The sequence below is a fragment of the Hymenobacter psoromatis genome (assembly GCF_020012125.1).
GTDB lineage: Bacteria > Bacteroidota > Bacteroidia > Cytophagales > Hymenobacteraceae > Hymenobacter > Hymenobacter psoromatis.
The window spans coordinates 2,633,098-2,690,494 of sequence record NZ_JAIFAG010000001.1 but is presented as its reverse complement, the minus strand read 5'-3'; the positions used below and the strand labels follow the sequence as shown (position 1 = coordinate 2,690,494).

General features: G+C 59.9%; 47 protein-coding genes and 1 pseudogene (1 of these 48 cut by a window edge). 18 read left to right on the top strand and 30 right to left on the bottom strand.

Features of this window, described 5'->3' with window-relative positions; genetic code table 11:
* Positions 1 to 13 precede the first annotated feature (13 nt).
* From LC531_RS11715 to LC531_RS11705, 3 genes and pseudogenes are all read right to left on the bottom strand, one after another.
* Positions 14 to 958 carry a Rossmann-fold NAD(P)-binding domain-containing protein gene (locus LC531_RS11715; RefSeq protein ID WP_223650475.1) on the bottom strand — a complete coding sequence of 315 codons (945 nt, stop codon included), beginning with the start codon at positions 956 to 958 and terminating at the stop codon, positions 14 to 16.
* 70 nt (positions 959 to 1,028) lie between these two features.
* Entirely contained in the window at positions 1,029 to 4,256 is a 3,228-nt protein-coding gene (gene carB, locus LC531_RS11710; RefSeq protein ID WP_223650474.1) for a carbamoyl-phosphate synthase (glutamine-hydrolyzing) large subunit, read from the bottom strand.
* A 405-nt stretch (positions 4,257 to 4,661) separates the two neighbouring features.
* Positions 4,662 to 4,871, bottom strand: a pseudogene (locus tag LC531_RS11705) (Imm50 family immunity protein); the annotation flags it as partial.
* A 59-nt stretch (positions 4,872 to 4,930) separates the two neighbouring features.
* Between LC531_RS11705 and LC531_RS11700 the strand changes: the two are divergent.
* Both LC531_RS11700 and LC531_RS11695 read left to right on the top strand, forming a co-directional pair.
* On the top strand, positions 4,931 to 5,350 hold the full coding sequence (locus LC531_RS11700; RefSeq protein ID WP_223648781.1) for a helix-turn-helix domain-containing protein: 420 nt from the start codon (positions 4,931 to 4,933) through the stop codon (positions 5,348 to 5,350).
* The gene (locus LC531_RS11695) at positions 5,311 to 5,952 is read left to right on the top strand and encodes a transposase (protein ID WP_336245534.1); all 642 of its coding nucleotides are present in this window, start codon (positions 5,311 to 5,313) and stop codon (positions 5,950 to 5,952) included. The genes LC531_RS11700 and LC531_RS11695 overlap by 40 nt, the downstream gene beginning before the upstream one ends.
* A 384-nt stretch (positions 5,953 to 6,336) precedes the next feature.
* On the opposite strand, the gene carA is transcribed toward LC531_RS11695, so the two are convergent.
* From carA to LC531_RS11665, 6 genes are all read right to left on the bottom strand, one after another.
* Complete coding sequence (carA, locus tag LC531_RS11690; RefSeq protein WP_223650473.1) at positions 6,337 to 7,425, bottom strand: glutamine-hydrolyzing carbamoyl-phosphate synthase small subunit; 1,089 nt, start codon at positions 7,423 to 7,425, stop codon at positions 6,337 to 6,339.
* A 179-nt stretch (positions 7,426 to 7,604) separates the two neighbouring features.
* Positions 7,605 to 8,768, bottom strand: a complete 1,164-nt coding sequence (locus tag LC531_RS11685) for an aspartate aminotransferase family protein (RefSeq protein ID WP_223650472.1) — start codon at positions 8,766 to 8,768, stop codon at positions 7,605 to 7,607.
* Between the two features lie 18 nt (positions 8,769 to 8,786).
* The gene (locus tag LC531_RS11680) at positions 8,787 to 9,164 is read right to left on the bottom strand and encodes a hypothetical protein (protein ID WP_223650471.1); all 378 of its coding nucleotides are present in this window, start codon (positions 9,162 to 9,164) and stop codon (positions 8,787 to 8,789) included.
* Between the two features lie 35 nt (positions 9,165 to 9,199).
* Positions 9,200 to 10,186: an N-acetyl-gamma-glutamyl-phosphate reductase gene (gene argC / locus LC531_RS11675; RefSeq protein ID WP_223650470.1), complete on the bottom strand. Its 987-nt coding sequence runs from the start codon at positions 10,184 to 10,186 to the stop codon at positions 9,200 to 9,202.
* Positions 10,170 to 11,366 carry an argininosuccinate synthase gene (argG, locus tag LC531_RS11670; protein WP_223650469.1) on the bottom strand — a complete coding sequence of 399 codons (1,197 nt, stop codon included), beginning with the start codon at positions 11,364 to 11,366 and terminating at the stop codon, positions 10,170 to 10,172. The genes argC and argG overlap by 17 nt, the downstream gene beginning before the upstream one ends.
* Positions 11,367 to 11,494: 128 nt before the next feature.
* Entirely contained in the window at positions 11,495 to 12,073 is a 579-nt protein-coding gene (locus LC531_RS11665) for a GNAT family N-acetyltransferase (RefSeq protein ID WP_223650468.1), read from the bottom strand.
* A 424-nt stretch (positions 12,074 to 12,497) separates the two neighbouring features.
* On the opposite strand from LC531_RS11665, the gene argB reads away from it, so the two are divergent.
* From argB to LC531_RS11645, 4 genes are all read left to right on the top strand, one after another.
* On the top strand, positions 12,498 to 13,283 hold the full coding sequence (gene argB / locus LC531_RS11660) for an acetylglutamate kinase (RefSeq protein ID WP_223650467.1): 786 nt from the start codon (positions 12,498 to 12,500) through the stop codon (positions 13,281 to 13,283).
* Entirely contained in the window at positions 13,271 to 14,338 is a 1,068-nt protein-coding gene (locus LC531_RS11655; protein ID WP_223650466.1) for a M20 family metallo-hydrolase, read from the top strand. Before argB ends, LC531_RS11655 begins: the two co-directional genes overlap by 13 nt.
* A gap of 19 nt (positions 14,339 to 14,357) precedes the next feature.
* The gene (gene argH / locus LC531_RS11650; protein WP_223650465.1) at positions 14,358 to 15,674 is read left to right on the top strand and encodes an argininosuccinate lyase; all 1,317 of its coding nucleotides are present in this window, start codon (positions 14,358 to 14,360) and stop codon (positions 15,672 to 15,674) included.
* 73 nt (positions 15,675 to 15,747) lie between these two features.
* Positions 15,748 to 19,191: a pyruvate carboxylase gene (locus LC531_RS11645; protein WP_223650464.1), complete on the top strand. Its 3,444-nt coding sequence runs from the start codon at positions 15,748 to 15,750 to the stop codon at positions 19,189 to 19,191.
* A 126-nt stretch (positions 19,192 to 19,317) separates the two neighbouring features.
* On the opposite strand, the gene LC531_RS11640 is transcribed toward LC531_RS11645, so the two are convergent.
* Entirely contained in the window at positions 19,318 to 19,746 is a 429-nt protein-coding gene (locus LC531_RS11640; protein ID WP_223650463.1) for a response regulator, read from the bottom strand.
* A 30-nt stretch (positions 19,747 to 19,776) separates the two neighbouring features.
* Entirely contained in the window at positions 19,777 to 23,226 is a 3,450-nt protein-coding gene (locus LC531_RS11635) for a PAS domain-containing protein (RefSeq protein WP_223650462.1), read from the bottom strand.
* Between the two features lie 198 nt (positions 23,227 to 23,424).
* Between LC531_RS11635 and LC531_RS11630 the strand changes: the two genes are divergently transcribed.
* A complete protein-coding gene (locus LC531_RS11630; RefSeq protein WP_223650461.1) occupies positions 23,425 to 24,738 on the top strand; it encodes a M20/M25/M40 family metallo-hydrolase in 1,314 nt (437 codons plus the stop codon).
* An 86-nt stretch (positions 24,739 to 24,824) separates the two neighbouring features.
* On the opposite strand, the gene LC531_RS11625 is transcribed toward LC531_RS11630, so the two are convergent.
* The 5 genes from LC531_RS11625 to LC531_RS11605 all read right to left on the bottom strand — a co-directional run bounded on the left by LC531_RS11625 (position 24,825) and on the right by LC531_RS11605 (position 30,097).
* Complete coding sequence (locus LC531_RS11625) at positions 24,825 to 25,298, bottom strand: META domain-containing protein (protein ID WP_223650460.1); 474 nt, start codon at positions 25,296 to 25,298, stop codon at positions 24,825 to 24,827.
* Between the two features lie 153 nt (positions 25,299 to 25,451).
* Entirely contained in the window at positions 25,452 to 26,312 is an 861-nt protein-coding gene (locus LC531_RS11620; protein ID WP_223650459.1) for a transporter, read from the bottom strand.
* A gap of 155 nt (positions 26,313 to 26,467) precedes the next feature.
* On the bottom strand, positions 26,468 to 28,957 hold the full coding sequence (locus tag LC531_RS11615) for a M1 family aminopeptidase (protein WP_223650458.1): 2,490 nt from the start codon (positions 28,955 to 28,957) through the stop codon (positions 26,468 to 26,470).
* 147 nt (positions 28,958 to 29,104) lie between these two features.
* Positions 29,105 to 29,569: a CHRD domain-containing protein gene (locus LC531_RS11610; protein WP_223650457.1), complete on the bottom strand. Its 465-nt coding sequence runs from the start codon at positions 29,567 to 29,569 to the stop codon at positions 29,105 to 29,107.
* A gap of 69 nt (positions 29,570 to 29,638) precedes the next feature.
* Positions 29,639 to 30,097, bottom strand: coding sequence for a CHRD domain-containing protein (locus LC531_RS11605; protein WP_223650456.1), 459 nt, complete (start codon positions 30,095 to 30,097; stop codon positions 29,639 to 29,641).
* 346 nt (positions 30,098 to 30,443) lie between these two features.
* On the opposite strand from LC531_RS11605, the gene dnaK reads away from it, so the two are divergent.
* Together dnaK and LC531_RS11595 are read left to right on the top strand one after the other, a co-directional pair.
* Positions 30,444 to 32,375, top strand: coding sequence for a molecular chaperone DnaK (dnaK, locus tag LC531_RS11600; protein WP_223650455.1), 1,932 nt, complete (start codon positions 30,444 to 30,446; stop codon positions 32,373 to 32,375).
* 352 nt (positions 32,376 to 32,727) lie between these two features.
* Positions 32,728 to 33,408, top strand: a complete 681-nt coding sequence (locus LC531_RS11595) for an LEA type 2 family protein (RefSeq protein WP_223650454.1) — start codon at positions 32,728 to 32,730, stop codon at positions 33,406 to 33,408.
* Between the two features lie 126 nt (positions 33,409 to 33,534).
* Here the strand turns inward: LC531_RS11595 and LC531_RS11590 are convergent, their stop codons facing one another.
* Complete coding sequence (locus LC531_RS11590) at positions 33,535 to 34,629, bottom strand: endonuclease/exonuclease/phosphatase family protein (RefSeq protein WP_223650453.1); 1,095 nt, start codon at positions 34,627 to 34,629, stop codon at positions 33,535 to 33,537.
* Positions 34,630 to 34,750: 121 nt separating this feature from the next.
* Between LC531_RS11590 and LC531_RS11585 the strand changes: the two genes are divergently transcribed.
* Complete coding sequence (locus LC531_RS11585) at positions 34,751 to 35,365, top strand: MarC family protein (protein ID WP_223650452.1); 615 nt, start codon at positions 34,751 to 34,753, stop codon at positions 35,363 to 35,365.
* A gap of 32 nt (positions 35,366 to 35,397) precedes the next feature.
* Here LC531_RS11585 and LC531_RS11580 read toward each other — a convergent pair whose 3' ends face one another.
* From LC531_RS11580 to LC531_RS11570, 3 genes are all read right to left on the bottom strand, one after another.
* A complete protein-coding gene (locus LC531_RS11580) occupies positions 35,398 to 35,631 on the bottom strand; it encodes a hypothetical protein (RefSeq protein ID WP_223650451.1) in 234 nt (77 codons plus the stop codon).
* 53 nt (positions 35,632 to 35,684) lie between these two features.
* Entirely contained in the window at positions 35,685 to 36,830 is a 1,146-nt protein-coding gene (locus LC531_RS11575; protein WP_223650450.1) for a glycoside hydrolase family 43 protein, read from the bottom strand.
* Positions 36,831 to 36,955: 125 nt separating this feature from the next.
* The gene (locus tag LC531_RS11570) at positions 36,956 to 37,672 is read right to left on the bottom strand and encodes a 3-ketoacyl-ACP reductase (protein ID WP_223650449.1); all 717 of its coding nucleotides are present in this window, start codon (positions 37,670 to 37,672) and stop codon (positions 36,956 to 36,958) included.
* Between the two features lie 173 nt (positions 37,673 to 37,845).
* Here LC531_RS11570 and LC531_RS11565 point away from each other — a divergent pair, with 173 nt between their 5' ends.
* Positions 37,846 to 38,817 (top strand): NAD(P)H-quinone oxidoreductase, encoded by a 972-nt coding sequence (locus tag LC531_RS11565; RefSeq protein WP_223650448.1) that lies wholly within the window; start codon positions 37,846 to 37,848, stop codon positions 38,815 to 38,817.
* 56 nt (positions 38,818 to 38,873) lie between these two features.
* Here the strand turns inward: LC531_RS11565 and bcp are convergent, their stop codons facing one another.
* From bcp to LC531_RS11550, 3 genes are all read right to left on the bottom strand, one after another.
* Entirely contained in the window at positions 38,874 to 39,329 is a 456-nt protein-coding gene (bcp, locus tag LC531_RS11560; protein WP_223650447.1) for a thioredoxin-dependent thiol peroxidase, read from the bottom strand.
* An 83-nt stretch (positions 39,330 to 39,412) separates the two neighbouring features.
* Positions 39,413 to 41,470, bottom strand: a complete 2,058-nt coding sequence (locus LC531_RS11555) for a M23 family metallopeptidase (protein WP_223650446.1) — start codon at positions 41,468 to 41,470, stop codon at positions 39,413 to 39,415.
* A 114-nt stretch (positions 41,471 to 41,584) separates the two neighbouring features.
* On the bottom strand, positions 41,585 to 42,199 hold the full coding sequence (locus LC531_RS11550; protein ID WP_223653940.1) for a fumarylacetoacetate hydrolase family protein: 615 nt from the start codon (positions 42,197 to 42,199) through the stop codon (positions 41,585 to 41,587).
* A 217-nt stretch (positions 42,200 to 42,416) separates the two neighbouring features.
* On the opposite strand from LC531_RS11550, the gene LC531_RS11545 reads away from it, so the two are divergent.
* A complete protein-coding gene (locus tag LC531_RS11545) occupies positions 42,417 to 43,181 on the top strand; it encodes a M48 family metallopeptidase (protein ID WP_332874880.1) in 765 nt (254 codons plus the stop codon).
* 133 nt (positions 43,182 to 43,314) lie between these two features.
* Entirely contained in the window at positions 43,315 to 43,929 is a 615-nt protein-coding gene (locus LC531_RS11540; protein WP_223650444.1) for a hypothetical protein, read from the top strand.
* A gap of 232 nt (positions 43,930 to 44,161) precedes the next feature.
* Here the strand turns inward: LC531_RS11540 and uxuA are convergent, their stop codons facing one another.
* Positions 44,162 to 45,370 (bottom strand): mannonate dehydratase, encoded by a 1,209-nt coding sequence (gene uxuA, locus LC531_RS11535; protein WP_223650443.1) that lies wholly within the window; start codon positions 45,368 to 45,370, stop codon positions 44,162 to 44,164.
* A 241-nt stretch (positions 45,371 to 45,611) separates the two neighbouring features.
* Here uxuA and LC531_RS11530 point away from each other — a divergent pair, with 241 nt between their 5' ends.
* Together LC531_RS11530 and LC531_RS11525 are read left to right on the top strand one after the other, a co-directional pair.
* Complete coding sequence (locus tag LC531_RS11530; RefSeq protein ID WP_223650442.1) at positions 45,612 to 45,977, top strand: hypothetical protein; 366 nt, start codon at positions 45,612 to 45,614, stop codon at positions 45,975 to 45,977.
* 184 nt (positions 45,978 to 46,161) lie between these two features.
* Positions 46,162 to 46,584 carry a GreA/GreB family elongation factor gene (locus LC531_RS11525; protein ID WP_223650441.1) on the top strand — a complete coding sequence of 141 codons (423 nt, stop codon included), beginning with the start codon at positions 46,162 to 46,164 and terminating at the stop codon, positions 46,582 to 46,584.
* 8 nt (positions 46,585 to 46,592) lie between these two features.
* On the opposite strand, the gene LC531_RS11520 is transcribed toward LC531_RS11525, so the two are convergent.
* The 5 genes from LC531_RS11520 to LC531_RS11500 all read right to left on the bottom strand — a co-directional run bounded on the left by LC531_RS11520 (position 46,593) and on the right by LC531_RS11500 (position 51,497).
* Positions 46,593 to 46,856, bottom strand: coding sequence for a hypothetical protein (locus LC531_RS11520; RefSeq protein ID WP_223650440.1), 264 nt, complete (start codon positions 46,854 to 46,856; stop codon positions 46,593 to 46,595).
* Between the two features lie 134 nt (positions 46,857 to 46,990).
* On the bottom strand, positions 46,991 to 47,383 hold the full coding sequence (locus tag LC531_RS11515; protein WP_223650439.1) for a T9SS type A sorting domain-containing protein: 393 nt from the start codon (positions 47,381 to 47,383) through the stop codon (positions 46,991 to 46,993).
* A 78-nt stretch (positions 47,384 to 47,461) separates the two neighbouring features.
* Complete coding sequence (locus tag LC531_RS11510) at positions 47,462 to 48,964, bottom strand: hypothetical protein (protein ID WP_223650438.1); 1,503 nt, start codon at positions 48,962 to 48,964, stop codon at positions 47,462 to 47,464.
* A 169-nt stretch (positions 48,965 to 49,133) separates the two neighbouring features.
* Complete coding sequence (locus LC531_RS11505; protein ID WP_223650437.1) at positions 49,134 to 49,742, bottom strand: hypothetical protein; 609 nt, start codon at positions 49,740 to 49,742, stop codon at positions 49,134 to 49,136.
* A gap of 390 nt (positions 49,743 to 50,132) precedes the next feature.
* Positions 50,133 to 51,497 carry a UDP-N-acetylmuramate--L-alanine ligase gene (locus tag LC531_RS11500; protein WP_223650436.1) on the bottom strand — a complete coding sequence of 455 codons (1,365 nt, stop codon included), beginning with the start codon at positions 51,495 to 51,497 and terminating at the stop codon, positions 50,133 to 50,135.
* A 284-nt stretch (positions 51,498 to 51,781) separates the two neighbouring features.
* Here LC531_RS11500 and dnaB point away from each other — a divergent pair, with 284 nt between their 5' ends.
* From dnaB to LC531_RS11485, 3 genes are all read left to right on the top strand, one after another.
* Entirely contained in the window at positions 51,782 to 54,439 is a 2,658-nt protein-coding gene (dnaB, locus tag LC531_RS11495; protein ID WP_416138833.1) for a replicative DNA helicase, read from the top strand.
* 107 nt (positions 54,440 to 54,546) lie between these two features.
* On the top strand, positions 54,547 to 54,954 hold the full coding sequence (locus LC531_RS11490) for a hypothetical protein (RefSeq protein ID WP_223650435.1): 408 nt from the start codon (positions 54,547 to 54,549) through the stop codon (positions 54,952 to 54,954).
* The gene (locus LC531_RS11485) at positions 54,947 to 55,723 is read left to right on the top strand and encodes a sulfite exporter TauE/SafE family protein (RefSeq protein ID WP_223650434.1); all 777 of its coding nucleotides are present in this window, start codon (positions 54,947 to 54,949) and stop codon (positions 55,721 to 55,723) included. The genes LC531_RS11490 and LC531_RS11485 overlap by 8 nt, the downstream gene beginning before the upstream one ends.
* A gap of 13 nt (positions 55,724 to 55,736) precedes the next feature.
* On the opposite strand, the gene LC531_RS11480 is transcribed toward LC531_RS11485, so the two are convergent.
* Positions 55,737 to 57,397, bottom strand: the 3' portion of a protein-coding gene (locus tag LC531_RS11480; RefSeq protein ID WP_223650433.1) for a TonB-dependent receptor. Its footprint extends 814 nt past the window's final position; only the last 1,661 of its 2,475 coding nucleotides appear in the window; its start codon lies beyond the right edge, outside the window; the stop codon is at positions 55,737 to 55,739.

Below are 57,397 nucleotides of genomic sequence, written 5' to 3'. Positions count from 1 at the left end.
CCGTTTTACAAACCTACTTCAGCAACTCGTGCAGCACCGTTTGCATCGAAAACGTGCGGTTGCCCGCTTCCTGAATAATGAGCGAGCCCGGCGCGTCGAGCACCGCGTCCGATACTTCCACGTTGCGGCGCACGGGTAGGCAGTGCAGGAATTTGGCGCTGTCAGTCAGGGTCATGTGCTCGGGCGTGAGCATCCAGCTCGGGTCGTTGCCGAGCACCTGGCCGTAGTCGCGGTAGCTGCTCCAGTTTTTGGCCTGCACGTAGTCGGCCCCTGCTAGAGCTTTGCGCTGGTCGTATTCAATGGTCGTGCCCTTCGTGAATTTGGGGTCCAGCTCGTAGCCCTCGGGGTGAGTAATAACGAAATCAACCCAGTCAATTTCCGAAAACCAGTCGCAGAACGAGTTGGGCACGCACTGCGGCAGTGCGCGCACGTGCGGTGCCCAGGTCAGCACCACTTTCACGCGTTCTTTTTTCTTCGTTTCCGCCACCGTAATCAGGTCGGCAAACGACTGCAAGGGGTGCAATGTGGCGCTTTCCAGGCTTATAACCGGCACTGTAGCGTAGTGCAGAATCTTGCTCATTACCTCCTCGCTATAGTCAGCTTCTTTATCCTTCAACGTAGGAAAGGTTCGTACGCCCAGCACGTCGCAATACTGGCTCATCACTGCGATGGCATCTTTGATGTGCTCCTGCGTCGAGCCGTTCATCACGGCCCCGTCGGCCATTTCTAACGTCCACGAGTCGGCCCCGCCGTTTAGCACCCAGGCCTGTGCGCCCAAGTTGTAGGCCGCTTTCAGGCTGCTGAGGCGGGTGCGCAGGCTAGGGTTGAAAAATATCAGCCCCACGGTTTTATTATTGCCAATCTGCTGGTAACCAAAGGGGTTTTTCTTTATTTCTAGAGCTTGAGCCAGGAGCGCTTTATAATCGCCCGCATCGGCGAAAGAAAGGAAGTTTTTCATGAATTATAAAATGGTAACATAGCTAAAAGAATGGTCTGCATGACGTTCTTTTAGCTGTGTTATCTGCAAGCTATCCCGCTTTATACTCGTTCCAGCTCTTAATCTTCAAGTCACTCATTTCCAGCTCGCAGAACGCATTAATAAACGCGCTTGCCAGCCGGGCATTAGTCAGCAGCGGAATATTAAAATCGACGGCCGTACGGCGGATTTTATAGTCATTATCCAGTTCGCCTTTCGTCAGGTTTTTGGGAATGTTGATGACCATTTCGATTTTCTTGGCCCGTAGGTAGTCCACCACGTTGGGTTGCTGCTGGCTGTCGGGCCAGTGGAGGAGGGTAGCGGCTAGGCCATTGTCGGTGAAAAACTTGTGCGTGCCCTCGGTGGCGTAGAGCGTGAAGCCGCGCTCTGCCAGCAACTGGGCCACGGGTAGCAGCGTCACCTTCGAGGCAATGGGGCCACCCGAAATCAGTACCGATTTTTGCGGAATGCGGTAGCCCACCGACAGCATCGACTTGAGCAGCGCCTCGGCGGCGGTGTCGCCCAGGCAGCCGACTTCGCCGGTTGAAGACATGTCCACGGTCAGCACCGGGTCGGCGCCGGCCAGGCGGGTAAAGGAAAACTGCGAGGCCTTGACACCCACGAACTTAGCATCGTACACTAGCTCGCTGGCGTCGCGCTCCACGGGCACGCCCAGCAGGATTTTGGTGGCCTTGGTAATCAGATTATTGCCCGATACCTTCGACACAAACGGGAAGCTGCGCGAGGCGCGGATGTTGCACTCAATTACCTTCAGGTCGTTGTTTTTACCCAGAAACTGGATATTGAACGGCCCGCTAATTTCGTAGCGCTTGGCGATTTTTTCGGCAATGGCTTTGAGGCGGCGCACCGTCTCCACGTACACCTTTTGGGGGGGGTAGTACATGGTGGCGTCGCCCGAGTGCACGCCCGCAAACTCGACGTGCTCCGAGATGGCGTAGCTCACGATTTCGCCGTGGTCGGCCACCGCGTCCAACTCAATTTCCTTGGCTTCCTCGATGAATTCCGATACCACCACCGGGTACTCAGTGCTCACTTCCTTGGCTACTTTGAGGAAGTTTTCCAGCTCGTACTTATTGGAAACTACGTTCATGGCCGCGCCCGACAGCACGTAGCTTGGCCGGATAAGCACCGGAAAGCCCACCTTGCCTACGAACTCAAACACGCCTTCCAGCGTCGAAAGCTCGCTCCAGCGCGGCTGCGAAATGCCCAACTCGTCCATAATAGACGAGAACTTGTGGCGGTTCTCGGCCTCGTCGATGCGCTCGGGCGAGGTGCCCAGCACCGGCACGTTTTCCTGGTGCAAGCGCATGGCTAAGTTATTGGGAATCTGGCCGCCCGTGGAGAGAATTACCCCGCCCGGCTGCTCAAAATCCAGAATATCCATTACCCGTTCAAACGACAATTCCTCGAAATACAGCCGGTCGCTCACGTCGTAATCGGTGCTGACAGTTTCGGGGTTGTAATTAATTACAATCGTTTTGTAGCCCTCGGCGGCGGCGGTCTGGATGGCATTCACACCGCACCAGTCAAACTCCACGCTGCTACCGATGCGGTACACGCCCGAGCCCAGCACGGCCACCGCTTTCTCGGTTTCCGGCTCCAGGTCGTTTTCGGTGCCGTGGTAGGTGAGGTACAGGTAGTTAGTCTTGGCCGGAAACTCGGCGGCCAGCGTATCTATCTGCTTCACCACCGGCACGATACCCAGCGACTTGCGCAGCGTGCGCACGCGCAATTCGCTGTTGCGCAGGTCGTTTTCGCCGTAGAACCTGGCGGCCAGCTGCATATCCGAGAAGCCCAGCTTCTTGGCTTCAACTAGCAGCGCCTTATCGGGCGTGGTGCCGTCGCCGAGGGGTAGGAGCCGCTGGCCCATTTCGAAAATAGTGCTCAGACGCTGCAAAAACCACAGGTCGATTTTGGTCAACTCGTGGATTTGCTCCACCGTATAGCCCAACTCAAATGCCTGATTGATAGCGAAAATACGCTCCTCGTTTGGGTCGCTCAGCAGCTTGTCTACCTCTGCGTGAGTCACGTCGGCCTCGGGGCGGTTGGCCACGAAACCGCGGCGGCCGGTGTCCAACATGCGCAGGCCCTTCTGAATGGCTTCCTCAAACGAGCGGCCGATGGCCATTACCTCGCCCACGCTCTTCATGCTACTGCCAATCTGCCGGGTCACGCCGTCGAATTTGCCCAAATCCCAGCGCGGCAATTTCACCACCACGTAGTCGAGCGCCGGCTCAAAAAGCGCTGAGGTTGTTTGCGTTACGCTGTTCTTCACCTCAAACAGCCCGTAGCCCAGCGCCAGCTTGGCCGCCACAAAGGCGAGGGGGTAGCCCGTCGCCTTTGAGGCCAGCGCCGACGAGCGCGACAAGCGCGCGTTCACCTCAATCACGCGGTAATCTTCCGAAACCGGGTCGAGCGCGTACTGAATATTACACTCACCCACGATGCCCAGGTGCCGAATGGTTTTGATGCCAATCTGGCGCAGCTTGTGGTACTCGCGGTTGCTGAGCGTCTGCGACGGGGCCACTACAATGCTCTCGCCGGTGTGAATGCCGATGGGGTCGAAGTTCTCCATGTTGCAGACCGTGATGCAGTTATCGTAGCAGTCACGCACCACTTCGTACTCCACTTCCTTCCAGCCCTTCAGCGACTCTTCCACCAAAATCTGGTCGGAAGTCGCAAAGGCCCGCTCGGCCAGCGCCCGCAACTCGGCCTTATTATTGGCAAAGCCGCTGCCTAGCCCGCCCAGCGCAAACGCCGCCCGAATAATCAGCGGAAAGCCGATTTCCAGGCCCGCCGCCAGCGCATCGTCCATCGTCGTCACGGCGCGGCTACGGGCGGTTTTTACGTCGATTTCGTTGAGCTTGTCAATGAAAATATCCCGGTCCTCGGTGTCGATAATCGACTGCACCGGCGTGCCGAGCACGCGCAGATTATACTTCTCGAAAATATTATTCCGGTAGAGTTGCACCGCGCAGTTCAGCGCCGTTTGCCCCCCAAACGCCACCAGAATGCCGTCGGGTTTTTCCTTCTTAATGACCTCCTCGACGAAATACGGCGTGACGGGCAGAAAATACACGTCGTCGGCAATATTATCCGACGTTTGCACGGTCGCAATATTGGGATTAATCAGGATGGTCGTAATGCCTTCCTCCTTCAGCGCCTTCAGCGCCTGCGAGCCGGAGTAATCAAATTCGCCCGCCTCGCCGATTTTCAGTGCGCCGGAGCCGAGAACCAGTACTTTCTTGATGTCTTTCATTGCGTGCTTAAAGCCTTCTACATGAGAAGGAAGCGAGTGTAAAAATTAATTACGTTTCTGTCCGTAAGACATTACGCCAATGCTATTAAAACGCATTGCTTTGGCAAAAACCTGATTACAAATAAGTAATTCTTTGCTTTGCATAAGCGTGCTTATTTGTGGTAGTAGTTCGTTAAGCCTCATCCGTCGTGAGTTTTCTTCATCAATTAATTATATATCATCATTGTTGAAAAAATCACAAACTATGTTGGCTACTTTATCTACTTGATAATCGTGGACTTGCTCGGTACTTAATCCAATATAAGTCCACTCAGACCACTCGAAATCCCGTATAAAGTCTTGACTTGCCGTAACAATATTAGTCGCAAGAGACATATCAACTGCCTCTATGTCAATTAGTGGCACCTAAGTAACTGATTCAATTGGTATTAGGCTTAGTATAAATACTTCTTCAGCTTTAACTGAAGCCACTAGGCCAACTGATGAGTCAAACGCACATTCAATAGATTTTCCTACCTCTTTAAATTCTAAATCAAAAATGACATTTTGATGGCTAAAATCCTCAAAACTCATTTCTTGTATTCCAGTAAAATTTAATTCTATTTGGCAGTTATTAACTTGCTTATAAGTACTCGTTGCTAATTAGTTTATATTATAATGATTAGCTTTGCATCATGTCAAGAGTTAATACCCCCTTACTGAGTAAATCTGAAAAGTCAGCCTTAGAACAAGGAGCTAGAACGGGAAAGACGCCCTGTTTTCGTGCTAGATGCGAAGTGATTTTATTAAAAGCTATCGGGCTCACCTCAGAGCAAGTAGCCAAGTTTACGGCTATGACTTATGTAAGTGTTAATGGGTGGACAAAACGCTATCAAGAGGAGGGTATTGAGGGACTACAAACAAAGACTGGACGCGGGCGCAAAGCAGTAGTAAGCGTAGTGGAGGATAAAGAGTCTGTTTTGCAAGCTATCAAAGCAAATAGACAACGTATTGAAACGGCTAAAGCGGAATGGGAACAGGAAACTAACAAATCGGTTAGCTTGAGCACCTTTAAATCTTTTTTAAAAGTCTTGACGGACGATATAAGCGAATAAGAAGGCGCTGTAAAGGCAAGCCCTGCCCGGATTTATATGCCTTAAAGAAGGCGCAATTAACTGAATTAGAGATACTTTGCGAGCAAGGTTTTCTAGACTTATTTTACGGAGATGAAAGCCATGTGTGCAGTACGGGCTACGTGCCCTACGGGTGGCAGTTCCTAGGAGAAGAAGTTTTCATACCAGTTGAGAAAGGCTATAAAATCAATATTTGGGGACTTATTAGCCGACGCAATCAAACCCATTGGTTAACAACGGAAACGACTATTAGCGCAAATTTTATCTTTACACAACTAGAAGAATTATCTTTTAAGATTCGAAAGCCAACAGTAATTGTGGTAGATAATGTAAGTATCCACAAAGCGCAGCTAATCCAGCAGCAATTACCTTTTTGGGAAGCCCGCGGATTACGTGTATTTTATTTACCTACTTATTCGCCACACCTCAATATTGCGGAAACATTTTGGCGTAAATTAAAGAAAGAACAGCTTGACCCAGGTGACTACTTTAATAAGGATACTCTTTTCTACGCAGTTAATCGTTGCTTAGCGCAAGTAGGAAATTTATGGAGAATAAATTTCTCAAAATTTAACATAAACTAATTAACCACGGGTACTTAGTAGCCTCGCATGTCCAGTTCATTTATGAACTCGTGAGTTTCTACCAAGAAGGTGACGGTTGCGCGGTAGTCAGGGTGCGCCTCAAAGGTTACTTTTAAAACTTCTGCATCGTGGAAGCTAAGCCAGTAGCCAAAGCGTTGAATAACAATCTCATGATTATTTATTCGGCTGACCGCAGTGTTTTCTTACTCTGACATTTGCTTTGGTTTCTTTTATTTACCTCCCTCCACGCGGCGCCTCACCCCCCGGCCCCCTTTTCGAAAAGGAGAGGGGGAGCCGAACGATTTGCTGACGATTGCGCCCGGTAGCCCCTCCGTGGCTCCCCCTCTCCTTTTCGGAGAGGGGGCCGGGGGGTGAGGCGACACGTTAGCGCTCCACCTTATACTTCTCCACAGAAGCCAAAAAGTCGTCAAACAGATACTCGGTATCTACTGGGCCGCCGGCGGCTTCGGGGTGAAACTGCACCGCGAAGAACGGCTTGGTTTTGTGGCGAATACCCTCGCAGGTGCCGTCGTTCAGGTTCTCGAAGAGGCCTTCCCAATCGGCGGGCAAGTTCTTCATATCCACCGCGAAACCGTGGTTTTGCGAGGTCACGTAGCACTTGTTGGTGCCGATTTGGCGCACGGGCTGGTTATGGCTGCGATGGCCGTATTTCAGCTTGTAGGTGCTACCCCCGCAGGCCAGGCCCATGAGCTGAATGCCCAGGCAGATGCCGAAAATGGGCTTGTCGCCGGCCAGCGCGGTGCGCAGGTGGCCGATGGTTTTCTCGCACATCGTGGGGTCGCCGGGGCCGTTGCTCAGGAACAGGCCGTCGTAGTCGAGTTGGTTGAAATCGTAGTCCCAGGGCACGCGGGTTAGCGTCACATCGCGCTCCAGCAGGCAGCGGATGATATTGTTTTTCACGCCGCAATCGACCAGCACGATTTTGTGCTTGCCGCTGCCGTAGCGCTTCACGCCGTCCACGCTCACTTGGGCCACGAGGTTGTCCTCGTTGGGGTCGTGCAGCGGAATGTCGTGGTCGGGCGTAATGATTTTGCCGAGCATCGCGCCCTCTTCGCGCAGTTTCTTGGTCAGCATCCGCGTATCCACGTCGTAGATGCCGGGAATATCGTGCGCGGCCAGCCACTCGCTCAGGCTTTGCGAGGCGTTCCAGTGGTTGTATTCGTCGGAATAATACGAGACCACGAGGCCCGAAATATGTACCTGGCTCGATTCGAGCGCGCTCGAAATATCCTGCTCAATCTGCTCCATCGGCACGCCGTAGTTGCCCACCATCGGGTAGGTGAGCACCAGAATCTGGCCCCGGAAAGAGGGGTCAGTCAGATTTTCGGGGTAGCCCGTCATGGCTGTGCTGAACACGACCTCGCCCGCTGACGCCGTGTAGGCCCCGAACGACTTGCCTTCCAGCTCGGTGCCGTCGGCTAGGATGAGTTTTACCGACTTTGTATTTTCCACTTGTTGAGTTCTATGTAAAACGGAGTGGTACTCCGCTTGTCGCTTGAATTAATTAAAATACTATTCATCATGCAGCGCATTTTGCGCATTCAGCAGAGAAGAAGCTTCTTACGTGCTGACATTGGGATTGCTAACCCAACGATGCGAGCGAGATGCTTCCCTTCGGTCTGCATGACGTTTTAATTCTGCTCGACTACCGTGTTTTCCAACGCCACCTTAGCCGGCTCCAGCGCATATAGCGCCTGCAAAAACCGGTCTGCCTGCGCCTTGGCAATAGTTAAGGGGGGTAGTAAACGCAGCACGTTCGGGTCGCTGGCGTTGCCCACAAAAATGTGGTGCTCGTGCATCAACTTATCGCGAATTTCCTTGATGGGGAAATTGTATTTCACGCCAATCATCAGCCCTCGGCCGCGCACGAGGGTAGCCTGGCTGTGCGCCCGCAATTCCTGCATGATATAGGTGCCAAGCTCAGCGGCGTGGGCTACCAAATTTTCCTGTTCCAATACTTCGAGCACGGCCAGGCCGGCCGCGCAGGCCAGGTGGTTGCCGCCGAAGGTGGTGCCCAAAAGGCCGAAAGAGGCCTTGTACTGGGGCGCAATGAGGATGCCGCCGATGGGGAAGCCATTGCCCATGCCCTTCGCTACGGAAATAATACCGGGCCGAATACCCGCATATTGATGCGCGAAAAACTTGCCGCTGCGGCCATAGCCGCACTGCACCTCGTCGGCAATGAGCAAGGCCCCGTGCGCGCCGCACACTAGCGAAAGACCCACCAGAAAATCGTCAGGCGGACTAATGACGCCGCCCACGCCCTGAATCGGCTCCACGATGACCGCGCATACGTCGCCGCCGCGCAGTACTTCTATTACTGCTTGCAGGTCGTATTCCAGAAAGGAAACTACGTGGCCAGCGTTGAAGGGAGCCACTATTTTGGGGTTGTCGGTCGCCGCTACGGCACCCGACGTGCGGCCGTGAAACCCGCCCTTAAAGGCGATAACCCGGTTTTTGCCGGTGTGGAAAGAGGCGAGTTTCAGCGCGTTCTCGTTGGCCTCGGCACCCGAGTTGCACAAGAACAGCGTGTAGTCGCCGTAGCCCGACACCTCACCCAGCTTCGTGGCTAGCTCGCGCTGAATCGGAATCTGCACCGAGTTGGAGTAGAAACCGATGTTTTGCAGCTGCTCAGTGAGGCGCTGCACGTAGTGTGGGTGGCTGTGGCCGATGGAAATCACGGCGTGGCCGCCGTAAAAATCCAGATACTGCTGGCCCTGCTCGTCCCAGAGCGTCGCGCCCAGCGCCCGCACGGGGGTAATGTCCACTAGGGGATAGACGTTGAAGAGGTTCATAGTTTAGGCGTTTGGATTTTATAAAAAATAAAAAGGGATGATTAATAAAAGTAGCGAAAAAATTCTATGAATCAAAAAATAATTCGGCTCTACAATTGTTTGTTGATTTAATAAATCCTCATCGTTCAAACTTTTAGTGCTGAATAATACTATTGTAAAAATTATAGCCCCAACAATATAAAGTATAAATTCAAATTTTGAAGGAATTAAATAGCCTGAAGATTTAAATCCGTGTAATGAAAATATTATTTCCTCATACACTATAAAAAGAGAAAGGGCATTTATTGTAAAAAGCAGACTAATAGTTATTCTAGCAGTAAACAATGGGGTTCGGTTGCTCGCAGGAATGATTCTGTAAGCATCAAAAACTAATTTTTCTAAAAAACTAGCACTCATGAAAAAGATAATTTAATTTTATAAAGATAAAATTTCTAAAAATACGAAGCCTTTATCCCTAATCCCGTCGTTTCCTCCAATCCAAACAGCAGGTTCATATTCTGCACCGCCTGGCCCGATGCGCCTTTCAGTAGGTTGTCGAGGGCGGAAGTGATAAGCACCTGGTCGTCGTGCCGGACTACGTGCAGCAGGCATTTATTGGTGTTCACCACTTGCTTGAGGTGAATTTCCTGCTCCGCTACCACCGTGAAGGGCGCAGCGCGGTAGTAGTCGGAGTACAAATTTTGTACCTCTAGTACGGAAAGTTCACACGTAGTATAAACGGAGGCGAAGATGCCCCGCGTGAAATTGCCCCGATAGGGAATGAAGCGCACTGGCTGCCCGAAGCCCGGCTGCAAGCCCACCAGCGTTTCGCCGATTTCGCCTAAGTGCTGGTGGGTGAAGGTTTTGTAAGTCGAGATGTTGCCGGTGCGCCAGGTGAATCCTGTTGTTTCGGCCAGCCCACGCCCCGCGCCCGTGCTGCCCGTGATGGCCGATACGTGCACCGCCTCACGCAACAGCCCGGCCGCCGCCAGCGGCAGCAGCGCCAACTGAATGGCAGAGGCAAAGCAGCCGGGATTGGCTACGCTGTCGGCGGTGCGGATGGCGGCGCGGTTCAGCTCGGGCAGGCCGTAAACAAATTCCCTACCCCCCGCTTTTTGGTCGGCCGCCAAGCGGAAATCGTTGCTCAGGTCGATGACTTTCGTGCGGGGGGGTAGGGGTGTTTTCAGCAGCCACTCGCGCGAATTTCCGTGGCCCAGGCACAGGAACACCACGTCTTCGTCGCCGCGCAATTCGCTGGCAAAGGTCAGGTCGGTGTCGCCCACCAAGTCGTCGTGCACCGAGTGTAGCGGCTGCCCAACCTGCGTTGAGCTGACCACGGTGCCGATTTCCACGTGGGGGTGGTGCAACAGCAGCCGTATTAATTCGCCAGCCGTGTAGCCCGCGCCCCCTACGATGCCCACCTTAACCTGCTTGCTCATCTTGCAGGCTAGCGTGAATTTTCAACTGGTTCCCAAAAATTTTGATGAATCCCCGCGCATCGCGCGAATCCCAGGCGTTATTCTCCTCGCCGTAAGTAGCCACCTTCGACTGCATCATGTCGTACTTCGACTCAATGCCCAGCAGCTCAAAATGGTAGGGGCGCAGCTCCACGAATACCGTGCCTGTCACCCGCGCCTGCGACGACAACAAAAACGCCTCAAAATCGCGCATTACCGGGTCGAGGTACTGCGCCTCGTGCAGCAGCGTGCCGTACCAGGTCGCCACCGGCTCCTTATGCAACTGCTGCCAGCGCGAAAGCGTGTGCTTTTCCAGCAAGTGGTGCGCCTTGATGAGCAGCAGCGCCGCCGGGGCTTCAAAGCCTACCCGGCCCTTGATACCCAGAATGGTATCGCCCACGTGCGTATCGCGGCCGATGGCGTAGGCCCCAGCAATATCGTTGATTTGCTGAATGAGCGACACGGCATCCATTCGCTGGCCATTTAGCGCCACCGGCTCGCCTTTTTCGAAGGTGATTTCCAGCTGCGTCGGTTCAGTTTTGGAAAGTTGGGTGGGGTAGGCGCTTTCGGGCAAGGCTTGGCGCGACGTCAGCGTTTCAACGCCGCCCACGCTGGTGCCCCAAATGCCCCGGTTAATGGAATATTTGGCCTTCTCCCAACTCATTTCGAAGCCTTGGTCCTGCAGATACTTAATTTCCTGCTGGCGCGATAATTTCTGGTCGCGGATGGGGGTAATTATCTCCACATCGGGCGCAATAACGGCGAATGCCATGTCGAAGCGCACTTGGTCGTTGCCCGCGCCGGTGCTGCCGTGCACGATGTAGTCGGCCCGCTCCCGCCGCGCATACTCCGCAATGGCCAGCGCCTGAAACATCCGCTCGGCGCTCACGCTCAACGGGTAAGTATCATTCTTGAGCACGTTGCCAAACAGCAGGTAGCGCAGGCAGTCGTGGTAGTAGCGCTCGGTGATGTCGATGACCTCGTGCCTGGTTGAGCCCAGCTCGTAGGCGCGCTGCTCGATGGCTTTTAATTCCTCGTCGGAAAAGCCGCCCGAATTCACGATGACAGTGTGAATTTCCCAGTCTTCTTCACGGGTGAGGTTCACCACGCAATACGACGTGTCTAGGCCGCCGCTGTACGCTACAATCGCCTTTTTTTTCATTAGGATATAGCACCGGGCTTCGACCTGGTGAGTCGTTGAATAATAAATAGCGCGAATTTTCGGTCCGCGAGTATGAGCGGCAATATTTTCTAGTCTCTTGCGGCTCACTTATGAATTAAAAGCCCGCGCTACTGCACCACCGGCAAGCGCATTTCCTCTGGTATCTCCACGGCGGGTAGCGGGGCGTTCAAATCATCGAAGACCATGCCGGTACAGAGGCACAACTTGCGCTCATTCTCTGTTAGAATACCGAAGTTTTTGCAGCTTTTGCAGCCTTTCCAGAAATCTTCGCTGGTAGTTAGTTCTGAGAAAGTGACCGGCTTATAACCCAGGTCGCTGTTAATTTTCATCACCGCCAAGCTGGTGGTAATACCGAAAATCTTAGCCGCAGGATATTTGGTGCGCGAAAGCCGGAAAATCTCGCGCTTAATGGCGCGGCCCAGGCCATGCTTGCGCAGCTCCTTGTTCACTACCAGGCCCGAATTGGCCACGAACTTGCCGCTCTCGAAGGTTTCGATGTAGCAGAAGCCAGCCAACTCGCTGCCCATGAAGGCGAGCACGCTATTGCCCTGACGCATTTTTTCGCGCACATACTCCGGGTCGCGCTTGGCGATGCCCGTGCCCCGCTGCTTGGCCGACTCAATGTACCACTGGCATAGTAGGTCCGCATAATGCGTATCTGCGGCCGTTGCAACCCGAATTGTCATGATTAATAAAAAGGTAACTCAAAGGAAGAAACGTAGTTAACCGGCCCCCGCAACGAGCGAGTTAGCGGCAGAAAACCCGAAATCTATCGGTTAAGCAACCAGACTCTCCGCTTGATTATTATGTGAGAAGCCCGGTAAAAGCTGGCATCGGCGGCCAGCATCCGGCGGTTGAGGCCGGCTAGGGTCGTCGTAGCAATGCGCAAACTAGCGTGCGCCCGCTTTCCGAGCCCTGGCGGGCCATGAGGGAAAGCGTAAGGTTGGGGCGAACCAAGTAGGTCATTGCAAGAAAGCAGCGTGGGCTGGCAGGTTGAGCCAGTGGACCGAGGGCCATAATGAAGCCGTAAAGGTAAAAGTTCCTACTTTTGCCCGCAATAGAAAAGACATTTTTTTTCGCGGCGGGGGTTGAATCGGCGATGAATAACTTATGAATAAACCGAAGATGACCGTTTACAAGATAGGCGGCGGCATTATTGATGAGGCCGTGCAGCTGACAAAATTCCTGGAATTACTGGCGCAAGTGGCCGGCCCTAAAATTCTGGTGCACGGCGGCGGTAAAGGGGCCAGCACGATGATGCGCGAATTAGGGATGGCCCCGCAACTCATTAACGGCCGCCGTGTTACTGATGCCGCTGCACTCGACATCGTAACGATGTTTTACGCCGGTAAAACCAACAAGCAGCTAGTTGCTGAGCTGCAAAAACTAGGAATAAATGCGCTTGGCCTGAGCGGGGCCGATGGTAACGTTATTCAAGGTATCAAGCGGCCGGTTAAGGAGATTGACTACGGCTTCGTGGGCGATTTAATACCGAATAGCGTTAATAAACAATTGCTAAAAAGTCTGTTGACGGCCAAAATTTCGCCCGTGCTCTGTCCAATTATTCACGATGGACACGGCCAGCTACTAAATACCAACGCCGACACCATCGCTGCCGCCGTGGCCGTAGCGCTGGCCAACGACTATGAGGTAACGCTGCACTACTGCTTCGAGAAAAACGGCGTGCTACGTGACGTGGCAGATGATAATTCAGTAATCCCCGAAATTAATTTCGTTACCTATGCCGGACTTAAGCAGCAAGGAATTATTACCGATGGTATGTTGCCGAAACTAGAAAACGCTTTCTCTGCGCTGGAACAGGGGGTAAGGCAGGTAATTATTGGCCACGCGCTGTACGTCGGCACCGGCGTGCACACCGTCTTATGTCTGAATTAATTACGCAATTAAGTGGAGAGGCGATTGAGTTATTAATTCAATTAATTCAAATACCGTCTTTCTCGCGAGAGGAGGCCAGCACGGCTGATATACTCGTGGCCTTTCTGACGCAGCACGGTATTCCGGCGCAGCAGCAGAATAATAATGTGTGGGCTGTGAGCCGCGCTGTTGACCCGGCTAAGCCTACCATTCTGCTCAACTCACACCACGACACGGTAAAGCCGGGCGTGGCTTGGTCCTACCCCCCCTTCGGCGCGGTGGTGGAGGGCGACCGCCTCACGGGCCTGGGCAGCAACGATGCTGGGGCCTCGGCGGTAAGCTTGCTGGCGGTATTTCGGTATTTTTATGAGCGGCCCACGGCATTTAATTTAATTTGCGCCATTACGGCCGAAGAAGAAATTTCGGGCGCTAAAGGCATTAAAAGTATCCTGCCCGAATTAGGAAAAATTGACCTCGGTCTCGTAGGCGAGCCGACAGGCATGAACGCCGCCGTGGCCGAAAAAGGCCTGCTGGTGCTTGACGGGGTAGCGCGGGGCCGCACCGGCCACGCCGCCCGCAACGAGGGTGAAAACGCCTTGTATAAAGCGCTGGATGATGTTGCCTGGCTGCGCGCCTATCAGTTTCCCGAAGTATCGGCGCTACTTGGCCCGGTGAAAATGACGGTGACGCAAATTGGCGCTGGCACGCAACACAACGTGGTACCCGACGAGTGCCGCTACGTGGTAGATATTCGCTCGAATGAGTGCTACTCGAACGAGGAAATTCTGGCCATAGTCCGGGCTAATGTGCAGGCGGAAATCACGCCGCGCTCTACGCATTTGCAGTCGTCGGGGCTGCCGCTGACGCACCCGCTAGTGCGCAAAGCGGTGGCCATGGGCAAAACTACCTATGGTTCGCCTACCCTGTCGGACCAAGCGCTGATGCGGTTTCCAACCCTGAAAATGGGACCGGGCGATAGCGCCCGCTCGCACACACCGGACGAATATATTTTACTGAGTGAAATCCGCGCGGGCATCGCCGATTACGTAGAATTATTAACCGGCTTTGAATTTTAATTTTGCGAAACTTCGCGCTATGAAAATCTGGGAAAAAGGCTTTTCGGTCAACGATAAGATTGAGCAATTCACCGTAGGGCAGGACCGCGAGCTGGACCTGTACCTGGCTCCCTTCGATATGCGGGCTTCCAAAGCGCAAGCGAAGATGCTAGCGAATATCGGCTTGGTTTCTAAAGAAGAGGAAAATCAATTATTACAGGGGCTGGATGAGTTGCTGGAGCAAGTCGAAAACGGCACATTTATAATTGAGCCGGTATTTGAGGACGTACACTCCAAGATAGAATATTATCTAACTGAAAAATTCGGCGACGCGGGTAAGAAAATTCATACGGCGCGCTCGCGTAATGACCAGGTTCTGACGGCGATTCAATTATTCATTAAAGATTATATCGAAAAAATTGGGGCGAAAATCCTGGAATTAGCGGAGTTATTACTTCAGCAAGGCGAAAAATATAAAAATGACTTGCTACCCGGCTATACGCACTTTCAGGCGGCGATGCCGAGCAGTTTTGGGCTGTGGTTTGGGGCCTACGCCGAGCATTTAATGCTCGATATGAGCTTGTTGGAAGCCGCGCACACCGTAGCCGACCACAACCCGCTGGGCTCGGGCGCGGGCTTCGGCAGCAGCTTCGATATCGACCGGGAGCAAACGACGCGCGAAATGGGGTTTAGTAGCTTGGCCATCAGCGCGGTGGGCGCGCAAATGCTGCGGGGTAAGACAGAGAAAACGCTAGCGTTCGCCATTGCGGGCGTAGCGGGTACGCTCAGTAAGCTGGCGTATGATTTGGTGCTGTATAATAGCCAGGACTTGGGGTTTGTGAAATTACCCAAGGAATTTACGACCGGCTCCAGCATCATGCCGCACAAGAAAAACCCTGACGTATTCGAGCTGGTGCGGGCGCACTGCAACCGGCTGCAAGCGCTGCCCAACGATATTATCCTCACCATTAATAACCTGCCGGGCGGCTACCACCGCGACTTTCAGATTTTAAAGGAAATATTATTCCGGCCGATGGTGCAATTCGCCGATATTCTGGATATTCTGCTGTTCGCGGTGCCGGAATTACAGGTGGTGCCGGGCGTTATTAATCAGCCCAAATACGACGCGATTTTCTCGGTCGAAAATATTAACCAATTAATTCAGCAGGGTGTGCCGTTTCGGGATGCGTACAAGCAGATAGGGCAGGCTGTGGATGCTGGTACTTACGTGCCGCACCGGGAGTTTGCGACTACCCACCTGGGCAGCGTGCACCGGCCGGGACTGACCGAGCTGGCCGACCGCCTGGCGCGGGTGCGCGCCCGGCTCAGCTGGGCCGGGGCCGCGCCGGTGGGGTAGGGGGGGTAGGAAGCTAGCGGCCCCCGGCGTAGTTTAGCCGCCGAACTGCCGCTATTCTTACCCCCAAACCCGAATGAAAATCACGAAGCTGCTTGTCGCCAACCGCGGCGAAATCGCCATCCGCGTGTTTCGCGCCGCCTCCGAGCTGGGCATTTCTACGGTCGGTATTTATACCTATGAGGACCGGTATTCGCTGCACCGCTACAAGGCCGATGAGGCGTACCAGATTGGCGGCGACGACGAGCCGCTGCGCCCGTACCTGGATATTGAGGCGATTATCGCGGTGGCGAAGGAAAACGGCGTGGGGGCGATTCATCCCGGCTACGGCTTTTTGAGCGAAAACGCCGGCCTGGCCCGGCGCTGCCGCGAGGAGGGCATCATCTTCGTGGGGCCGCGCCCTGAGGTGATGGAAGCCCTCGGCGACAAAGTAGCCGCCAAGGCCGTGGCGCAGCGCTGCGAAGTGCCGCTCATTGAGAGTAGCGTGGCTGATTTGGTGGACGTGGACGTAGCTCTGACCGAGGCGCACAACATTGGCTACCCCGTGATGCTGAAGGCCGCCAGTGGCGGGGGGGGTAGGGGCATGCGCGTGATTCGGGACGATGAGCAGCTGCGCAAAGGTTTTTTTGAAGCGCGCAACGAGGCGCTGAACGCCTTCGGCGACGACACGGTATTTCTGGAGAAATTCGTGGAGCGGCCCAAGCACATTGAGGTGCAATTGGTGGGCGACCAGCACGGGCACCTCACGCACCTCTACGAGCGCGACTGCTCGGTGCAGCGCCGCTTCCAGAAGGTGGTGGAAGTGGCGCCAGCCGTGGACTTGTCGGAGTCGCTGCGCCAGCGGCTGTACGAGTACGCGCTAAAAATTGGCCGGGCGGTGGGCTACGACAACGTGGGCACGGTGGAATTTCTGGTGAATCCGGAGCTGGACCGCATTTATTTTATTGAGGTAAACCCCCGCATTCAGGTCGAGCACACGGTGACCGAGATGATAACGGGCGTGGATATTGTCAAAACGCAGCTCTACATCGCGGCGGGCTACCCCCTCGAATCGCCCGAAATCGGGCTGGGGCCGGAGGTGGTGGTGCCGCGCATGGGCGTGGCCGTGCAGTGCCGCATCACGACGGAGGATGCCACCAACGATTTCAAGCCCGACTACGGCACGGTGGTGGCCTACCGCTCGGCGGGCGGCTTCGGTATTCGGCTCGACCAGGGCTCGGTGTACCAGGGCGCGGTGATTTCGCCGTTTTTTGATTCGCTGTTGGTGAAAGTGTCCACCCAGGCCCCCACGCTGGCCAGCGCCTCGCAAAAAATGCTGCGAACGCTGGACGAGTTTCGGGTGCGCGGGGTGAAGACGAATATGCAGTTTTTGCAGAATATCGTGCGCAACCCCGAATTTCAGGCCGGGCACGCCACGGTTGATTTTATCAAGGAAAACCCGGACTTACTGAAGTTCAGGACCCGGCTCGACCGGGCCACGCGCCTGCTACACTATATCGGCGAGGTGGTGGTGAACGGCAGCCCCGACGTGGCCGGCCGCGTGGACGAGCACCGCCAGATTCGGCCCGCCCGCCTGCCCGCCGCCGACCTCAGCCAGCCGCCTACCCCCGGCACCCGGCAGAAGCTGCAGGAACTCGGCCCCGAAAAATTCGCGGAATGGCTGCGCGCCGAGCCGCTCATTTACTACACCGACACCACGCTGCGTGATGCCCACCAGAGCCTGCTGGCCACGCGCATGCGGACCATTGACATGCTGCGGGTGGCCGACCGCTACGCCCGGCAGCACCCCCAAACCTTCTCGCTGGAGGTGTGGGGCGGGGCCACGTTCGACGTGGCGCTGCGCTTTCTGCACGAAGACCCGTGGGCGCGGCTGACCCGGCTGCGCGAGGCCGTGCCGAACATTCTGCTGCAAATGCTGATTCGGGGGGCCAACGGCGTGGGCTACAAAGCCTACCCCGATAATCTGACCGAGCGCTTCGTGGCCGAAGCCGGCGCGAAGGGCGTGGACTTGTTCCGCATCTTCGACTCCCTGAACTGGATGAAGGGCATGGAAGCCTGCATCGGCTTCGTGCGCAAGCAAACGACCGGCTTGGCCGAGGGCAGCATCTGCTACACCGGCGACATCCTGGACCCCGCCCGGCCCAAGTACAACTTGCAGTACTACATCACCCTAGCCAAGCAATTGGAGGACGCGGGCGCGCACATTCTTTGCATTAAGGACATGGCGGGGCTGCTGAAGCCCTACGCGGCGCAGGAGCTGATTCCGGCTTTGCGCGACGCGGTGAAGCTGCCGATTCACCTGCATACGCACGACACGAGCAGCTTGCAGTCAGCCACCTACCTCAAGGCCGTGGAGGCGGGCGTGAACGTGATTGACGTGGCGCTGGGCGGCCTCTCGGGCCTCACCTCGCAGCCCAACTTCAACGCCGTGGTGGAAATGCTGCGCCACTCGCCCCGCCACCGCGAGTTCAACCAGCACAGCCTCAACGAATTCAGCGACTACTGGGAGGCGCTGCGCGAGCAGTACTACCCCTTCGAGAGCGGCCTGTTGGCGGGCACGGCCGAGGTGTACGAGCACGAGATTCCGGGCGGGCAGTATTCCAACCTGCGGCCGCAGGCGGCGGCGCTGGGCTTGCTTGATAAGTTTGAGGAGGTGAAGCGCCGCTTCGCCGATGCCAACCAACTGCTGGGCGATATTCCGAAGGTTACGCCCTCGTCGAAGGTCGTGGGCGACCTGGCCTTATTCATGGTTTCCAATAACTTAACGCCCGAAGAAGTAGTGAGCAAGGGCGAAAGTCTGAGCTTCCCGGAGTCGGTGCGCGAGCTGCTGCGCGGCGACATTGGGCAGCCGTTGGGTGGCTGGCCCGCCGACGTGCAGCAGGCCGTGCTCAAGGGTGAGAAACCCTTCACCGACCGGCCAAATGAGCATCTTGCGCCCATTGATTTTGACAAGGAGTGGGCCGAATTTGAGAAGGAACACCCTTACGCGCAATTCACTGATTTGCTGTCTAGTCTGCTCTATCCCAAGGTGTTCGCGGATTACTGGAAGTTTCGGCGCGACTACGGCGACGTGAGCCGGGTGCCTACCCCCGTCTTTTTCTTCGGCCTGCAGGAAGGCGAGGAAACGCTCATTACCATTGCCCGCGGCAAGTCCATTATCATCCGCTTGCAGTCCATCGGCCCGGTCAATGACGAGGGGATGCGCACCGTGTTTTTCACCCTCAACGGCCAGACCCGCAACCTGGAAGTGCGCGACCGGCACGTGGAAGTCAAGACCGTGCACAACCAGAAAGCCGACCGCGCCGACCCCAAGCAGCTGGGTGCGCCGCTGCAAGGCTTGCTGAGCAAAGTGCTGGTGAAAGCCGGCCAGCAGGTGGCCAAAAACGCGCCGCTGTTCGTTATCGAGGCCATGAAAATGGAAACCACCATCACCGCCCCCGACGACCTCACCGTGGCCCGCGTGGTGCTGGAAGAAGGTGCCCGCGTACAAGCCGACGACCTAGTGCTGACGGTGGGGTAGGAAGGGTTGCGAGTGAAGAGTGTGTCTGTCCTTGCGAGCGCTGCGCTCGCAAGGACAGACACACTCTTCATTGAAGCTGCTGCTGGCCGCACCCGGCCACCAGGCGGGGGTAGGGAGGCTAAAAACTCAGTCCGTGGGGTCGTCGGTCAGCATTTCGGCGGGTAGCTGGCGGCTGAAGTGCTGCTGCAACAGCGCGTTTATTTTTTCCCGCGTCAGGGGCTTCACGATGCAATCGACTACGGCCAGGCTGGCCAGGCGAGCGCGGTCGCGGGCGTGCACCGAGGTAGTGAGGGCAATCACGATGGGCGGCTGGGTGGGCGGATGGTGGTAGGCTTCCAGAAACTCGATGCCGTCCATCACGGGCATGTGCACGTCGAGCAGCACCAGGGCCGGAGGTGGGCCCTCACCTTGCTCGGCTAGCAGAGCGAGGGCCTCGGCCCCATTCTCGGCTATCAGGCACTGGTCGGTTACGCCCAGGCTGGTAAGGAGCTGCTCGTTGAGAAAATTAGTAATCTGGTCGTCATCAACCAACAGAATACTGGAAAGCTTTTGCATACGCACGAAGAGTAAGCTGCTAAATAAGTACTAATCGGGCAAAGAAACCAAAAAAGTAGACCCCACGCCCGGCTGGCTGCGCACGCTGATGGTACCGCCCGCGTTCTCAACGAGGCGCTTCACCATGTAGAGCCCTACCCCCGAGCCATGCACGTGCGCGTGCAGGCGGCGGTAGAGGCCAAAGAGCCGGGCCTGCTGCGTCTCGCTCAGGCCCAGGCCGTTGTCTTGCACGGCCAGCACGGTAGTAGCAGCTTCGCGGTAGCAGCGCAACACCACCTTGGGGGGGCGGTCGGGGTGGTGAAATTTAAGCGCATTGCTGAGTAGGTTATAGACCAGGCTGCGCAGGTGCTGGGGCTGAAGCGGCAGGCTCGGGCAGTCGCCCAGCTCCAGGGTGAGGTGGCCGCCGGTGGCCGCCAGCTGCGGGGCCAGGTCGAGGTACACGGCCTGCACCACGGTGGCCAGGCTGGCGGCGCTGGCCGGCTCGGCGTGGGCCTGCTGCAAGTGGGCCAGGTCGGTGAGCTGCTGAATGGTGAGTTGAAAGCGCTCGATAGAGCTTTGCATCATATCCAGCACGCGCGGCACCAGGCCCGCCTGCCGGGCGGGCGGCGGCAGCTCTTTGCGCAGCAGCAGCAGCAGGCTTTCGATATTGGTGATGGGGGCCTTGAGGTCGTGCGAGGCCGTGTAGATGAAATTATCCAGGTCCACGTTGGTGTGCCGCAGCTGCTGGTTGGTAGCGCGCAGCTCCTCGTTGGCGGCGGCCAGTTGCTGGCGGGCCGCCACCCGCTGGCTGACATCGGTAGCCAGCACGACCACCGCTTCTACCAGCCCCTGGGCGTTGGCTAGAGGCTGGTACACAAAGTGAAAATACACGGTTTCGAGCTGCCCCTGGCGCAGCAGCCGGGCCGGCATTTCCTGGGCTACGAAGGGAATGCCCGTGCGGTGCACTTCGCTCAGTATCTCGGCAAAGCCCTGGTCAACTACTTCTGGGAGTACCTCAAATAAGGGCCGGCCCAGCACCTGAGCCTGGTCGCGGCCCCACATGCCACAAATGGCGGGGCTGGCCACCTCCACCACGTAGGCCGGCCCGGTTAGCACGGCGATGGCCACCGGGGCTTTCTCAAACACCAGCTGGAGGTAGTCGAGGCTGGCCTTGCGCTGCTGGCGGGCGCGCACCTGCTCGCTCACCTCAAAGGCAAAGACCGAAACGCCCGTGATGTGGCCGCCTTCGCGGTACGCCTGGTAGGTGATATCGAGGTAGAGCAGCTGGTCGGGCTGGCCCGCAGGCTGCGCGATGATGAGCGGCGCTTCGGTGGCAAAGTAGGCAGTACCCGTCTGGTACACCCCATCGAGCAGCGTCAGAAAGCCCTGCGATACAATTTCGGGCAGCGCCTCGGCTACGGGCCGGCCCACCAGCGCTCGGCCCGGAAACAGCCGCTCGAAAGCCGGGTTCACGTACTCAAACCGCTGCTCGGGGCCGCGCATCAGGGCCACGATGGCCGGAGTTTGGGCAAATATCTGGTAGAAGGTTTCGCGCTCCTGGGCCTGGCGCACGGCGGCGGCCTGCACCTTGGCCTGCAGGTCGTCGGCACGCTGCTGCATCAGCACCTGCTCGGTCACGTCCATAATAAAGGCCAGAACGCCCAGCGTCTCGCCCTGCGCGTTGCGCAGGGCCTGGTAGAGGTAGTCGCGGTAGTGGGGCGGGCTATCGTGCGCCTGCGTGGCATGAAGCCAGACCGGCTGCCGCAGCCCCTGAAACGGCTGGCTAGTGGCGTACACCTCATCCATCCGGCGCACAAATCCGGACTCAACTAACTCCGGAAAAAGCTCGGCCAGCGGGCGGTCTAGCCGGGCCCGGTTATCGACCACTGCCTGAAGGGGCCCGTTAAAAAAGCTGAAGCGGTGCTCAGGCCCAGTCAGCACAGCCACGCCCGCTGGCAGCTGCCCCAGTATCTGGTGCAGCAGGCTCTGCTGCTCGCCCAACTGCGCGCGCTGAAGCTCGGCTTCGTGCAGGCTGGCTTGCAGCTGGGTAGTGCGCTCGGCCACGCGGACTTCCAGTTCCTCATTCAGCTGCTGCAACTGCTGGCGCTGGCCCTCTACCTCGGCGTGGGCGGCCTGCAGCTGGGTAGTGCGCTCGGTCACGCGGGCCTCCAGCTCCTGGGTGAGCTGCCGGGCCAGGTGGCGGGCCCACACCTGCTCCGTCACCTCGTAGGCAAAGACCAGCACGCCGTCCACCTGATTCTGCCCGTCGTAGCGCGCCTGGTAAGTGCAGTCGAAGTAAGCATCTTCGCGCTGCCCATCGCCGGGCCGCGTGAGCAGGGGTAGGCGCACCTCGTGGCCTGTGTGGGTGATGCCCGTGGCGTATACCTCGTGCAGCAGAGCCGGAACGCCCGCGGCTTGCAGCTCAGGCACGTTGTGCACGGGCACGCCCAGCAGCGGCTGGGCCGCGAAGTATGCCTGGTACAGCGGGTTCACCAGCTCAAACACTAGCTCGGGGCCGGCCAGCACGCAAATAGCCGCCGGGGCCTGCTCAAAAAAGTGCGCCAGCCGCGCGTGCTGGTGCTCGGTCTCGGCGTGGGCCTGCCGGGCCTCCTGCACCCCTGCCGCCACGCGGGCTTCGAGCCCCTGGTTGGCGGCTTGCAGCTCTTGGCTGAGCTGCTGCGCCTGCTGGCGGGCCACTACTTGCTCCGTCACCTCGTAGGCGAAAACCGATAGGCGGTCGGCGTGGCCGTCGGCCAAATGGGCCTGGTAAGTAAGGTTGAAGTAGCGCGCTGGGCCTGCCGGGCCGGGCGGGGGTAGGGGCACTTCGGTAGCCCAAACCGGCTCGCCCGTTTCGTACACGCGGTCCAGCAACTCGATAAAGCCCTGGTGCAGTGCCTGGGGCAGCACCTGGCTGGCCGGCCGCCCTTCGAGGGGGGTAGTGCCAAAGAGCCGGGCAAAGGCCGGGTTGGCGTACTCAAACCGGTAGTCGGGCCCCCGCAGCAAGCCCAGCGCGGCGGGCGAGCGGTCGAGTATCTGCCGAAATACTTCGCGCTCGTGGGTGAGCTGCCGCGCCACCCGCTGGGCATGGGCCAGGGTGTAGTGGCTGGTGTCGGTGGCCGCGGGGGTGTCCTGGGCGGTGGACAGGGGCGGGGCGGCGCGCAGGCTCACCACCAACTGCTCGCCGTGGCGCTGGGCGCGCACCTGCCAGCCGGCCGTGCCCCGCAAATAGCTGCGGGCCTCCCCAGTCAGAAAAACATCGCGGTAAAAAGCGAACAGCTCGGTTTCGGTCGGGTGCAGGGTGCGAAAAGTAGCCGTTGGCACCGCCGGCAGCCGCAATAGCTGCTGCGCCGCCGGGTTGAACCGCAGATAAGCCAAATCGACTAGTTCGGTGGGCGCGTGGGGCGCGTATATGGGCCCAAAATGCACGAAGCCGGTTTGCAACGTGTCCAGTAGCTCGGCCGGCACAGAGAGGCTGGCGAGGGGTAGGGGAGGGGCGGCCATGACGCGGCGGCTAAGAAGAATGGGAGAGATAGTATACGGCCAAACTCAGGGCGCAGACTAATAAAACGCAGTAGCTTGGTTGCCCGCAGTAGGGAGGTTCGTCGGCCGCCCTACCCCTTTGGCTTGGTGTCGCGCCACTGGGCGTTAGCTTGCGGCTCTCACCCGCGCCCTGGCGCGCTCTTCTAACCCCACTTTTCCATGCGCAAGGTACTGCTAACAAGCTGCTGCCTGGCAGCCCTAACGGCCGCCGCTCAGGCTCAAACCAAAAAAAATGTGTCGGGAGCTACCGTCGAGCGGGTGCTCACGACCCTGGCCGCCGACGATATGCAGGGCCGCGGTACCGACCAGCCCGGCAACCTCAAAGCCGCCGAGTTTCTGGCCGCCGAATTTAAGCGCATTGGCCTACAGCCTCTGCCGGGGCAAACCGGCTTTATGCAGGAATTTCCGGCCTACCAAACCAAGACGCAGGCGGCTACCGTTGTGCTCAACGGGCAGCCGGTGGCACCGGCCAACGTGCTCGTGCTATCAGGGCAGCCTACCCTGACCTGGACGAACCAGGATGCGCAGCCCCCGACCGTGGTGACGATAGGGGCCGGCCGAGAAGAGCGCAGTAAGCTGGCCGCCCTGCTCAACCCCACGGCTAATACGCTGGCCATTGTGGATACCGCGCAGGCTAAATTTTTTGGGCAGCTAGCCGACTACTTGAGGCCCGGCATTACCAGCGCCGAGCCGCTCGGCAGCTACTCGACCGTAGTAGTGCTCACCGCGCCGCCGGCCGGCACCGCACCAAGCTATCGCGTGAGCGCTACTACTACGCTGAAAACCATGCAGCTGCGTAACGTAGCGGGTTTGCTGCCGGGCCAGGACCCGAAGCGGGCCAAGGAGTACGTGATATTCTCAGGACACTACGACCACCTGGGTATCCTGAAGCCAGTAGCAGGCGACTCCATCGCCAATGGGGCCGACGATGATGCCAGCGGCACCACGGCCGTAGTAGCCCTGGCCGAATATTTCAAAAAACAAAAAGCGAATGCCCGGCCCCTGCTTTTCGTTGCCTTCGCGGCCGAGGAAGTAGGTGAATTCGGCTCTCAATATTTTTCCAAGCAACTCAATCCTAAAGAGGTGGTAGCCATGTTCAACATCGAGATGATTGGCAAAGTAGCTAAATTCGGTCCCAATACGGCCTTCATCACGGGTTACGAGAAGTCGGATTTTGGCAAGATTTTACAAGAAAACCTCACGGGTACTGAGTTCAAGTTTGAGCCCGACCCCTACCCCGAGCAAAACCTGTTCTACCGCTCCGACAATGCCATGCTGGCCCGGCTGGGCGTGCCGGCCCACACTATCAGCACCGACCAGATTCCGACCGATAAGCTCTACCACAGCGTGGATGACGAGGTAAGCAGCCTGAATGTGAAAAACATGACGGCCGTGATAACGGCCATCGCGCGCAGCGCCAGCGGCATCGTGGCCGGCCGCCAAACGCCCACCCGCGTAGCGCCGGAGAAGTAATGGGTGATGGGTGTTGAATAGCAAAAGAACGTCATGCTGACGAAGGAAGCATGACGTTCTTTTGCTATTCAACACCCATCACCCATTTACCGCAAAAAAACGGCTTCAAACTGGGCTACGGGGTCGCCTGAGCGCTGGGGGTTGTTGTAGAGCATCAGGGTGTTGCCAGTGATGCGGTAGGCGCGGGTCGCGTCGAGGGCCTGGGTAAAAGCCTGCTCCGTATCGAGCGCGGGGCAGGCGATGCGGGTGCTGAGAATCGGCTCAAACTGCAGCTCGCCGTCATCGGTCACCGGCTTTAGGCCACCCCGAAAGCGGTTGCAGCCGCCCTGACCCTCAGCGGTACCTGACCCACTAATGAACAAAAACGGCTCCTGGCCCTCCGTGAAGGTTTCGCTCATGGGCTGGCTGCCTACCTGGCGCAATACCCAGCGGGTATTGCGCAGGGGAGCATCAGGGGTGATGGTGGTCATGGGCGGGGCAGTGGTGCCCCGGTCGGTAGGGCGCTGGCAGGCAGTGCCGGCCACCAGCAGCCAGGGTAGTAAAAGAGCGACGCGACGCATAGAAACAAGCCGAAAAGGAAAGCCAGCCCGCCCGATGCGTGGCTTGCTGGTGGAGAAGAGCCCAAAGTACGGTTGGCAAGTTAGCGCGGTTTTTAACTTAGCCTACCAGGCCCCCGGTGCAGGACTAAATGTTGAGTCCTGGAAGGCCCTTCCTTAGTGCTCGCCGTTGCCGCCCAGCCGCAGGCCCAGGCCCAGCCCTACCGTAGTGGCCCCGGCCTGCGGGCCGCCCAGCACCCGGCCCAGCGTAGCATCGAAGCGCAACCCGGTCCAGGGCCGGTAGTAGAGGCCGGCGGTAGCGCCGGTCGTGAGCTGCTGGTGGCCCTGGCCGTAGCCTTCCACAAAATACCCTACTCTATCGGTGAAGGGCGCGGTGAGGGCCAGCGTGCCCAGGTACTGGCCAGCCAGCGCATCGTGCGCCGTGAGGCCCGGCTGGCTGAAGCCAAAATTGCCCACCAGCGCGGCGCGGCGGCCCAACTGCTGGCTCAGCAGCAGCCGCCCGCCGGGGCCCCAGGTGCCGCGGCGCAGGCCGCGCTGGCCGGTGCCGGGCACCGCGGCTTCAAACAGCAGGCTGGCTTGAAAGCGGCTGGCCCGGTCGGGGGTGAGCAGTAGCTTGATGCCCACCGTGAGCGGAGCCCAGCCCGTGGAGTCGGGGCGGAGGGTGGGGGTAGGGCCCTCGCCCCGGCCCCGCGCCGCCGCGCCCGCCGGCCCGAATGCGTAGTTCTGCGTCAGGCGCAGCTCCAGGCTGCTAAAAAAGCCGATGCGCAGCGTAGTGGCCTGGCTTGGCAGCCCTACCCCCCCGCCGGGCGCGAGGCGCTGCCAGCCGGTTTCGAGCTGAAACTCGCCCGGCCGCAGCACGCCGGGCGTAATGCTGAGGCCGGGCCGGTCGGGCCGAATGGGCCGCACCCAAGGCGCGTCGGTAGTTTCGGAGTTTTCTTCCGGCGTATTCTGGGCCAGGGCGGGGATGAGGCGGCCCGCAAGCAGGACGGCCAGCACCAGCGGAGTGGTCTTGCGCATGGCCCCCCGGACGCGTGGCCGGCCGCGATAGTTCACCCCACATGCAAGCTTCATCCGGGCCGCGCAGCCCAGCTGTTTCGGACGGTCTAAAAAAAGGAGGGGGTAGAGACCTCCGCACGGCCCTACCCCCTCCTTTTCTTGCTAAACGGCTCAGGCTACTTCGCGGCCTCAATGGCTTGCACGGCTGCCGTCACGGTCGCCTGGTTTTGGGGGCCGTGGGGCCGGCCGGCCTGGGCCTCCGCTCCTTTCTGCAGCACGCCAATCAGCGCTTTATCGTAGCCCCGCGCCTTGAGTTGGGGCAGTACGGCCAGGGCCTGAATGCGGGCCACATCTTCGCTAAAAGCGGTGGGGTCGTCGAGGCGGGGCAGCATCTGGGTCAGGGCCGGGATGAGGCCGTATTTGCCGCGTCCCTGGGCCGCGTCGTAGGTCGTGCGGAGGTAGTTCCACTGCTCCAGACCGCCTTTTTGGGCGTATATCATCGTCACGGCCGGGGCCAGGTGGGCGTCGCCTTCCAGCGTTTTGGCACGGGCCAGCGCAGTGTTCGGGTTGAGCTCGGATAAGCCCATCAGGGCCGCGCCCTGCACCAGGTACGACTGGCTGCTGAGGGCGGCGGACAGCGTTTTCTCGTCCTTCTTATCCTTCAGCTTGCCCAGGGCCACCAGGGCGGCGGCGCGCACGTGGTTGTCGGGGTCGGTGGCAGCGAGCTGGCGCAGGGTGGGCGCGGCGGCTTTGGCCACGGCCTTGTCGTCCAGCTTCAGCCCCTCGATGGCCGCCTCGCGCAGCCCGTGAAACTTGTCCTTGAGGGCGGCCAGCACCACGGCGCGGGCGGCGGGGCTGCTGGTTTGCTGGGCCACGGCCGCTTCCAGGGCTTCGCTGCGGTCCACGTAGAGTGGGGCGTGGCTGTATTGGTACAGATACTCGGCCAGGGGCTTGTTGTCGGTTTTCTGCCAGAGGGTAAACTTGTCGGCATCCACGTTCACCAGCATGGGCCGGGCAGCCAGCGGCATAGTGAAGGTCTGAGTGGCCTCGGTCATGGTCACGCGCTGGCGCTGCACTTTGCCGTTCACGTAGTAATCAATGGCCAGCGGCAGCCGGAATATCTTGTCGGGCTGGGTCTGCTTGATGGTCACGCTTTGCGTCTTGCTGCCCGCGTCCCAGGCGTAGTCGATGCTCACCACCGGCTGGCCGCTGCCGTAGTACCACTGGTTGTAGAACCAGTTCAGGTCCTGGCCCGACACGGCTTCCATCGCCAGGCGCATCTGCTGCGCCTCGCCGTTACCAAACTTATTATCAGTCAAGTACTTCTGCAAGCCGGCGAAGAATACGTCGTCGCCCAGGTAGGTGCGCAGCATCTGCACGATGGCCCCGCCCTTCTGGTAGCTCACCAGGTCAAACACGTCCTCGCGGTTGTTATAGTGGAAGCGCACCAAGTTCTTGGTGGCGTCGCGGGGGCTGGCCAGATAGGCCTCGCGGTAGCGGTAGTTATGAGCATCGGCCTCGTCCTGGCCGTACTTATGCTCGGCGTAGAGGGCCTCCGAAAAGTCGGCCATCGACTCGTTCACCGTGATGTTGGACCACGACTCGGCCGTGACATAATCACCAAACCACTGGTGAAACAGCTCGTGCGCAATCACCGATTCCTGGTCGTAGCTGCGGTCCAGCAGCTCGCGTTCGGTCATTTGCACCTGCTCGCCGTGCAGCGTGGCGGTGGTGTTTTCCATCGCCCCGCTCACGTAGTCGCGGGCCACAATCTGACCATACTTATTCCACGGAAACTCCACGCCCAGCCGGGTCGAGAAAAACTCCAGCATGTCGGGCGTGTTGCCGAAAATCTGCTTGGCGAAGGGCGCGTACTTGGGCTCCAGGTAGTAGCTGACCTCCTTGCCGCGCCAGGTATCCTTGGTGATTTTGAAGTCGCCCACGGCCATCATAAACAGGTAGGGCGCGTGGGGCAGGTCCATCTTCCAGGTGTCGGTGCGCAGGCCGGGGCCGGCGGGCTTCTGGCTTACCAGGCGGCCGTTGCTGAGAGTCGTGTACTTGGCCGGCACGGTCATGGCAATCTCCTCGGTCGTCTTCTGGTTGGGCCGGTCGATGGTCGGAAACCAGGCCGACGAGCTTTGCGTCTCGCCCTGGGTCCAGATTTGCACCGGCTTGCCCGCCACCGCGCTGTCGGGGTTGATGAAATAGAGCCCCTTGGCATCGGTAATGGCCGCCGAGCCCTGTACCTTCAGCTCATCGGGCTTGGCCGTATACTCAATGTACACCATGTACTCCTCGCCCGGCTTATAGAGCCGGCCTAGGTTAATGTGCAGGTTATTCTTATCCGAATACTCAAACTTCAAAGGCTGCTGCGCCCCGCCGCTCACCAGAGCCACGCTCTTAATATCCATGCCCTGAGCATCGAGCCGCAGGGTATCGGTGGCGTAGGCGTGGGGCTTCAGCGTCACCCATTCCTGTCCGTAGAGGTAGCGCTTGGCGTAATCGAAGCGCACGGCCAGCCGCGTGTGCACCAGGTCGTTGGTCTTGGTGGCCGAGGGCTGGTAGGGCGCGTCGGGCGCGGCGGTGGGGGTAGTGGGGGCCTGGGCCTGGGCCACTACGGCCAGCAGCAGGCAGCCCGGCAGCAGCGCGGCGAAAACTGATTTCATGGAATAAAATAAAAAAGCGAAGCGGCAGCGCCTGAGCCTTACTGGACCCGGCCGCCGCCGCAAAGGTGCTACGCGCCGCCGCCAAATGCAACGAGCCGGCCGCTAGGGTAGCGGCCGGCTCGACTAAAGCGTTAAAATCATGAGGGGTTACTTGGCCACCACCACGGCGCGAATCTCCCCGGAATTTGGGTATTTAGCGGTGTGCAGGTTGGCGTATAAGTTGCCGGCCATTAGCGCGTCGGCCTGCGCCTGGTTCAGCGTAGCGGTGCCCGTGATGGGCGAGGTCAGGCTGGGAAACGAGATGGTGACCGGGCCGTTGGTACCCGGCGCACCAATGTGAAAATGCCCCGCGGTGGCCGGCCCCGACAAGTCTTGGTAGGTAACGGTGTAGGTGAGTACCATCGAGGTCTTATCATACGTACCCGTCACGTTGCCCGACCCGTTGGATTGCACCGCCGGGTCGCTGGCGTTGATGGTAACCGAGTTGGCTGAGCTGAGCGAGCCCGAAAGCTGCATAGGCGGCGGCGCGGGGGCGGGGGTATCGTCTTTCTTCTTGCAGGCGGTAGTAGCCAGGGTGAGCGAAGCCAGAGCGATGAGGAGAGCTTTGTACATCAAGTAGTTGGTGAAAATAGGATTAAAATCACCAGGCCCGCTTCAAAATTGATGCCGTCCTCTGCGTGCTTACTTCACTACGACGTTGGCGCGAATCTCGCCCTTCGGATACATGGCGGTATGAATATTAGCATACACGTGGCCTAGCTGAAAGGAATCGGGCTGCGCAGCGACTAGCGTAGCGGTTCCGGTGATGGTGCCGCTGGTACCGGTCGGTAGGTTAGAGAACGGGATGAATATAGCTCCAGCGTGTTTTGGGTCGCCATAGTGAAAGTGCGCAACAGTTGGCGGTCCCGTAAGGCCAGAGAAGGTCAACGTATAGTTGAGAACCTTGCTAGTCGGGTCATAGGTGCCGGTTACGGTGCCAGTGGCTGTTGAAGCGCTCGGCGGGTTAACGGAATTGGCCGAGTTGAGCGAGCCCGAAAGCTGCATAACTGGTGCGGGCGCGGGCGAATCGTCTTTCTTCTTGCAGGCCGTAGCTAGCGTCAGTGCGGCTAGGGCCGTAGTAGCGAAAAAGGTAATTTTCATGAGCACGTTAAAAATAAAATGTTTAAAAGGCAAAAACTGGTCAGTAATTGGGTATGATACTGGAAATAAGGCGAAAAGTTTGGTAAAGTGAGGATAATGGCTGAGGCGTCCTACCCCCCCAACTCGTCATTGACCCGGCCTAAACAGCCACTCTGCTAAAGCGGCAGGCCGGCCGCCGGGTTCGCCCGCCCATCCGGCCGGGCTGGCAGCCACCGCCGGCTTATTCCGTCATTCTGGCAGCAAAATGCGGCTGGTACGGCCCTTGTACTAGCAGGCCCAATGGCCGCGTAGCCGGCATTCCAACCAGACATCTCCTCTTTTTAACATCTTAGCACCCACCAGCATCATGGGCAAAATCATTGGTATTGACTTGGGCACCACCAACTCGTGCGTCGCCGTTATGGAAGGCAACGAGCCGGTCGTAATTCCTAACTCCGAAGGCCGCCGCACTACCCCCTCCATCGTCGCGTTTCTCGATAATGGCAAGGGCGAGCGCAAAGTCGGCGACCCGGCCAAGCGCCAGGCCGTTACCAACCCTAAGAACACCATCGCCAGCATCAAGCGCTTCATGGGCCGTAATTTCTCGGAGGTTTCGGCCGAGAGTAAGTACGTTGCCTACGACCTGACGCCTGGCTCTAACAATACGGTAGCCGTCAAAATTGGCGACCGCAACTATACGCCTCAGGAAATTTCGGCTATGATTCTGCAAAAGATGAAGCAGACCGCTGAAGACTATCTGGGCACCACCGTGACCGAAGCCGTTATCACGGTGCCGGCTTACTTCAACGATGCCCAGCGCCAGGCCACCAAGGAAGCCGGTGCCATCGCGGGCCTCGACGTGAAGCGCATCATCAACGAGCCCACGGCCGCCGCGCTGGCCTATGGCCTCGATAAAAAGCATAAAGACCAGAAAATCGCCGTGTACGACCTCGGCGGCGGCACGTTCGATATCTCTATTCTGGAACTGGGCGACGGTGTGTTTGAGGTGCTCAGCACTAATGGCGACACCCACCTCGGCGGCGACGACTTTGACCAGGTTATCATCGACTTCCTGGCTGACCAGTTTAAGAGTGAGAACGACGGCCTCGACCTGCGCAACGACGCGATGGCCCTCCAGCGCCTGAAGGAAGCCGCCGAAAAGGCCAAAATTGAGCTGTCCAGCTCGAACGAAACCGAAATCAACCTGCCCTACATCACTGCCACCGCCAGCGGCCCTAAGCACCTGGTAGTGAAGCTGACTCGCGCCAAGTTTGAGCAACTCAGCGATGAGTTGGTGCGCCGCTCGATGGAGCCCTGCAAAAAGGCTTTGTCCGATGCTGGCCTCTCGGCCGCGCAGGTAGATGAAGTGATTCTGGTGGGCGGTTCGACCCGCATCCCGCGCATTCAGGAAGAGGTGGAGAAGTTTTTCGGCAAGAAGCCTTCGAAAGGCGTAAACCCCGACGAGGTAGTAGCTATCGGCGCAGCCATCCAAGGCGGCGTGCTCACCGGCGAAGTGAAGGATGTGCTGCTACTCGACGTGACCCCGCTGAGCCTGGGTATTGAAGTGCAGGGTGGGGTGATGAACCGCCTCATTGAGTCTAACACCACCATTCCGACCAAAAAATCGGAAACCTACTCAACCGCTTCGGATAATCAGCCCTCGGTCGAAATTCACGTGCTGCAAGGCGAGCGGCCGTTGGCCAGCCAAAACCGCACTATTGGCAAGTTTCACCTCGACAGTATCATGCCCGCTCCGCGCGGCGTGCCGCAGATTGAAGTAACGTTTGACATCGACGCTAACGGTATCCTGAACGTGACTGCCAAGGATAAAGGCACCGGTAAAGAGCAGAAAATCCGCATTGAAGCCAGTAGCGGCCTCACCGAGGCTGATATCGAGCGGATGCGTAGCGAAGCCGCTTCTAATGCCGACGCCGACAAGGCCGAAGCTGAGCGCATCAAGAAAATGAACGACGCCGACTCGCTCATCTTCCAGACCGAGAAGCAGCTCAAGGAGTTTGGCGACAAGCTCAGCGGCGGTAACAAAACCGCTGTCGAAAGTGCCCTTACCGACCTCAAGAAGGCCCACGACAGTAAGGATGTGAACGGCGTAGATGCCGGCGTAGCCGCCCTCAACAAAGCATGGGAAGCCGCTTCGCAGGAGATGTATGCCGCGGCCGGCGCGCAGGGCGGCCAGCCCGACGGTGGCCAGGGTTTCCCCGGTGCCGATGGCCAGAACGGCCAGGGCCAGCCTGCCGACCACGTAACCGACGTGGACTACGAGGAAGTAGACGGCAAATAAAATCGCCGATTAACGCCGATTGAGCGGGTTCCGCAGATTCAATCGGCGCGCTTAGGAAAGGCCGGGAGCTGTTGCTTCCGGCCTTTTTTTGTGCGGGTGGCATTTGTGCGGGGGGTAGCAAGAATAGGACTTACGCACTCCTCAGCAAACCTCTGCGGGAAAAACCAGCTGACCGCGTTGCGTAAGTCCTGTGAGAATTGTCTTTGCGAAAGTTGGGCGCGGCCGGGTCAGCACCGAGCCAAAGCCCGCGTTTATCCTATTGGCTTACCCGTTGGGCGAAAAGGCGGCTCGCGGCATGATTTTTATACCTTGATTTGCCAACCAATTAGCTAAGTCCTCACGTAAGTTCGGCATGAGTAGTTCTAGGTTTTTACGACAGCGCTTCGGGTCGCTACTTCCCGCGCTGGGCCTGCTGGCTGCCACGAGCTGCACCCTGCGCGAAACTCGCCAGGAAGTGACCCCGAGCGTGGAGCCTCAGTTTACGGTGCGGGCCGTGGAGCAGGCCAGCCTGGGCACTCTCGACGTGCTACCCCTGCGCACCCCGGCCGACGTGGACCTGCCCCGCCGCAACGAGCTGATTGAGGGCTACGTTAACAAGGACCTGCCGCTGAAGATGCGCCTGCGGCTGAATGCTTACAACCCCAACCTGGAGGCCGTGGCCGTAACTGGCCTCGACTATACCGTGCTGGTCGATAATAAGGTGCTGGGCGCGGGCCGGATGCCATTGGCCCTGGAGCTGCCTTCCCGCGACTCGGTGCGCCTACCCCTCTCTTTTGAGCTGAATACGTACAAGCTGCTCGGCGACGACGCTATGCCGGCCCTGCGCAACTTTGCCTTGGGCTTTGGCGACCTGCACCGGCAGCGCGTGACCCTGCGCCTGCGTCCGCTGGTGCGCAATGGCCGGGGCCGCCTCAGCAGCCTCATCAAGCGCCCGCCACTGCCCGTGGTGGCTAGCCGCGAAAAAGCCCCGCCCGCGCGCTCCACCGCCGATGCGCCGGTAAAACCGTTGCCGCACGGCGTGCAGCCGTTGTAGGGAGTAGCGCGATTTTTATAAATCGCGCTACTCCCTTAGGGCCGCTTTACGAGACCAATTGCATAACGGCAAATATTGTCCTACACAGGCTGCCTGTCGTCCTGGTTGGCTACTTGTCCGCACGCCTTAAGCTACTTTCTCCTCAATGGCCTCCCGGATTTTCAGGCGGGCTTCGAGGCGGTCGGCGGCGTTCATTGCTTCCAGGCCGGCTTCCTGGGCCTGCCAGCCCTGGGGCTCGTAGCTGAGGCGAATATAGATGGGGTAGTGGTCGGAGCCGATGTGCGGCAGGCGCTTGAGGTCCTGCAAACGAAAGTGGGCCGAGTGAAACACGTGGTCGAGGGGCCAGCGCAGCAGCTTGTAATCGGCGTGGAAGGTGGGTAGTAGGCCCCGGCCCACGCGCGGGTCGAGAAGCCGCGCCAGCCGCCGAAACAGCTCGGAGGTGCGCGACCAGGCCACATCGTTGAGGTCGCCGGCCACGATGGTGGGCCCGTCGTGGGCCTGAATGGCGCGGCCCACCAGCAGCAACTCGGCATCGCGCCGGGTGCTGGTTTTAGATTCTTGCGGGGCCGGCGGCTTGGGGTGCAGAAAGTGCAGATTGGCCTCCACGCCGCTGGGCAGCCGCACCCGCCCGTGAAACGACGGTACGCCGGGGTCGAGAATAAATTGTATCTCCTTGCTAACCAAGGGTAGGCGCGAAAAAACCAGCATCCCGTAGGTATTGGGCAGCGGCGCGTGGCAGGTGTAGGGGTAGTCGGGGGTAAGCCGTTGCAGCTGGCTCAGCCACCACTCGTCGGTTTCGACGGCCAGCACCACATCAGGCCGCTGCTCGCGGATGACGCCCAGGCAGCGCGAGGCATCGCGGTTGTACATTAGCACGTTGGTCACCAGCAGGCTGAGGTGGTTGGGGTCGTTGGGCGGGCGCTGGCTATCGCGCACCTGCCGGCGGTGCCAGGGCGTGTAGGGCCAGATGCGCGCGGCCTGGTAGAGCACCGCCGCCCCCAGGGCCAGCAGCACCGCCGGCGCGTGCGCCAGCGCCAGCGCGCCGGCCGGCAGCAGTAGCAACAGGCCCAGCAGCAGGCCCGCCACTATCTGTAGGCGTGGGAAGTCAAACACCCGAATCCACCAGGCCGTTTGGCGCAGCAGGGGTAGCAGCGTGGCCACCAGCCCCGCGCTGCCCAGCAGCAGCCCCAAAGCATTCACAAAGTATAAAAAAGCGGGCACGCGCGGAAGGACGGGGGTAGGGAGACGAGAGCGTAAAGATGGGCCGCCGCCGCGTAACTCAAAACGCGACCACGGGCTACCCTGGCCCGGCAACCAATTATCCGGCCAATACCTTTGCGGCATGGAAGTACTGATTCTCACCTTCACTACGCTCTTCTCAGTCGTCAATCCGTTCGGCGCCATGCCGGTGTTTTTGACCCTTACCGATAGCGACACCAACGCCGTGCGCACGGCCATTGCCCTGCGCGCCTGCCTCTACATGGTGGCGGTGTTGCTGGTGGCTTTTTTTGGGGGGCAGTATATTCTTAACTTCTTCGGCATCAATATTCAGCACCTGCGCATTGCGGGTGGCATCCTGCTCATGCGCTCGGCCTTCGACCTACTCACGCCGGGGGCCAACCGCGACCGCGTGGGCCCCGCCGCCCTCGAAGAAAGTATGCAGAAGGACGACATCAGCTTCACGCCGCTGGCCATGCCCATGCTCTCGGGGCCGGGCTCGATGGCGCTCTGCATCGGCTTCATCCGGCCCTCGGTGGCCGATAAGCTTTTCACGGTGCTGGGCTTCGGGCTGGTGGCAGCGGCCGCGTTTCTGATTCTGGTGTCGTCGCTGCGGCTCACGCGCTTCCTGGGCCGGCCGGGCATGGCGGCGCTGGCCCGCGTCATGGGTTTTCTCACGCTGGCCATCGGGGTCAGTTTCTTTGTCACGGCCGTAAAAGCGCTTTTTCACGTGGCGTAAGCAGCCGCCCCAGCCTGGCCCCTACCCCCGGTTTAAAGCTTGAACTTGCGCTTGCCAGTGTCAGCGCGGTGGTCCAAGCGGTCTTCTTTGCGCACCAGCTTGGGCTCTTTGCTCAGGCTCTTACCGTGCCGCACGGTGTGGGCGTGGTCCATTTTGCGGTCGGCCCGCATTTGCTTAGCCACGCCGCGCGGGGTGTTTTGGGCAAAGGCAACGCAGCTGGCCGCCGCTAGCAGCAGGGCGGTGATTAAGAAAAACGGGGTTCTCATGGGAAAGGGCAGAAAGGACGCAAAAGCTGTCTGCGTAAAAACGCCGGGTAAGGTTACGGCCCCGGCTCGCCGCTGGGGCGGGGTAGGGGCTGGCCCGCCGCCACGGGCTCGCCGCTGGGGCGGGGTAGGGGCTGGCCCGCCGCCACGGGCTCGCCGATGTTGGGCCAGCCGTCGGCGGTCCAGGTAAAGGGCTGGGCGCGGGGCGAGCGCAAGTCGCCGCAGCCCTGGCCGGGTTGCGAGTTAGCGTGGTACAGAATCCAGTCCTGGGTGCCGTCGGGCGACTTGAAAAAGCTATTGTGGCCCGTGGCGTACACGCCCGCCGTGGCGCTCTGCTTCAGCACGGGCTCGGGATTTTTCACCCAGCTGCTGGCTTGCAGTAAATTCGCATCGGCCGATGCCTTGAGCGCGCCCAGGGCGTAAGCATCAGTCCAGCAGGCGCTGGCTGAGTACATCAGAATCAGGTCGCGGCCGTGGTGCAGTACCTCCGGGCCCTCATTCACGTCGATGTGGGGCGGGTCGTTAAGGTTGCTCAGGTCGCCGTATTTTTCCCAGGGGTAGGTCGGCTTCGACACCAGCGTGCGGGCGCTTTCCACGGTCCAGGGGTTTTGGAGGCGGGCCAGGTAGATGTCCTGGCGGCCGTTGGCTTCCCCATCCCAGCCCGACCACACCAGGTACAGCCGGCCCTTATTCTCAAACACCGAGCCGTCGATGGCCCAGCGGTCGGTCGCATCAGTGAGCTTGCCCTTGCTTACCCAGGTGCCCTCCAGCGGGTCAGCGGAGCTGTTTTCGAGCACCCACAGCCGGTGCGAGGCATTGGTGCCCGCATCGGCGGCGTAGTAGAGATACCACTTGCCGTTGAAGAAATGCAGTTCGGGAGCCCAGATATCGTGCGAGTTGGGGCCGGTAGCGGGCGGCGTCCAGACCACCTTGCTCGGCGCGTCTTTCAACCGGCTCATCGCCCGCGTTTTCCAGAGCTTGATGCCGTTCTGGGTCGAGTTGGTGTAGTAATAATACCCGTTGTGGTAAATGCTCCACGGGTCGGGGCCAACGGGTAGCAGCGGGTTGGTGAAGGTGGCCGCGGGGACGACCGTCACGGTCGCAGTAGCAGCCGGGGCAGTGGAGCTAGCGCAGCCCCCTACCCCCCCTAGCCAGAGCAGGCCCAGCAGCTGGCCGGCGCGGTAAGTACAACGACTAAGCATGGGGGTAAAAGTAAAGTTTCCTGAGAAAAAGCAACCGGGCGCACTTCCCCGCCAACAAGGGGGTAGGGAAATTCTACGCTTACCCCAACGGCGCGCCGGGGCAGCACCTGCGCTGACGACGGAGCTTACGGGTTAGTAGACCACAGCCCCGCCTCCTTGACGAAGATGCGCCGGTTCAGCTTCAGCTGCGCCACCACAAACTCGGCAATGTCGGCGGGCTGCATCACTTTTTCGGGGTTGCCATCGGTGAGGTTGTTGCTGATGGCCAGCTCGGTAGCTACCGTGCTGGGCGTGAGGGCCGACACCCGGATGTTATGCTTGCGCACCTCCTGCATCAGGGCTTCGCTCAGGCCCATCACCGCGAATTTGGAGGCGCTGTAGGCGCTGGTGCCCGCCGCCGCGCGCAGGCCCGAAGTCGAGGAAATGTTGATGATGTCGCCCGTCTGCCGCGCTATCATGGCCGGCAGCGCGGCGCGCGTCACGTAGTACACCCCCAGCAGGTTCACCCGGATAATGTGCTCCCAGTCGGCCACCGGCATGTCCATAAACTTGGCAAACGTGCCGATGCCGGCGTTGTTAATCAGGATATCGAGCGGGCCCAGCTCGCCGGTGATGTGGGCCACGGCGGCGTTCACGGCGGCTTCGTCGGCCACATCGGCGGCGGCCACGCTGGTTTTTACGCCTAGCTGTTGCAGCGCGGCGGCTACTTCGCGCAGCTGGTCTTCGGAGCGGGCCAGCAGGCCCACGTGCACGCCCTCGTGGGCTAGCGCCTCGGCAATGGCCTGGCCAATGCCCTTGCCCGCGCCCGTGACGAGGGCGACTTTACCGGTTAGGTTTTCCATGAATCAAAAAATAAAGGGTGGGAGTAAAAGAAGGCGAAATAACGGCCCGCTCGCTGCGTGAGGGTAGGGCACCTGCCCGCGGGCGGGCCGCCCTACCCCCACGCACACAACCCAACAAGCCGGCCAGAGGTTGGTAAGCAGCGGCAACTACTCCCACCAAGCCCCGCCTCCCCATGAACGCCATCGTCATTACCCGCCCCGGCGGCCCCGAAGTACTGGAGCTGCAAGCGCGGCCCCGCCCCGTGCCGGCTGCCCACGAAGTGCTCATCCAAGTAAAAGCCGCCGGCCTCAACCGCTCCGACCTGGGCCTGCGCGAAGGCAAGTACGGCGGCGCGCCGGTGGCCGGCGTAGTGCCCGGCCTGGAAATAGCCGGCGAAGTAGTGGCGGTGGGCACCTCAGCCCCGCGCTGGGGGGTAGGCGACCAGGTGTGCGCCCTGCTCACCGAGGGTGGCTACGCCGAATACGCCGCCGTGGATGCCCGGCACTGCCTGCCGGTGCCCGCCGGCTGGTCGGTGCAAGAGGCCGCCAGCTTACCCGAAACTACCTTCACGGTCTGGTCCAACGTGTTTCAGATGGCCGCCTTGCAGCCCGGCGAAACGGTACTGGTGCACGGGGGCAGCAGCGGCATCGGCCTCACGCTTATTCAACTAGCCAAGGCGCTGGGTAATAAAGTGCTGGCCACCGCCGGCACCGCCGACAAGTGCCGCACCTGCGAACAATTCGGCGCGGCCCGCTGCGTGAATTATAAGGAAGAAGACTTCGAGCAGGCGTTTAAAGACGAAAAAATCAACGTCATCCTCGACATGGTGGGCGGCGACTACCTCGCTAAAAACCTGCGCTTGCTGGCTACCGACGGCCGCCTGCAGTACATCAACGCCATGCAGGGTGCCAAGGCGGAACTCAACCTGCTGGATATCATGAGCAAGCGCCTGCACCTCAGCGGCAGCACGCTGCGCCCGCGCTCCGCCGAGTTCAAGGCCGCCCTGGCCGCCGCGGTCGAGCAGCACGTGTGGCCGCTGGCCGCCAGCGGCCAGCTCCGGCCGGTTATTTATAAAACATTCCCGCTGGCCGAAGCCGCTCAGGCGCAGCAGCTGATGGCCAGCAGCGAACACATCGGCAAGATTCTGCTGGTGAATGAGGGGTAGGGAGTTAAAAAGAACGGTCATGCTGACGAAGGAAGCATGACCGTTCTTTTTAACTCTTAATCTCTCTTCAGCACCTGCGCGGCGTGCTCCTTGGTATCGGGCCGCTTGATAACCTGCTCAATCAAACCATTGGCATCAATCAAAAAAGTGGTGCGCACCGTGCCCCAGTAGGTTTTGCCGTAGTTTTTCTTTTCCTGCCACACGCCGTAGGCGTTCACGATGGCCTTATCGGCATCGGCGACGAGCGGGAAATTCAACTCGTACTTGGCCGCGAACCGGGCGTGCGAGGCCGTGTCGTCGGTGCTCACGCCCACCACCTGGATGCCCTGGGCGGCGAGTTGGCCTTCGTTGTCGCGCAGGTTGCAGGCTTGGGCGGTGCAGCCGGGCGTATCATCCTTGGGATAAAAGTAGAGCACCACGCGCTGCCCGCGCAAACTACTTAGGGTGAAGGGGTTGCCGTGCTGGTCGGGCGCGGTAAAGTCGGGAGCCGGGGTGCCGGGTTCGGGAAGCATAGTTTTAGTGAGTAGTGGTCAGGATGCAGTGATAAATGACCGTAGAGATGCGACCCTTCGCGTCTCGCGCCGTTGAACAACGTTTATAAACTCAGCGGAATAACCCGCTCATTACCAACCTGGTCGGTGAGGCGCAGCTCGGCGGGGCCGTGCAGGGCGGGGCCCAGCGTGTCGCTGGCTACGGTGAAGAGCGTGGCATTCTTGTACTCGTAGCGCAGCAGCCGGAAGCGTCCGCCAATCAGCAGTTTATACGAGTTGAGGCCCGACATATCGTCGCCCACTCTGAACAGCAATTGGCCGCCCGCCCGGCTCAGTAGCCGGGCCTCGGGGGCCTTGCGGTCGGTGTAGAGGCGGAACGAGCCGAACTGCTTGACGGTGGCCGAGATGCGGCTGCTGTCCTCGTTCCAAAGGCCGCCCACGTAAGCCCGCCCGCCGCCCGCCGACACGCTGTAGATGGCGGTGCGGCGGCGGTCGGTGGGGGGGGTAGCGGGCCGCAGGCTCAGGCGCAGCGGCAGGTAGAGCGGCACCAGCGCCGAGCCGATGGTCCAGCTCTCAGGGGCGGTAGGGCCGGCATCGGGCCGGTGGCTGGTACTGAGATAAAGCGGTGAAAACAGCGTTTGCGGGCCAAAAACCAGGTTTACGTAGGGCGTGGCGTAGCTCGTTTCCTGGTTGGCCGGTATCATTGCCTGGCGGTCGAAGGCCAGGTGCGCCTCGCCCAGCAGCAGTGAATCGGGCAGGCCGGCGCGCAGGTCGTAGAGGTAGGTAGTAGCCGCGCCCACCGAGTAGCTGGGCCGTAGCGCCAGCTGCCGCCCGCCCCGCCGCAGTAGCAGATATTGCGGCTGGCCGGCTGTGTCGAGGGGCGCGTGCAGGGCCGTGGCGCGCAGCAGGTTGCGCGTGATGTCGTAGCTGAGCTTGGGACGGGCGGCGGGGGTAGGAGTAGGGACCGCGCCGGGCAGCCGGGCGTAGTCGGCGGGCTGCTCACCGCGGAGGATGAGGCGGGCCGTGGCCTTGTTATCGTAGGCATCGGCCAGCTCAAAATCAATGGTATACACCTGGCCGGCGGCCACGTCGAGCTTACCCTGGCCCAGGCCGGGCGGGGTAAAGAAGGGCAGGTCGTTGCCCTCATCCACCCACAGCTTTTGCAGGGTGCGGCCGTGGGTGCGGGCGTAGGCAAAGTCCACAAAGTTGTTGACCTGCCGCGTGCCGCTCGGAAACGGCACGGCGTCAATCACATACTGAAAGTGCGGCTGGCCGTTCACGCGCACCGTCACGCGCTGGATGCCGTTCTTGTTCCACACTTTATCAAACCGGTCGAAGCCCTGCAAGAGCAGCCCCACCGACCCGAAGCACGACACCGTATCGGGCCACACGGTGGCCGCGCCCGGCAGCGGCTGCATCCGGGGCACCAGCAGCGCCCGCTCGAAGCGCCCCGCTACCCGCGCCCCAATGGCCAGTGGCTCCACGGCCAGCGCCTGGAGGGTAGGACCGGTATGGTCCTGAATTTCCGCAAAGCCGCCCCACTGCAAGGGGTTCAGCTGGCGGTCCTGCGCATCGCGCACTTCCCAGTGCAGGTGCGGGCCCGCCGAGCCGCCCGTGTTGCCCGACAGCGCTACCACCTCGCCCCGCCGCACCGGAAACTGGTCCTTCGCAAAAAACAACTCTAGCTCGTAGGTCTGCCGGGCGTACTGCTGGCGCAGCAGCTCAGCTCCGGCCGCGCCCCCAAACTTATTGAGGTGGCCGTACACGGTCGTCAGGCCATTCGGATGGGTGATGTACAGTACGTTGCCGTAGCCGAAGGCCGACTGCTTGAGCCGTGAGATGTAGCCGTCGGCCGCCGCGTACACGGGCTTGTTCACGCCGCCGCCCGTCTTGATGTCGAGGCCGCCGTGGAAGTGGTTGGGCCGCAGCTCACCCATGCTGGCCGCCAGAAACCCCGGCTGGCCGGGCGCAATCGGAAACAGAAAGTAGCCAGGGGCCACCGCCACCCGGCCGGCCGGCGCGGCCGGCTTTATCGGCCCGCTCACGCGGCGGGTGGTGGTGTCGTCCTGGCCTTCGTCCTGGCCGCGGCCGCTCAGGGTCAGCAACAGTAAGCCGCCCAGCGCCGGCAGCGCTAGCCGGCGCACTAATTTGATAATAAACAAGATAAAGTAAATTGGATAGCAAGAAAATGTAGAGACGCGACCCTTCGCGTCTCTCGCCATGCGCGTCGATTTTCCGACGCCGAGAGACACGAAGGGTCGCGTCTCTACATTCGTTCAGCGCACGGGCACTTCCAGAATTTTTTCGTCTTCCAGGTAGCCCACCAGCTCGTCGCCGGGCTGCACCGGACCTACCCCGGCGGGCGTGCCCGTAAAAATCAAATCGCCCTGCTTGAGGGTGATGTACTGCGACACGAAGGCGATAATCTTATTAAACGGGTGCAGCATGAGGCCTGAATTGCCCTGCTGGCGCACGTCGCCGTTCACGTCGAGCCGAAAATTGATATTGGTCAAATCAGCAAACTCGGCCACCGGCCGGAAGGTGGGCGAGATGGGAGCCGAGCCGTCGAACGCCTTGGCCAGCTCCCAGGGCAGGCCCTTTTTCTTCAGCTCGCTTTGCAGGTCGCGGGCCGTAAAATCGATGCCCAGGCCAATGGCGTCGAAGTAAGTAGGGGCAAACTGCTCCTCCACGTGGCGGCCGTTTTTGCAGATGCGCAGCACCAGCTCCAGCTCGTAGTGCACATCGTGGGAAAAGGCGGGCACGAAAAACGGCTGGCCGCGCTGCACCAGCGCCGTTTCGGGCTTGAGGAAGATGACCGGGGCGGCCGGCGTTTCGTTGTGCAGCTCAGCAATATGGTCGGCGTAGTTGCGGCCGATGCAGATAATTTTCATGGACGAGGTTGGCGGAAAAACGAGGGGTAGGGCGGGGCTGGCGCGGGCCACCCGCCACCACAAAGTAAACATTTTCCCCGCCCGGTTGCGTATAGCCCCCACGGCCGCGCCGCCAAAATGGCCCGCTTTTGGCTAACCGGCGGCCGGCCTACCGCTCTCTTTCTCTAAACCTTAGTAGCTTTTTTTCATGTTCAAAAGAATAATCCTAGCTAGTAGCTTGCTTCTCACTGCCGGCTGCACTACCGTGCCCATCACGGGCCGCCGCCAGCTCAGCCTGGTTTCGGATAGCGAGATGAACACGCTGGCCATCACGCAGTATAAGCAGACGCTCGGCCAGGCTAAGCTCTCGACCAACGCCACCGAGATAGCCGAAGTGCGGCGCGTGGGCCAGCGCATCTCGCAGGCCGTGGAGCTGTATTTCAAGCAGCAGGGCCAGTCGGCGCAGCTCGATGGCTACCAGTGGGAGTTTAACCTCATCGACGACCCCAAAACGGCGAATGCCTGGTGCATGCCCGGTGGCAAGGTGGCGGTGTACTCGGGTATTTTGCCGCTTTGCAAGGATGAAAATGGCCTGGCCGTGGTGATGGCGCACGAGATTTCGCACGCCGTGGCCAAGCACGGAGCCGAGCGCATGAGCGACCAGCTAGTGGCGCAGTACGGCGGCACGGCCTTGTCAACGGCCCTGTCGCAGAATCCGTCCGCCACCACGAACCTGTTTCAGCAGGCCGTGGGCGTGGGCACGCAGGTAGGGCTACTCAAGTTCAGCCGCCGCCAGGAGAGCGAGGCCGACCACCTGGGCCTGATTTTTATGGCAATGGCCGGCTACAACCCTGAGGGCGCGGTGCCGTTCTGGCAGCGCATGGAAGCCCAGAACCAGAGCACTACCCCCGAATTTCTCTCCGACCACCCCGCCGATGCCACCCGCGTAGCCGATATCAAAGCCCAGATGCCGGAAGCGCTGAAGTATTACAAGCCGCGTTAAGGAAGTCGGAAACTAAGAACGAAGAGCCGAGAAGTAGTTTTTATTTAGTTAATAAGTAGCGACTGTTCAGGAATTAAGGGGTTGGGGCAATAATCTGCTCCGTATCCCATTCTGGAGTTCTAACCTAGAAAATATGCGTGCATTATCCCGTTTGTTTGGTTTATTGCTTCTGGGACTGCTTGGCGGCCTGGTGCTGCTCAGCTCCTGCGAAACCGCCCGCACCAGCAAAGCCAATGACGAGGCCAAGCAGATGCAGGACCTGAGCAACGCGGCGGGAGCCTCGCTGCTGGGCATCGCGGGCAGCCGCCAGGTAATGCGCCTCGACCACCAGGGTGAGGTGCAATATAAGATACCCCAGTCGGCGGTGGCAGCGGCGCTCATCCGGCAGCTTCACGACGGCACGGTTATCGACCAGGTGCAGGTGCGAGCCGCCCCCGGCAGCGACGCCAAGCAGCCCGTGTACTACCTCATTGGCCTAGGCCACCGCAACGGCGGCTTCCGGGCCATTGCCATCCCCCTGCACGGCACCGATGATAGTACCTATTACCTCATCCCCACGGCCGGCCGCTACATCATTACGGGCGTGGGCTGCCGCACCTGCTACTTCGATTTTGAGGCCGGCCATATCATCGGCACTACCTGCGAGGACAACTCCGGCGGCAGCAGCTGCTCGTTGCAGGTACTCAATGCCAACCAGGTTTTCACCGGCTCCCGGCCAGCCGCCCCGCCCCAAAAGAAACGCCGATGAGCCACGCCGTCAAATGGGCCCTGCGCCTGAGCCTCGTGGCCCTGGCCGTGCTGCTGGCCAACGACAGCGGCCGCCCTACCCCCCGCCCCAAGCCCAAGCCGGAGTAGCTTTGAAATCAGTGCTGGGAAGGAGTTGGCAATTAGTATTATCAGACGTAAAAAAGAGCCAGCGGACAGCTGGCTCTTTTTTTACAGGATAGAACTCATGCAAGTCTTGGAAAAAAGTAAATCACCTAACCGGCTGCCAGGCTCCGCCGGATGCCCAGCTCCAGGCCGCGCAGCTCGGCCAGGCCGCGCAGGCGGCCGATGGCCGAGTAGCCGGGGTAAGTTATTTGATTGGTATTCAGGTCGCTGAGTAGTTGGTGGCCGTGGTCGGGGCGTAGGGGTAGGGTGGTTACTTCTTCGCCGGCGGCTTCGCGGCGCAGCTCTTCTTCGACCAGGGCGCGCACCACGGCATACATGTCCACGTCGCCGGCCAGGTGGTCGGCCTCGTAGAAGTTGCGTGGGTTGGCCTCGCGCCGGGTCGAGCGCAGGTGTGCGAAGTGGATGCGCGGCCCGAAGCGCCGCACCATGCCGGCCAGGTCGTTGTCGGGGCGCACGCCCAGCGAGCCGGTGCAGAAGGTGAGGCCGTTGGCGGGGTGGTCGTAGGCGGCCAGCAGGTCGGCCAGGTCGGCCTCGGTGCTCACCACGCGCGGTAGGCCCAGCAGTGGGAAGGGCGGGTCGTCGGGGTGAATGCAGAGGCGCACACCCACCTCGGCCGCCACCGGCCCTACCGCCCGCAAAAAGTAGTGTAAGTGCTCGCGCAGGGTCGCCGCGTCTACTTCTTTATACTCGTCCAGCATGGCCTGAAAACCCGCCAGCTGGAAGCTTTCTTCCGCGCCTGGCAGGCCCAGCAGAATGGTATCGGTGAGGCCCCGCGCCTCGGCGGGCGTGAGGCGGGCAAACTGCGCGCGGGCGGCCGCGGCCACCGCCGGCTCGTAGTCGGCCGCCGCCCCTGGGCGCTGCAAAATGCAGAGGTCGAAGAGTGCGAAATCCTGCCACACGAAGCGTAGCGCCCGCGAGCCGTCGGGCAGCTCGTAGCGCAGGTCGGTGCGCGACCAGTCGAGTACGGGCATAAAATTGTAGCACACCGTGTGCACGCCGCAGGCCGCCAAGTGGCGCAAAGACTGCTGGTAGTTGGCAATTAGCTCGTCGCGGGTAGGCTTGCCTTTTTTGATATCCTCGTGCACGGGCAGGCTCTCGACTACCGCCCAGTACAGGGGCGAATGGGTGGCGTTATCGGCCTCAATGAGCTGCTGGTGAGCCTGGATTTCGGCCACCGGCCACACCGCGCCCACCGGCAAATGGTGTAAGGCCGTGACCACGCCCACGCAGCCGGCCTGGCGTAAATCAGCTAGGGAAGTAGGGTCGGTCGGGCCGAACCAGCGCATCGTAGGCAGCATAGGGTAAGCTGATATTTTGAAAAGAAATGCCTGGAGCGGAAAGTAACTCAAAAGTGACGGGCGACAGACAATTAGAAACAGGTCTATCAAGTTTTTTTGTTGACGAAATTGGCCAACTGCCGGTAGCGCGAAGCAAAGGTGCGCATCTTCCTGCGGCTCGTCTTCGCTTGGCAAGCCTAAGCAAGATAGTAGGGCTGCCCGTTTTCCGTGCCTTATATTTCATCAAAATTTCATTTTAACTATGAAAAAATTCACTCTTTTACTAGCCCTTGCCCTCACGGCCTTAGGCGCGTGGGCCATCTATCCCGGCGCGGCTGCCTCCCAGGGCTACCTGATGGTGATTGGCAGCGGGCGGCAAAACGCCGCTACTGGGGCACCGGAGCTAACGACCGTGTGGCCCGACGGCCGCAAGGAAGCGCAGCCGCTATCCGCCATCAAAACGGGCACCGACCGCTACAGCACCACGGCCGCCGTGGAGCTGCATCAGGCTGAGCTACTGAAAATCAATCACCTGTACGCGCAGCAGTGGCGCGTGGTAAGCGTGGCCCAAAGCACGGTAGGCGTGGGGGCCACCACCGAAACGATATATCTGTTGGAAAAACGCTAGGCCCACGCTGAGGACTACGCACCCGCCCCGGCGAGCATCGCGCACGGCTCCTACCCCGGCCGGTAGCGGCCAGTCTGGCCCAAATCGGGCGGGGTAGGGGCCACCGGAATAGCTAATTTGGCAAAAGGCCGGGGGCCGGGCGCTAACGCTGGCCTGTGCCGCTAACTTTTTAATTATTAAAGCCATGAACATTCAGCATTCACCCCACGATATTTACGTAACCAGGCTCGACTACGAGCGGCTGACTAGCCTGGTGCAGCAGGAGTACCCGGCAAATGCCACCCAGCTGGTGATGGCCCTGGAGCAGGAGTTAACGCGCGCGTGCCTGGTCGAGTCCTACGATATTCTGCCGCACGTCGTCACCATGAATTCTCGTCTCAAGCTGCGCGAGATGAAGGGCGTGGAGGAGTTGCATTTCACCCTAGTGTATCCGCCCGAGGCCGATGAGGCCCGGGAGCGGCTCTCCGTGCTGAGCCCGATTGGCATCGCGGTGCTGGGCTGCCGCCTGGGCGACCAGTTTCAGCTGGTCTACCCCGAGGGCGTGGCCCGCTACTGGGTCGATGCCATCTTGCACCAGCCCGAGGCCGCCGGCGACTGGGTAAGCTAGCGGCCGGCCTACCCCCTGATACGGAGCCGGGCAGCTGGGCGATAATGTTGCGCACACGTCCCAACCATCTGCCCGCGCTGGCTCATTAGAATGCTGGTATTCTGAATGGTAACCCGCAAGCCCAATTTATTACAGCATCGCATCAGACAAGCGTGCACGGATGCATTGGCAGCGGCCGGCACCGGGCACTGCGGCCGCATCAGGTAGCCGACCAGCCCGGCGAAAAGCAGCAGCCCCAGCAGCGGCAGCCAGTGACGAATAGAAGTGCTCATGTAGCCAGCGGTTTTGTGGTAAGTAGCTGTAAGACCTCCACAAAAGACGTAACCTGAACGGCATTTCTCTAAAGCCGCCAAAAAAAGAGCCTGCGCGAGGCGGGCTCTTTTCAGACGAAAGCGGGGGGTAGGGCTCAGTGCGTGACGCGAATCTGCTGGCGCACGGGCTGGCTGGCCGCGTCGCGCGTTTCCAGGAAGTAGAGGCCGGCCGGCAGCTGGTGCGTGTCGAGGAGCACGCGGCCGGGCTCGGCCGTTTGACTACGCACGGGCCGGCCCTGCGCGTCGGTGAGGGTCACTGGCCCGCCGCCCTGCTCCAGGGTCAGCTCTTGGTCGGCGGGGTTGGGATAGGCCGCAGTCTGGCTGGCAACCCGGTTGGTACCCACGCGGAAGGGGTCAACGCCGCCGCTGCAGTCGATAACTTCGAGCGGGTGGGGGACAATAGGTCCCCAGCCGCACGAGTTGCGCTCCTGAAGGTCGATGCGGTAGCGGTTGCCCACCACGGAGCCACTGAAGAGGTAGTTGGCCATGCTGCTGCCCAGCGTTGAGCCCGAAAAGTCTTGGGTAGCCAGCAGCTGGGCCGGGGATACGTCCGTGCGATATATCTTCTAGGTGGCTTGCAGTACCGTGGTGTGCGGGGCATTACGCACCTGCATGATAACCCGGCTGCCGGGGCAAATGCCCGCGCAGCCGTAGGGGCAGTTTTTTTCGTAATCGAACGAGGCGGCGTGCATCACCACGGAGCCGTCCTGGTAGGCCCCGCCATAAGCGATGCCGTAGTCCGCTGAGGCTGGCGAAGCGCAGTTAGCGCAGTTAGCGATGTTAGCCGATACCGTTACCACGCCCTCCCCGCCGGCGTCGCTGCCCGGAAAGATGGTCACGCTGCTGCTGCTGGTGGTAAGTGTGGCCACGCCGGGGCCGTTGAGGCCCAGCCCGCCGGTGGCTTTCCAGGTGTAGCTGGTGGCCCCGGCCACGTTAGTTGACAGCGTAACCCTGGCCGACGGCCCGCACAGCAGCGGATAAAGCCCAGGGCCGGGACTGGCAACCGAGCTGGTAATGACGGGCTGGGGCGGTGCTACTACCTGAACGGTTATGCCGGGTGCACTCACCGTCGTGCTCGCCCCGTTGCGGCTGTAGCTCGCCCGCAGCCCAACAAGCGCCGTGCCCGTGGCTCCGGTAAAGTTGGTGGCCGGCGTCGGCCCGGCTACGCTACCCATCGGCGTAATAACCCCGTTGCTTTGGAAACTGAAAGCGTAGTTGCTAAAGCTGCCGCCCGCCGGCAACGGGTCCGAGGTGCTGCGAAAGTGATAGTCGCTCTGGTCGCCGCAAATCAGCGTGAAGTTGCCACCAGTAGGGCTTTTATCGCTGATAATAGTGAGCTGGGGGGTCGTGCGAACAATGTTGGCGTAGAGGAATTGACTAACTGAATTGACCGGACCCGCCGAAGCCCCTACGCAGTTATTATTAATTGCCTGTACCCTAATGGTGCCGCCAGTGCCGGCAGCGGACGTAACGGAAATCTGGTTCCCTGCTTTCCCGGAATTGGAGCTGTAGCCTACCCGGTGGGCCGTAGAACCGTCCGAAACTGCGTTGGTACCATCGTTGTATTTCCACCCGTTTGGAATAACCCAATCGTAGGTTAAGGCAGAAAATTGATTGTTGGTAGTGTTTGGTACTGCTACCAGCGGGACGCTTAGCGCAAGGGTAGTAACATCGCCGAAGGGCAAGGGATAACCAGAATTAACCTGCGTGCCGTTGATGGTCAGCGGACCGGGCGTAACGTTGCTGATGGAGCTGACGAAAACGGAGAGTGCCGGTGGCCCGCCTGTGTTGCAGCTCAGCCCGACGGAGGTAGGGTTATTAGTGGCATCGGTTGGCACATCCTTCCAGTTGACGGTGATGGAGGTACTATTCGCCTGCCCACCTGAGACAAGCGTATAGGCTCCTTTTACCACCCAACTGCACCCCAGCGCCGAGCCGGTATAAGTATACGTGTAGTTGTTGTTGGGGCACGCATCGCCGGTGGGCGAAACCTGAATATTTTGTGCCTGCACCAAGTATGGTAGTAAGGCGCAGGCAAGCAGCAGAAGACGGAGAAAAGTGTTTTTCATGGGGGAAAGTGGAAAAGGTGAAAAATTAAAAATTGATGGCTAGCCCCAGTACCTGCACCGGGAAATAAGTCAGGTGCCAAGTAGTAATGATTCGGTCGGGGTACACCCCACCTTTTGTTGTACCATAGTTGGAGTTATCAATACTGGACGTATAGCTGCCCCAGCTTTTTTAGTGCCAGCAACTTACCCCGATAGCCGTTTCCGTAAATAGATGTATTCGCGAATTTAGGGCGTAGCTCAGGCCAACGAAGCCCCGACCCTGCACCTGCCAGCGGGCTAGGTCGCGCGAGCCAATATCAGTAGTAGCATAAGGGCCACCCCCATTAAAGCCAAGCGGGTTGTAGTAATTATTGGTATAATTCCGATGTTCATCGTGGTATCCACCGCCTACCTCCAACCCGTAATACCATTGCCAGCGGCGGCCTAGATGATACCGCCATTCATAGCCCACGAACACGTTGACTTCCCAGACGCGAGCATCCGGCCCTCTCTCCTGTATGTAAAACGCCCCAGCGGCGGTAGCCGTATCGTGCCGTGAATAGTAGCCGGTCAGCCGCACCCGCCAAGCGCGGCCCGGCCGCACTTGGCGCTTGTAAACCAGTCCCAAGGGTAGCACCCGGTTGGTCGTGAAAAGATTATCAAATTGCGGGCTGGCCGTCAGGCCCAGCTGGTGGCGGTAGGCGCGGGCGGAGTCAGCCGGGGCGGTTTGGGCCAGGGCGGGGCCGGCCAGGGTGGCGGCCAGTAGAGCGGTAGAGAAAAGACGCTGAACAGGGTACATGAGCAATGAAAAAAGGGTGAGCGGCGAAGCTACGCCCCGGCAGAAATAGGTAGACAAAAATGCGCGCCGGCGCGGTTAGTAAAAAGGACAAAAGAAGTATTTTTGTGACAAGTATTTAATCTATAAAAAATATGATTTTTTTTTGGCTAAAAAACCTAACTCTGCGTTCACGATTTGCGGGGGCGGCTAATTCGTCTTGAAAGATTGCAAAAACGCGCCGGATTGTGGCATCGCAACGTTGAAGAAATAAGGGAGTAGCAACCTCAAGAACTAAGGCCCTGCCATAAAGCAGCCGCGCCGGCCGGCCGGGCCGCCCCATGAGGGGCAACCCAGCCAGCCGGCGCGGAAAACTAAACCCCGGCGGCCCCACCGGGCCACCATTACTAAACCCTACCCCACTACTTCCGCCGCGAGCGCCTCCAAGTCCAGCCCGTCGAACGTGCCGCTCGTCATTAGCAGCAGATTGGTATTATCCCAGGCTTGCGCGTGCAGAAAGGCGGCCAGCTCGGCGCTGTCGGTAAACACGCGCAAATCGGGCCGGGCGAAGGCGGCCGCCACGGCCGCGGGCGCGAGGGGGGGTAGGCGCTTGTGCGCCAGCACATGGGGGTTGAAATAGGCCACCGCCACGTCGGGCGCGTCGAAGCAGTGCGCGTACTGCGGCAGGAAATCCGGGTTGAGCGAGCTGAACGTGTGCAGCTCCAGGCAGGCCACCAGCCGCCGCTGCGGGAATTGCTTTTTGAGGGCCGCCGCCGTGGCGCGCAGCTTGCTGGGCGCGTGGGCAAAGTCCTTGTACACCACCGACGTAGCGCCTTCGCGCACCAGCTCCAGCCGCCGCGCCGCGCCCTTAAACGTAGCCACGGCTTTGTAAAAGTCCTTACCCTTGATGCTCAGCTGCTTGCACGCCTCCTTGGCCGCCGAGATGTTGCGCAGGTTGTGCTCGCCAAATACCTGGATGGGCACTTCCTCGTCCTTCTTGGTCAGCAAATACGTGCGGCCGTCGCGAATAACGTGCTCGTGCGGGCCGTAGCCCACGTAGCTCACGTCGGGGCTGGTGGGCACGGCCACGAGCTGGGTTTGCTCGTCGTCGCGGTCGTAGATGAGCACGCCGGCCTTAGGCGTTTGGCGGGCAAAAATCTCGAACTGCTCGCGGTAGATTTCCTCGGTCGGAAACACGTTGATGTGGTCCCAGCTGATGCCCGAAATCACGCCAATGTGGTGCTGGTAGAGGTGAAACTTGGGCCGCCTATCCACCGGCGACGATAAATATTCATCGCCCTCAATGATGATAACTGGCGCATCGTCCGTCAAGTGCACCATCAAGTCGAAGCCAGCCAGTTGCGCGCCCACCGCGTAGTCAAACTGCCGCCCATGAAACCGCAGCACGTGCAGAATGAGCGCCGTGATACTCGTTTTGCCATGCGAGCCGCCAATGACCACGCGTTGCTTATCCTTGCTGGCCTCGTAGATGTATTCGGGAAAGGAGTAGATTTTGAGGCCCAGCTCTTGGGCGCGGGCCAGCTCGGGGTTGTCGGGGCGGGCGTGCATGCCCACAATCACGGCCGTAAGGTCGGGCGTCACGCGGGCCGCGTCCCAGCCTTCGGCAGGGGGTAGGAGGCCGGCGGCGGCCAGCCGCGCGCGGGCCGGCTCAAAAATCTCGTCGTCCGAGCCCGTCACGCGCGCGCCGCGCCGGGCCAGGGCCAGCGCCAGGTTGTGCATAATGCTGCCGCCCACGGCAATTAAATGAATTTTTTCCAAGTCCTTGATTTTAAGTTTCTTGTTCCTGATTCCTGGTGGCTGATTTAAAACCGGGCGCGGGGTAGGAGGCCAGGCAAGGCGCTGGCAACCGGCCAGTTGCGGGGGGCGAAAGTACGGCCGGCCGGCCAGTCAGGCCGGCAAATACCCGCGTGGTAAAAGCCGAAAGCCAGCTTTTATTTCGAGCACTTTCGGGTTAGCTTTGTTGGTTACGGCCCGCCTGGTCCTGAGTTCGGCGGCCACGCTGTTGCTTCCTATTCCCGCTCTCCTCCCGCCCCCCAGCTACTATGAACGACCGCATGGACGACCGCCTCAAGCAATCCGCGGCCCGCGCCGCCGCCGCCTTCCAGGGCGGCCGCGGTCAGCGGCCGCCCGTGCCGATGTCGCCCACCGGCAAGCTGCCGCCCCAGCGCCTCGAAATGGAAGCTGCCGTGCTCGGTGCCCTCATGCTGGAAAAGGACGCCCTCACGACGGTAGTCGATATTCTGAAAGCGCACAGCTTTTACAAAGACGGTCACCAGCGCATCTATAAGGCCATCAGTAACTTATTTGATAAGTCGGAGCCCATCGACCAGCTTACCGTGGTGCAGGAGCTGCGCGAGATGGGCGAGCTGGAAGCCGCTGGGGGGGTAGGCTACGTGGCCGGCCTCACGATGCACATTAACTCGGCGGCCAACATTGAGGCCCACGCCCGCGTGATTCTGGAAGCGGCCATTAAGCGCGAATTAATTCGCACTGCCACCGACATTCTGCGCGACGCTTACGAGGAAACCACCGACGTGTTTGAGCTGCTCGACGCCACGGAGAAGAACATCTTCCAGGTGTCGGAGGACAACATGCGCAAGGGCGTCGATTCGATGCAGGATTTGATGGTGAAGGCCATCAAGGAGCTCGAAGAAAAAAAGCACCAGAAGGACGGCCTCACCGGCGTGCCCACCGGCTTCTCGGCGCTGGATAGGGTAACGAGCGGCTGGCAACCCTCTGATTTGGTGATTATTGCGGCTCGCCCTGGCATGGGCAAATGCCTGGCGCTGGGCACCAAAGTAGTGATGTTCGACGGTACGCTGCGCAACGTCGAAGACGTGCGCCAGGGCGACCTGCTGATGGGCGACGACTCGATGCCGCGCCGGGTGCTAAGCCTGGCCCGCGGCCGCGAAAACATGTACTGGGTGCGCCAAAACAAAGGTGACGACTACCGCGTGAACGAGAGCCACATTCTCTCGCTCAAGCGCAGCCGCAACGAAGGCCCGCACCGTCACGGCGACGTGCTCAACATCGAAGTGCGCGACTGGCTGACCAAAGGCCCCAAGTTCCAGTCGAACTACAAAGGCTACAAAGTGGCCGTGGAGTTTGCCGAAAAGGCCGTGCCACTCGACCCGTATTTCCTGGGCGTGTGGCTCGGCGATGGTACCAGCGCCAACTGCCGCAGCACGGGCCAGGACACGGAAATCATTGACTATCTGCACGAATACGCCAGCGAGCTGGGCATGCAGGTGAGCACCGGCATCGTGGCCGACCGCTGCAACAGCTACGGCATCACGCGCGGCCGGCAGGGGGGTAGCCTCGCCGAATACTCGGTGCAGGACGAGCTGCGCCAGCTGGGCGTGTTGGGAAATAAACACATTCCGCAGCAGTATTTGGTCAACTCGACTGAGTACCGCCTGCGCCTGCTAGCCGGCCTCATCGACTCCGATGGCCACCTCGACCCGGTGAGCAATGGCTACGAGATTACCCAGAAAAACAGGGAGTTAGCCCACCAGATTAAGTTCTTGTGCAACTCGCTGGGCTTCCGCACCTCGTTGACTAAGAAGCAAGCCGTTATCAGCAAAATCGGCTACGAAAGTGAAGTGTATCGCGTGCGGATTTACGGTGATATTAATCGGGTTCCGGTGCGCGTTGGGCGTAAAAAAGCCAATCCGTGGGCATCGGCCGTGGACTGGCGCATGACCGGAATTTCGGTGGAGTTTGACCAGGAAGACGACTACTACGGCTTTGAGATTGATGGTAACCACCTCTTTTTGCTGGCCGACTGCACCGTGACGCACAACACGGCGTTTGTGGTGTCGGCTATGCGCAACGCAGCGGTCGATTTTAAGAAGGCGGTTGCCATTTTCTCGCTCGAAATGTCGTCGCTTCAGCTCGTCAATCGTCTGATTTCGGCGGAGGCGGAGCTGGATTCGGAAAAAATCAAGAAGGGCAACCTGGCCGACTACGAGTGGGCGCAGCTCAACCACAAGATTTCGGCGCTGTCGTCGGCCCCGATTTTTATTGATGATACGCCCGCGCTCAGTATTCGGGAGCTGCGGGCCAAGTGCCGCCGCCTCAAGTCGCAGCACGATATCCAGCTCATTATCATCGACTACTTGCAGCTGATGAGCGGCGGCGAGGCCGGCCGGCCGGGTGGCAACCGCGAGCAGGAAATTGCCAGTATCTCGCGGGCGCTCAAGGGCATTGCGAAGGAACTGAACATCCCGGTAATTGCGCTCTCGCAGCTCTCGCGCTCGGTCGAAACGCGCGGCGGCGACAAAAAGCCCCAGCTCAGCGACCTGCGCGAATCGGGCTCTATCGAGCAGGACGCCGACATGGTTATTTTTCTGTATCGGCCTGAGTACTATAAAATTACGGAAGATGAGATGGGCAACCCGACCCAGGGCATGGGCGAGGTCATTATTGCCAAGCACCGCAACGGCTCGCTCGAAACGGTGCAGCTCAAGTTCATTGGCCGCTTCACCAAGTTTGCCGACCTCGACGGATTTGATGGGGGTAGCGACGCGGGCGGCTTCGGCGGCTACGCGCCCAGCGCCCTACCCCCCAGCAGCTTCGATGCCGAAGCCGGCGGCGGGGCCGCGCCCAACACCATCCGCCTGGGCTCGCGCATGAACGACGCGCCCGCGCCGGTGCCCTTCCCCAAAGGCAATAGCTTTGGCGAGGACCCGCCGTTTTAGGGAGCATCTTGCCCGGAGCTGTTCAGCGCCAGAAAGAAAAAGGAAGTCGTCGCTACTCCTAAGCCATTCGGGTGAGTAGTTTCGCGCTTTCCCTTTCTCAGGCAACGATGGAGCCAGCCTATACCCCCGACCAAGCAAAGCCCGCTATTTACTCGCCGCGTGTGGTGCGGGGGTTTTCCGCCCTTTTTAGTGGCCTGGCCGGCGGTATTCTGGCTTTTCACTCGCTACGAGATGCCGGGCCGCCCGCCGCCGCCCGGCAGGCATTGTGGGCTAGTATTGGCTACACGGCCTTGTCGGTACTGCTGCTAAACCTGATTCCGGTAAAAACCGGGGGATTATCTATCGGTCTGGGTTTGGCCTGGGGCTACGTGCTCGACAGCTATTATTTCAAAAAATACCTGCCTGACGAAGCCAGCTTTCCGCGCAAAAGCTGGGTGAAACCCCTGCTTATCTGTTTGCTAATAAGCGCTTTCTTTGTCTGGGCCTTGCTAAGGCAGGGTGGCGTAGGTGAGTAGCTCTTTCACCCTACCCCTCCTTTGCCTGGCCTCGTTGCTGGCCGGCTTTATTGATGGCATGGTGGGCGGTGGCGGCCTCATTCAGCTGCCGGCGCTGCTGCTGTTGCTACCCCAGGTGCCGGTGCCGACGGTGCTGGGTACCGGCAAAGTAGCCAGCCTGGCGGGCACCTCGGCCTCAGCCTACCGCTACCTGCAAGGGCTGACGGGCGTATTCATCAATTGGCGCACGGTGGCGGTGGCGGCGGTGGTGGCGGGCTGCTTCGCGCTGCTGGGCGCGCGGGCCGTGAGCGGGCTCAACAAAGAGCTGGCGAAGCCGCTGGTGCTGGCGCTACTGGTGCTGATGGCCGCTTATACCTTCTGGCGCAAGGACTTTGGCAGCCTGCACGCGCCGCGCCTGCAAGGGAGCCGCGAGCTGTGGATGGGGGTAGGGCTGGGGGCGGCCATCGGGTTTTACGACGGTTTTTTTGGGCCGGGCACGGGCAGCCTGCTGCTGTTTGCGTTTGTGGGGCTGTTTGGCTACGACTTTCTGGCGGCCTCGGCTTCGGCCAAGGTGGTCAATATTGCCACCAACATTACCGGGCTGGCCTACTTCATTTCCACGGGGCAGGTGCTGTACTACTACGCCCTGCCGATGGCCGCCTGCAACGTGCTGGGCTCCACGCTGGGGGCGCGGCTGGCGCTGAGCCGGGGCACGGGCTTCGTGCGGGTGCTGTTTTTGGGGGTAGTGAGCGCGTTTATTCTCAAGCTGGGCTGGGAGCTATATAAGTAGGATGCGGGGCTTGCTAAAACCGATACCCAACCGTAGTTAGAAACTGGCGCGGCGGAATAGGGTTGATGCTGTACCGGTCGTGCACCAGATAATTCAGCGTGTTCGTACTATTAGACACCTTGGCCAGGATGGAGAAGCGCTGGTACGTGTAGCCCGCCGACAGGTCCACGGTGGTGAAGCCGCTGAGGGTGATGAGGCGGTTGAAGACCGGCGTCTGGCCCACCATGTTGTTGTTGCCGCCCAGGCGCTGGCCAGTGTAGAAGGCCGATGCACCCATCTTGAGGCCGCGCAGGCCGGGCCGGTCGAAGGTGTAGAAAATGGAGGCGTTGGCGGTATGGGCGGGGTTGTTGGTCAGGCGCTCACCGTTGATGGGGCTGCCCGTGGTGGTGCCCGCGTTGGTGTAGCGCATGAAATTGTAGGCGTAGCCCACGTTGAAGTAGAAGTTCGTCGAGAAGCTGCCGCTGATGTCCACGTCGGCCCCGTCGCTGGTAGTTTCGCCGGTCAGCTCCTTCAGGTTGGTGTTGCCGTTGGGCTTGCCGTATTGGTCGAGGGGCGCAATCTGAGCAAAGTTGTTGTTGCGGTAGCGGTACACGCTCAGGTTGGCAAACAGGCGGCTGCCAAACAGCTCGCTTTTCGCGCCAGCCTCGTACTGGTCCACCAGCGAGGGCGATAGGTTCTGGAGGTAAATGTCGGTGCCCGTGTTGATAGTGAAGTTGTTGGCGTAGCTGGCGTAGAGCGACAGCAGGGGTAGGGGCTGGTAAATCAGCGCCGCCTTGGGTGAGAAGGCTTTGTCAACCTTGCTGGCCGTGGGGCCGCCGCGCTGGCGCTGCTTGTCGAGGTTGGAGATGCTGGTTTGCTCCGTGTTCTGATACGACCAGCGCACGCCGGCCAGCACCTTAAACTTGGGCGAGAGCGCAATCAAATCCTGCACGTAGGCCCCATAGCGGTACGAGGGCGAGGTAGTGCGGGCCGTGTCGATAATGCTGGGCACGTCGGTGCGCTCCACGTACTTCGAGCGGTCAATGATATTGATAACGTCGTAGGCCGGGCCAATCTTACCGCTGGCATCCTGGTACTTAAACGTGGTGCTGGTAGTGCGGATACGCAGCGCATCGCCGCCCACCAGCAGCTGGTGGCTCAGAAAGCCCGTGTCGAACTTGCCGTTCAGATTCAGCTGGCCATTGTAGTCGCGCTCGCCGGTGTTGGCGGCGCTCAGCGTGCGGGTGTAGTCGCCGTTGGGGGCGATGGCGTTGTTGGGCACCGCCGCGCCAAAGCCGTGCACGCGGGTATCCTGCACGCCGCCGATGGCGCTCAACCGCCACTGGTCCGAAAAGCGGTGGTTGAGCACCGCCGAGCCGCTGGCCTGGTCGGTCACGTTGTAGGCCCAATTCATATTGATAAAGCGCGAACGCGGCGTGCCATCTGGTAGCTGCGCATCGGTATTCTGGTTGATGATGCCTACCCCCGCGTCGGGCGTGATGTCGGAGCGCAGGTAGTCGCCCTGCACCAGCAGGTCGGTTTTTTCGCCAAACTTGTAGAGCAGCGAAGGGTTCACATACAGGCGCTTCGAGGTCACCACGTCGCGGTAGCTCTTGGCGTTCTCGTAAGTGCCCACCACCCGGAAAGCCAGGTTTTTGGTGAGCGGGCCGTACACGTCCACTATGGGCTTATAAA

Coding starts and splice junctions, on each gene's coding strand:
- LC531_RS11715 (WP_223650475.1), bottom strand. CDS start 958: ATGAAAAACTTCCTTTCTTTCGCCGATGCGGGCGATTATAAAGCGCTC.
- carB (WP_223650474.1), bottom strand. CDS start 4,256: ATGAAAGACATCAAGAAAGTACTGGTTCTCGGCTCCGGCGCACTGAAA.
- LC531_RS11700 (WP_223648781.1), top strand. CDS start 4,931: ATGTCAAGAGTTAATACCCCCTTACTGAGTAAATCTGAAAAGTCAGCC.
- LC531_RS11685 (WP_223650472.1), bottom strand. CDS start 8,768: ATGAACCTCTTCAACGTCTATCCCCTAGTGGACATTACCCCCGTGCGG.
- LC531_RS11680 (WP_223650471.1), bottom strand. CDS start 9,164: ATGAGTGCTAGTTTTTTAGAAAAATTAGTTTTTGATGCTTACAGAATC.
- argC (WP_223650470.1), bottom strand. CDS start 10,186: ATGAGCAAGCAGGTTAAGGTGGGCATCGTAGGGGGCGCGGGCTACACG.
- argG (WP_223650469.1), bottom strand. CDS start 11,366: ATGAAAAAAAAGGCGATTGTAGCGTACAGCGGCGGCCTAGACACGTCG.
- LC531_RS11665 (WP_223650468.1), bottom strand. CDS start 12,073: ATGACAATTCGGGTTGCAACGGCCGCAGATACGCATTATGCGGACCTA.
- argB (WP_223650467.1), top strand. CDS start 12,498: ATGAATAAACCGAAGATGACCGTTTACAAGATAGGCGGCGGCATTATT.
- LC531_RS11655 (WP_223650466.1), top strand. CDS start 13,271: ATGTCTGAATTAATTACGCAATTAAGTGGAGAGGCGATTGAGTTATTA.
- argH (WP_223650465.1), top strand. CDS start 14,358: ATGAAAATCTGGGAAAAAGGCTTTTCGGTCAACGATAAGATTGAGCAA.
- LC531_RS11645 (WP_223650464.1), top strand. CDS start 15,748: ATGAAAATCACGAAGCTGCTTGTCGCCAACCGCGGCGAAATCGCCATC.
- LC531_RS11640 (WP_223650463.1), bottom strand. CDS start 19,746: ATGCAAAAGCTTTCCAGTATTCTGTTGGTTGATGACGACCAGATTACT.
- LC531_RS11635 (WP_223650462.1), bottom strand. CDS start 23,226: ATGGCCGCCCCTCCCCTACCCCTCGCCAGCCTCTCTGTGCCGGCCGAG.
- LC531_RS11630 (WP_223650461.1), top strand. CDS start 23,425: ATGCGCAAGGTACTGCTAACAAGCTGCTGCCTGGCAGCCCTAACGGCC.
- LC531_RS11625 (WP_223650460.1), bottom strand. CDS start 25,298: ATGCGTCGCGTCGCTCTTTTACTACCCTGGCTGCTGGTGGCCGGCACT.
- LC531_RS11620 (WP_223650459.1), bottom strand. CDS start 26,312: ATGCGCAAGACCACTCCGCTGGTGCTGGCCGTCCTGCTTGCGGGCCGC.
- LC531_RS11615 (WP_223650458.1), bottom strand. CDS start 28,957: ATGAAATCAGTTTTCGCCGCGCTGCTGCCGGGCTGCCTGCTGCTGGCC.
- LC531_RS11610 (WP_223650457.1), bottom strand. CDS start 29,569: ATGTACAAAGCTCTCCTCATCGCTCTGGCTTCGCTCACCCTGGCTACT.
- LC531_RS11605 (WP_223650456.1), bottom strand. CDS start 30,097: ATGAAAATTACCTTTTTCGCTACTACGGCCCTAGCCGCACTGACGCTA.
- dnaK (WP_223650455.1), top strand. CDS start 30,444: ATGGGCAAAATCATTGGTATTGACTTGGGCACCACCAACTCGTGCGTC.
- LC531_RS11595 (WP_223650454.1), top strand. CDS start 32,728: ATGAGTAGTTCTAGGTTTTTACGACAGCGCTTCGGGTCGCTACTTCCC.
- LC531_RS11585 (WP_223650452.1), top strand. CDS start 34,751: ATGGAAGTACTGATTCTCACCTTCACTACGCTCTTCTCAGTCGTCAAT.
- LC531_RS11580 (WP_223650451.1), bottom strand. CDS start 35,631: ATGAGAACCCCGTTTTTCTTAATCACCGCCCTGCTGCTAGCGGCGGCC.
- LC531_RS11575 (WP_223650450.1), bottom strand. CDS start 36,830: ATGCTTAGTCGTTGTACTTACCGCGCCGGCCAGCTGCTGGGCCTGCTC.
- LC531_RS11570 (WP_223650449.1), bottom strand. CDS start 37,672: ATGGAAAACCTAACCGGTAAAGTCGCCCTCGTCACGGGCGCGGGCAAG.
- LC531_RS11565 (WP_223650448.1), top strand. CDS start 37,846: ATGAACGCCATCGTCATTACCCGCCCCGGCGGCCCCGAAGTACTGGAG.
- bcp (WP_223650447.1), bottom strand. CDS start 39,329: ATGCTTCCCGAACCCGGCACCCCGGCTCCCGACTTTACCGCGCCCGAC.
- LC531_RS11550 (WP_223653940.1), bottom strand. CDS start 42,199: ATGAAAATTATCTGCATCGGCCGCAACTACGCCGACCATATTGCTGAG.
- LC531_RS11540 (WP_223650444.1), top strand. CDS start 43,315: ATGCGTGCATTATCCCGTTTGTTTGGTTTATTGCTTCTGGGACTGCTT.
- uxuA (WP_223650443.1), bottom strand. CDS start 45,370: ATGCTGCCTACGATGCGCTGGTTCGGCCCGACCGACCCTACTTCCCTA.
- LC531_RS11530 (WP_223650442.1), top strand. CDS start 45,612: ATGAAAAAATTCACTCTTTTACTAGCCCTTGCCCTCACGGCCTTAGGC.
- LC531_RS11525 (WP_223650441.1), top strand. CDS start 46,162: ATGAACATTCAGCATTCACCCCACGATATTTACGTAACCAGGCTCGAC.
- LC531_RS11520 (WP_223650440.1), bottom strand. CDS start 46,856: ATGAGCACTTCTATTCGTCACTGGCTGCCGCTGCTGGGGCTGCTGCTT.
- LC531_RS11515 (WP_223650439.1), bottom strand. CDS start 47,383: ATGGCCAACTACCTCTTCAGTGGCTCCGTGGTGGGCAACCGCTACCGC.
- LC531_RS11510 (WP_223650438.1), bottom strand. CDS start 48,964: ATGAAAAACACTTTTCTCCGTCTTCTGCTGCTTGCCTGCGCCTTACTA.
- LC531_RS11505 (WP_223650437.1), bottom strand. CDS start 49,742: ATGTACCCTGTTCAGCGTCTTTTCTCTACCGCTCTACTGGCCGCCACC.
- dnaB (WP_416138833.1), top strand. CDS start 51,782: ATGAACGACCGCATGGACGACCGCCTCAAGCAATCCGCGGCCCGCGCC.
- LC531_RS11490 (WP_223650435.1), top strand. CDS start 54,547: ATGGAGCCAGCCTATACCCCCGACCAAGCAAAGCCCGCTATTTACTCG.